A 56,285-nucleotide genomic window follows, 5' to 3' on the forward strand; every position below is an offset into this window, starting at 1 on the left:
GCTCCCGTCATTGGTGATGTTACAGCACCCAATGTGGCACATTGCGATGCCGGAAGCGGGAGCCATCCATCCCATCAATGGCCAGGTCGAGCGCATGAACCGTACCATCAAGGAAGCGACGGTGAAACGCTATCACTATGACAGCCACGGGCAGCTTCGAAGGCACCTCGCGGACTTCTTAGACGCCTACAACTTTGCACGTCGCTTGAAGACACTCAGCGGGCTAACGCCTTACGAATACATATGCAAAATCTGGACATCAGAGCCAGATCGATTCATCCTGAATCCGATCCACCAGATGCCGGGACTGAACACCTAGGGAGCTTGGGGTTACGGGTATTATGCCCCAAACCTCTGCATCGCCAACGAAATAAGTCCCAGCCTTGGCAACCTCAAGGTTGCACACCCGCTGCGCGCCACGGTCGACCTCGACGTCCAGCACCAGAACCGAGGCCAGAGATGCCGTCCGCAGGGCATCCCCCGCGACAACCCCCTCGGCCCGGGTCCTGCCCGCATCGACGACGAACATCGGATGCTCTGATGTCACCCCGATCGGCTCGCCGCACTCCACCGTCAGCCAAATCACCTCTGGCGCCGGCCGTTACATCAGAGCGGTGATCGGGAACACGCCCGACACGCCGCTTTCCTCGTCCCGCGCGGCGAATGTCGTTTGATGTCCCATCGCTACCCAAACTCGCAGACTGGGCGAGCCAATGAGAATGCCCCTTATCCGCTCTTCAGGCGCGTCTCATGCGGGCTTTCGCCGTATTGGCGTTTGTATTCGACCGAAAAGCGCCCGAAATGACCCAAGCCGACGTGTTCGCAGATATCGCCGATCGTCCGGTTGCCGGATCCGCTTTTCAGCAGGGCATGTGCCTCGCGCAGACGTGCTGAACGCAGGTATTGCATGGGTGTCACGCCAAGCTCTGCCTTGAAGCTCAATTGCAAGGAACGGGGCGAAATCTGCAGCGCGTCCGCAATGTCGCCCACGGTCATCGCCTCGCCAAGATTGCGATGGATATATGTCATGGCCCGCCGGACATGCAGGTTTTCGGCCTGTTCAACGTCTTCCATCAGCAGGCCGCTGACATCGCTTGGCTGACAGAGCAGGAACCCTTCGATCAGTTGTTCCTCGACAAGCGCCTGGGTGTGCACATTGCCCTTGGCAAAGATGGCGTCTTTCTCGGCCAGCGAAAAACAGGTGCGCAGCGTATGAACCCATTTGTCGACCTCGGCCATGCTCTGATCGACCGCGGTTCGAAAGGTCACCGGACCCGACAGCGCCCGGCCAACCAGGCGTTCAGCGACCCGATTCAACTGCTGGGCATCGATCTGCAACAGAAGCTGCGAGCAGCCCTCGCGCCAGCGCATCGACGCATGACGGTGCGGGTTCAGGACACTGCCCAAGCCGGGGCCGGTTTCCACGTCGCCGGCGGAATTGTCGATCCGGGCCTGTCCCTTCAGCGGGATTTGCACCAGATAGAACGACCCAAGCTCGCCGGGTTCGATTTCGACATCGGCGCCGTACTGAATGTAGTTGAGCGAGGTGGCTTGCCCTTCGGCGCGGTTGTGCACCGCATCGAAGCGCCCGGACCGCGAGACGCGATCCAGCCGGTGGTCGCAGAATTTTCCGGCAACAACGGCCCGCGCTTCGTCCAGGTCACCGGACTGGAACAGGCGGTTTCGCTCCAAAGGCAAAGCTGTGTTCGCGGGTCTTGTCATTGTGGTTTCGCATCTCTCCGGCTGTCACTCTAGCACAGTTTGGCCCTGTGCGGACGAGACATGCAAAATGGATTCGTTTTCTGGATAACCGCTTTGGCCGGGCCTCGGGTAGCCTTGGTGTCACAAGCGAACTGGGAGTCATAACAATGTACACTGGAGAAGGGGTGACCGGATCGGCCGAAGGGTTGGACGGAACCGCATGGAATGTCGTCGGGCACATCTATACGCCCAAGCTTTTGTCGGACAACGCGTTCATCTGGCACGCGCAGATCCCGGCCGAGACCTTCGTTCCGCCGCATATCCATCCGACACAGGATGAATGGATCTACATGCTTGAAGGCGAGCTTGAGGTTGAGTTCGGCTTTGAAACCGGCGATGTCACCGCCCACAAGGCCGGGCCCGGCGACACGATCCGCATGCCCATGGGCAAGGCGCATGGCATTTTCAACCGCTCGGGCAAAGAGGCGACCTGCGTTTTTGGCGTCGCGCCCGCGCGCAAGCTGTTCGAGCTGTTCGGCGAGCTGGACGGTGTCACCGACCCGGCAGAATTGGTGCGCCTGTCCGCCCTGCGCGAGGTGGATTTCCTGCCGCCGCCGCCCGACGCCGGATAAGGAGGCACACCATGGTCAAACGCAAAACTGTCGCCGTCATCGGCGGCGGGGTCTCGGGGCTTGCCGCGGCAAAGGCCTTTGATGAGCGCGGTCACCGGGTGATCGGGTTCGAACGCAGTCACGACTTTGGCGGTGTGTGGGAGCTGTCCCGCTCCTACCCCGGCGTTCAAACCCAAAGCCCCAAGGACCTTTATCGCTACACCGATCTGGCCATGCCGGAGGACTATGCCCAGTGGCCCAAGGGGCCGCAGGTGCATGCCTATCTGCACTCCTACGCCGACAAGCACAAGCTGGGGCGGCTCTTTCAGCTCAACACGGATGTGGTGGGAATGGAACGCCGCGCTGATGGGCAGCCGGGCTGGACCCTGACACTGGAAAGCGCCGGGCGGACGCGCAAACAGGATTTCGATTTTGTTGCGATCTGCACCGGTCAGTTTTCCTACAAGAATGTCATCAGCCATCCCGGCCAAGACGGTTTTGTCGCGCAGGGCGGGCAGGTGATGCATTCGTCGGAATATACCGACCCGGACATCGCCCGGGGCAAGCATTTGGTGGTTCTGGGCGGCTCGAAATCCGCCACCGACATCGCGGTCAACGCGGTGCAGAACGGCGCGGAACAGGTGACGATGGTCTATCGCCAGAATGTCTGGCGCATCCCCTATTTCATTGGCGGCATCAACTTCAAACGGCTGCTCTACATGCGCGCGCAGGAAATGCAGTTCAACAGCTGGAATCGCGGACCGGCGAAGAGGGCCATTGCGGCGCTCACCAAACCGCTTGTCTGGGCCAACTTCCGCGGGTTGGAAACCCTGCTGAAGCTGCAACTGGGTCTGAAGAAGTGGAACATGGTCCCCGACATCCCGATCGAAAAGGAAGCGTCCTGTTCGCTGCCTCTGGTCACGCCGGGATTGTTCGAGGCCCTCAAGAGCGGCAAGCTGAAGCTGGTTCTGGGCAGCTTTGACCAATATGTCGGTGACAGCATCCTGCTGACGACTGGCGAAAAGGTCCGCTGCGATGTCTCGGTTCTGGCGGTGGGCTGGAAGCTGAGTGTTCCGGTCCTGCCCGAGGAATACCGCGCTAAGCTGGTCGAGCCGGATGGGCAATACAAGACCTATCGCCTGTCGGTGAATCCAGACCTGCCGGATATGGGCTTTGTCGGGTTTAACTCCAGCTTCTGCACCGTCCTTTCGGCGGAAATGATCGCCAACTGGCTGGTGCGCTATGCCGATGGTCAGCTTGCCAATCAACCGACCGAGACGCAGATGCGCGAAAACATCGACATGATGCTGAACTGGCGGCGCAAGGAACGCCCGGCGGCCAAGGTCTATGGCGGATTGTGCTCGGCGCCTTTCCACTTCAAGCATTTCGACGAGCTGCTGGCCGATATGGGGGCGAAGAAAAGCAAGCGGTCCAACCCGCTGGCCGAACAATTCTCTTATCCCGATGCGGATGCCTACGGAGATTTCCTGGCCTCGACCCCGCAATACCGGGCCGGATGAAACAGGAGCCTTCGATGCGGGATTGGGACGATGCGTTCAACAACATGGGTCATGTCGAAGGTTCGGAAGCTTTGCCCGGATTCTGGGCAAAGCGTGCCGAGGCCTATCGCCTGGGCACAAGGATCGAGACAGACATCCCCTATGGGCGGGCGCCGCGCGAGGTTTTCGACCTTGTTCGGCCTGATGGCGCGCCCAGGGGCCTTGTCGTCTTTGTGCACGGCGGGTTCTGGATGCGGCTCGACAAGTCCTACTGGACCGACCTCGCGGAAGGGGCGCGGGCAAGCGGTTGGGCGGTTGCCATTCCCAGCTATACCCTGACGCCCGAGGCCCGGATTTCCGCGATCACCCGCCAGATCAGCGCGGCGATAGACGAGGCGGCCAGACTCGTCAGCGGCCCGATCCGCCTGGTCGGACATTCCGCTGGCGGGCACCTTGTCACCCGGATGATCTGCGAAAACAGCCCTTTGTCAGACCAGACCCGCAACCGGGTAGAGCATGTCCTGTCGATCAGCGGCCTGCACGACCTGCGTCCGCTGCGGCATACGGCGATGAACGACACTCTGCGCCTGAGCGCCGAAGAGGCGACCGAGGAAAGCCCCGCCTTGCTGACCCCGCATCCGGGCGCGCGCGTCTCGATCTGGGTTGGCGGTGGTGAACGTCCCGAGTTCATTCGGCAGGCGCGTCTGCTGGACATGATCTGGCAGGGTCTGGATGCGGACACTGACCTGACCATAGACGGGGACCACAATCACTTCACGGTGCTCGAAGGGCTGAAATCGCCGGATTCGCCGATTTGCGCAGCTCTCTTGGGGGCTTAGTCCGAACTGCCGCGATCTATGTAGGCGGTGGCCTCGATCTCGAGCAGCGCATCGTCCTCGACGAGGTCGTTGACGATCAGCATGGACATGGCCGGGAAGTGCTTGCCGAACACGCGCTGATAGGCTTTGCCGACCTCGCGCTGATGCGCCAGGTACTCGGCCTTGTCCTTGACGTACCAGGTCAGGCGTCCGACATCCGTGACGTCGCCCCCGGCGGCAAGGACGATCTCGGCGATGTTGCTCAGCGCCTGTTCCATCTGCGCAATAAAGCCGCCCTGGGCAAAGACTTTGTCCTTGTCCCACCCGATCTGGCCGCCGATGTGCAGGGTGCCATCGGGCATCAACATGCCGTTGGCATAGCCAAGGGCGGGTGCCCAACCTTCGGGGTGAATGGTCTGCGGTTTCATGTCTCTGCCTCCATCAAGTCTTTGATCCGGGCGCGCACAGGCGCGGGCCAGGGCGCGGGCCGGCCTTCACCGTCGACGCAGACAAGGGTCTGGTCAGCCTCGAAGCAGGCCACCTCCTGCCGCACCGCCCGGGTGGTCAAAGACAGGCTGCTGCGGCCGAGCCGTGTCAGGGTCAGGCGCAACTCCAACTGGTCGCCATGGCGACAAGGCGTCTTGAAACGGACGTCAAAAGCCGCAGTCGGCACGCCTGCGTTCGGAAGCATCTCTTCGAACGGCCAGCCGAGAACATCGCTGAACAGGCTTTCGACCGCGTCATTGATCATCTCGAAGAAGCGCGGGTAAAAGACGATGCCCGCCGGGTCGCAATGCTTGAACAGCACCTTTTGCGGAAAAGTAAAATGCATCAGGTCACTTTCGATTTCGTCTGGTACTTGGGATCGCGCCAAAGCTCGCCCTTGATCACGTCTTCTACAATCTTCGCCGCTGCAACCACATCTGCCGTGTCGATGTAAAGAGGCGTGAAGCCGAAACGCATGATATCCGGCGCGCGGAAGTCGCCGATCACGCCCCGGTCGATCAGGGCCTGCATCGCCTCGTAGCCGTGATCGAAGGCGAACGAGACCTGGCTGCCCCGTTCGGCGGCATTGCGCGGCGAGGCGAGGGTCAGCGCGGGGCAGCGGGCCTCTACCTCGGCGATGAAGGTTTCGCACAGCGCGACAGAGGCCGCGCGCAGGTCGTCCATGTCGACCCCCTCCCAAACGTCAAGCGCGGTATCCAGAATGGAAAGTTGAACGATCGGCGGGGTGCCGACGCGCAGCCGCTCGGTCGACAAGGCGGGGCGGTAGCCGGGCTCCATCGCGAAAGGCGCGTCATGGCCCATCCACCCGGCAAGGGCCGGTTCAATTGTCTCGACGATGTCAGGCCGGGCATAGATGAAGGCCGGGGCGCCGGGGCCGCCGTTGAAATACTTGTAGGTGCAGCCCACCGCAAATTCGGCCTTGGACCCGGCCAGATCCAGTGGCAGGGCGCCCGCGCTATGGGCGAGGTCCCAGATCATCACCGCGCCGACGCTATGGGCCTTTTCGGTGATCGCCTTCATGTCGTGCAGGCGTCCAGAGCGGTAATCGACATGGGTCAGCATCACCACTGCGACCTCTTCGGTGATGGCGTCGGCCACGTCCTGGGGCGCGGGGGTGCGCAGCGCGTAGCCCTGGTCGATGGTGCCGATCAGGCCCTGCGCCATGTAGAGGTCGGTTGGGAAATTGCCGCTGTCCGACAGGATGACACGGCGGTCGGGCCGTATCTTCAGCGCCGCCGCAAGCGCCTGGTAGACCTTGATCGACAGCGTGTCCCCGGTGGCCACAGACCCTGTGGGCGCGCCGATCAGCCCTGCGATCCGGTCGCCCACGCGGGCCGGCAAGGAGATCCAGTCCGATGTGTTCCAGGCGCGGATCAACTGCTGACCCCATTCGTTGGAAATCACCTCGGCAGCGCGCGCCCCGGCGCCCTTGGGCAGGGGGCCCAGCGAGTTGCCGTCGAGATAGATCACGCCTTCGGGAAGATCGAAGAGATGCTTGCGGGGCAGGGTCATAGCTCACCTCTCAGGTGCCAGAGTTCCGGGAACAGTTCGACATCCAGCATCTTGCGCAGGTAGGACACCCCCGCTGTGCCGCCAGTGCCGCGCTTGAAGCCGATCACGCGCTCGACGGTTGTCACATGGTTGAAGCGCCAGCGGCGGAAGTAGTCTTCGAGGTCCACCAGCTTTTCGGCCAGCTCATAGAGCGACCAATGCGCGTTGATGTTCTCGTAGACGGTCTTCCAGCGGGCCTGAATCTCGGGCTTTGCCGCGTGTGGCGTATCAAGCTGCGGGGCGGGCATGGCCGCCTCATTGCCGTCGAGGGTGTGGAAGAGGTGCCGCACGACCTCGTCATAGAAACTGGGCCGCGCCAGTTCGGCGGTTAGCATGGCGTGGACATCCGGCATATGCGCGTGGGGCTTCATCATGTTGGGGTTCCGATTGCCCAGAACATACTCGATCATGCGGTACTGGTAGGATTGAAAGCCCGACGACGGGCCCAGGGCCTCGCGGAATGTCGTGTAATCCGCCGGGGTCATGGTGCGCAGCACGTCCCATTGGTTGTTGAGCTGCTCGAAGATGCGGCTGACGCGAGCCAGCATCTTGAACATGGTCGTGGTATCGTTCGCGCGTAGCGCATCCCGCGCCGCGCCCAGTTCGTGCAGGATCAGCTTCATCCAGAGCTCGGAGGTCTGGTGCTGAATGATGAACAGCAACTCGTCATGCGCCGCGCTTAGCGGGGCCTGCGCGTTCAGGATCGGGTCGAGGTTCAGGTAATCGCCATAAGACATGGCGTCCTTGAAATCCATCCGGGCCCCGCCGGTGCCGGGATCGTAGGCGCCACTGCTCATGTCGACGTGCCTTTCAGTTTGAAACGCTGGATCTTGCCGCTCTCGGTCTTTGGCAGCGCTTTGGTGAAAACGACCGAGCGCGGGTATTTGAAGGGCGCGATGGTGGCCTTGACGTGATCCTGCAACAGCTTGACCAGCGCATTTGACGGTTCCTCTCCGTCGCTCAGAACCACATGGGCCTCGACGAGCGCGCCGCGATCATCGTCCGGCACGCCGATCACCGCGCATTCCGCCACGGCCTCATGAGCCAGCAGGGCGGCTTCGACCTCGGGGCCCGCGATGTTGTAGCCGGAGGACACGATGATGTCGTCGCTGCGGGCGGCGAAATGGAAATAGCCGTCCGGGTCCTGAGTGAAGCTGTCGCCCGAGATGTTCCAGCCGTTCTGGACGTATTCGTCCTGCCGTTCGCCGAACATGTAGCGGCAGCCGGTCGGCCCGCGCATCGCCAGCCGCCCGATTTCGCCGCGCGGAAGCTCGGTGCCGTCCGGTCCGACCACCTTGGCCTCGTAGCCGCCGACCGGCTTACCGGTGCAGGCGGGCCGGTGATCTTCGAACCTGTTGGTGATGAAGATGTGCAGCATCTCTGTCGCGCCGATCCCGTCCAGCATCGGCTTGCCGGTCTTGGCCTTCCACTCGTCATAGACCGGGGCGGGCAGGGTTTCGCCGGCCGAGACAGCAGCGCGCAAAGACGACAGGTCCGCCCCGTCCTCCATGGCCCGCAGCATGGCGCGATAGGCGGTTGGCGCGGTGAAGCAGACGGTGGCTTTGTAGGTCTCGATGATCTCGACCATGTTCGGCGGCGAGGCATTTTCCAGCAAGGTGGCCGTCGCGCCGAAGCGCAAGGGAAAGATCGCAAGGCCGCCCAGCCCAAAGGTGAAGGCCAAGGGGGGAGAGCCGACAAAGACATCGTCGGGCTGGACGTTCAGCACTTCTTTGGCGTAGCCGTCCGCAATGATCAGCAGGTCGCGGTGAAAATGCATCGTCGCCTTGGGGTTGCCGGTCGAGCCGGAGGTGAAGCCGATCAGCGCCACATCGTCCTGCGCCGTCTGGACCGAGTCGAATTGCACCGGTTTGGTCAGGGCCAGACGGTCAAGCTCGGCATCGTGGTTCGCGGTGCCGTCAAAGCCCGCAACGGTCTTCAGATATATGCTGCCCTTGGCGCAGGCCGTCATCTCGTCCATCAGCCGCGTGTCGCAGAGCGCGTGGGTGATCTGGGCCTTCTCGACATATTTGGCCAGTTCCCCGGCGCGCAGCATCGGCATGGTGTTGACGACCACGGCTCCGGCCTTGGTCGCCGCCAGCCAGCAGGCCACCATGGCAGGGTTATTGGCCGAGCGGATGAGGATGCGGTTGCCCGGCTTGACGCCCAGATCGTCCACCAGCGTATGGGCCAGCCGGTTGGTCCAGTCCGACAGTTCCTTGTAGGTGCGCTGGCGTCCGTTGCCGATCAATGCGATGTAATCCCCGAACCCCTTGGCGACCATGGCGTCGGTCAGCTCCCACCCCGCATTCAGCCTGTCGGGATAGTCGAAGCCGTCCAGCTTCAGCTCGGGCCACTGGTCTTCCGGGGGAAGATTGTCACGGGTGAAGGTGTCGGAGTGTGCGGTAGGCCTCAGCATCGTCATCTCCCCTGAAAGGCGTTGAGGGCCTGGCGCGCGATGATCACGCGCTGCACGTCCGAGGCACCCTCATAGATGCGCAAGGCCCTGATTTCACGATAGAGTTTCTCGACGGTCTCGTGCGATTTGACGCCATCGCCGCCGTGCAGTTGCACCGCCTTGTCGATGATGTGCTGCGCCTGATCTGTGGCGAAGAGCTTGGCCATGGCGGCCTCGCGCGTCACCCGGGGGGCGCCACTGTCCTTGGTCCAGGCGGCGCGGTAGACCAGCAGCGCGGCCGCATCCACATCCAGCGCCATGTCGGCGATATGTCCCTGCACCATCTGCAGATCGAAGAGCGGCGCGCCCTGGATTTGCCGCGTCGTCACGCGCGCCAGGGTTTCATCCAGGGCCCGACGCGAGAAGCCAAGGGCCGCCGCCGCAACGGTTGAGCGGAAGACATCCAGCACCGACATGGCGATCCTGAAACCCTGTCCTGGTTCCCCGACCATCGCAGTCGCGGGCACGCGCATCTCGTTGAAGGTCAGCGTCGCCAGCGGATGCGGCGCAATGGTTTCGAGCCGTTCGGTGATCTCAAGGCCCTTGGTGTCCGCAGGCACGATAAAGGCCGACATGCCCTTTGCGCCGGGCGCCTCTCCTGTGCGGGCAAAGACGGTGTAGACATCGGCGATCCCGCCGTTGGATATCCAGGTCTTCTGCCCGTTCAGGACAAAGTGATTGCCGTCGCGCGCCGCGCTCATAGTGTTGGCCGCCACGTCCGATCCGCTGCCGGGTTCGGTCAGGGCGAAAGCCGAGATGGCTTTGCCCGCGCGGGTGAGCGGCAGCCAGTCTGCCTTTTGTTCTGGCGAGCCGAAGAGGGAAATCGCGCCTGTCCCCAGCCCCTGCATGGCAAAGGCAAAATCCGCGAGTCCGTCATGGCGGGCCAATGTCTCGCGGATCAGGCAGAGCGTGCGCACGTCCAGCTTGCCGTCTTCGGCCCCCGAATGCTGGGCGAACCCGGCCTTGCCCAGCATCGTCACAAGCTGGCGGCAGGCGGCGTCCGTGTCGGAATGATCGACCGCAGACAGGTGATCCGTGGCCCAAGCGTCCAGAGACGCGGCCAGGTCGCGATGCCGATCCTCGAAGAACGGCCAGTCTAGAAAGCTCTTGTCCGCCATCAGTCGCCCTCGAACACGGGTTTTTCCTTGGCCACGAAGGCCTGATAGGCGCGGTGAAAGTCCTGCCCCTGCATGCAGATCGCCTGCGCTTGCGCCTCGGCTTCGATGGCCTGCTCGATGGACATGGACCATTCCTGCGCCAGCATGGTCTTGGTCATCATGTTGGCCCAGGTCGGCCCGTCAGCGATGCGCCGCGCCAGCCCCTGCGCCATCTCCAGCAGCTCCTCCGCTGGCACCACCTTGTTGAAATAGCCCCAGGCGGCGCCTTCCTCGGCCGTCATCGACCGGCCCAGGTACAGCAGTTCCGCCGCCCGGCCCTGCCCGATGATGCGGGGCAGGATCGCGCAGGCCCCCATGTCGCAGCCCGCCAGCCCGACGCGGTTGAACAGAAAGGCCGTCTTAGCCTGGGGCGTGGCGATCCGCAGATCGGAAGCCATAGAGATGATCGCCCCGGCGCCTGCGCAGACGCCATCCACCGCCGCGATGATCGGCTTGCCGCAGTGCACCATCGCTTTGACCAAGTCGCCGGTCATGCGGGTGAAGGCCAGAAGGTCTTTCATGGTCATCTTCGTCAGCGGTCCGATGATGTCATGCACATCGCCGCCAGAGCTGAAGTTGCCGCCATTCGGGGCGAAGACCACGGCCTTGACCTCGTCGCTGTAGTGCAGATCCCGGAACCAGTCGCGCAGCTCTGCGTAGCTTTCGAAGGTCAGCGGGTTCTTCCGCTCTGGCCGGTCGAGCGAGACGGTCGCGATGCCCTCCTCGATCCTGCACAAGAAGTGCTCTGTATCAGTCCGCATCCGTTTCCTCCGCCAGTGTTTCGTTGAGTCGGTCGAGCCGGGCGATCATGCCGCTGACATCGTCCGCATCCAGACCGCCAAGAATTTCGTCGATCCAGGCTTCGTGTTCGGCAGAGTGCAGGGCGAACATCTTTTGCCCCTTGTCCGTCAGCCGCACCAGATTGGCGCGCCGGTCGCCGGGGATCGCGACGCGCAGGGCCAGCCCTTCCTCGGTCAGTTTGTCGACGATGCCGGTGATATTGCCCCCCGAGACCTTCAGCATGCGAGAGATCTCGCCCATTTTCAGCCCGTTCGGCGCCCGCGACAGGGCCGACATCACGTCGAAGCGGGGCAGGGTCCAGTCGTGCTCGCGGCGCAGCCTGCGCCGCACCTCGTCCTCGATGGACCGGCTGGTCTTGAGCAGTTTCAGCCAGAGGCGTAGCCGCTCTTTCGACAGGGGTGCGGCGGGGGTCTGGGGACGCTGTGTCATATTTCCCCTCCTGACAGGGTCAGCGCCTGTCCGTTGACCGAGCGCGCTGCTTCGGAGCACAACCAGAGTACGGCCCCGGCGACCTCGTCGGTCTGGATGAAGCGTTTTTGCGGATTGTTCGCATACAGGGCCGCGCGGGCCTCGTCCTCGGTCTTGCCGGTTTTCTCGACGATGTTGGCGATGGATCGCTCCAGCATCGGTGTCTCGATGAAGCCGGGGCAGACCGCGTTGACCGTAATGCCCGTGCGCGCCAGTTCGAGCGACAGTGCGCGGGTCAGGCCGACGACGCCGTGCTTGGCCGCGCAATAGGCGGCGACGTAAGGGTAACCTTTCAGGCCAGCCGTCGAGGCGATGGCGATCATCCGCCCCCATCCGGCGGTTTTCATGTCGGGCAGGGCGGCGTGCCAGGCGTTCGAGACGCCGATCAGGTTCACGGACAGCATGGTTTGCAGGTGGTCTGGTGTCATCTTGGCGAACGGCACGCTGTCGGCGGCGCCTGCATTGGCGACGACCCCTGTGATCGGTCCTTGCGCCTCGCGCGCCGAGTCAAAGGCCTGGCTGACGGCCTGCGCATTGGTCACGTCGCACAGCTGGTAGGGCAGCCCTTGGTCTTTCAGCGGCGGCTCTGATCGGCCCATGATTGTCACCCGGGCACCGGCCTCGGCCAGGGTCCGGGCGGTTTCGGCCCCGACACCCGTGCCGCCACCTGTGACGACGATATGCTTGCCCCTGATGGTCATACCCGGATCGCTTCTGCTTCGCGGTCGGCCAGACGCCAGCTCTGGTCGCGGCCCGCCTCGTAGGGCTTTGGCCACGGGGCGAGGCGGTCGCCGATCTTCGCGCCTTCGTGGAGGGTCCAATAGGGGTCGGCCAGATGTGGACGGCCTACGGCCACCAGATCGGCGCGCCCTGCCATCAGGATCGAATTGGCGTGATCGGCCTCGTAGATATTGCCAACCGCCATGGTCCTGAGGCCCGCGTCGTTGCGGATACGGTCCGAGAAGGGCGTCTGGAACATCCGCCCGTAGACCGGTTTGGCCTCGGGAGTGGTCTGGCCGGCCGAGACGTCGATCAGGTCGGCCCCGGACTCGCTGAACATGCGGGCGATCTGAACCGCCTCGTCGGGGGTGATGCCTGCCTCTCCAACCCAGTCATTGGCCGAGATCCGAACCGACATCGGCTTGGCCGCAGGCCAGACCGCGCGCATCGCCTCGAACACCTCCAGAGGATAACGCATGCGGTTTTCGAGGCTGCCGCCGTACGCATCCGTCCGGGCATTCGACACTGGCGAGATGAACGACGAGATCAGGTAGCCGTGCGCCGCGTGCAGTTCGATCATGTCGAACCGGGCGCGTTCGGCCATCTGCGCCGCGCTGACGAACTGATCGCGGATTTCGTCCATTTCAGAGCGCGTGATCTCACGCGGGCTGGCGTTGCCTTCGGCCCATGGGATGGGCGAGGCGCTGACGAGATCCCAGTTACCCTCGGCCAGTGGCCTGTCCATGCCTTCCCAGCCGATATTGGTCGAACCTTTTCGTCCCGAATGGCCGATCTGGCAGCAGATCTTGGCGTCGGTGAAGCTGTGCATGAAACCCGTCAGGCGCGACCAGGCGGCCTCATGCTCGGGTGCATAAAGCCCCGGGCATCCCGGCGTGATCCGGCCCGTCGCGCTGACGCAGGTCATTTCCGTGTAGACCAGTCCGGCCCCGCCTTTGGCCCGTTCGCCATAGTGGCTCAGGTGCCAATCGTTCGGGCACCCATCCTCGGCCATGTATTGCGCCATTGGCGAAACAACGATGCGGTTCTTCAGGGTCATGTCGCGCAGCTTGATAGGCACGAACATCGGCGCCCGCACCGGTGCATCCGCCGCCAGCCCTGCCTGCGTCATGAACCACCGCTCGGCGCTTTCCATCCATTTCGGGTCGCGCATCCGCAGGTTTTCATGGCTGATGCGCTGCGACCGGGTCAGCATCGAGTAGTTCAACTGAACCGGGTCAAGGCCGAGATACCGCTCCACCTCTTCGAACCACTCCAGCGAGTTGCGCGCGGCGGATTGAAGGCGCAGCACCTCCAACCGGCGCTCTTCCTGGTAGCGGGTAAAGGCGGCCTCCAGACCGTCTTCGGTATGGATGTACTCGGCCAAAGCGATTGCGCTTTCCATGGCCAGCTTGGTGCCGGACCCGATGGAAAAATGCGCCGTAGCCGAGGCATCGCCCAGAAGCACGACGTTGTCGTAGTGCCATGTTTCGCACAGAACGCGGGGGAAGCGCAGCCAGGCCGAGCCGCGGATGTGGCTGGCGTTGGTCATCAGCGCATGACCGTCCAGATGTCTGGCAAATATCTTTTCGCAGACCGCGATCGTCTCTTGCTGGCTCATGTCGCCAAAGCCGAACCGGTCGAACGTCTCCTGCGCGCATTCCACGATGAACGTCGCGGTGTCATTGTCGAACTGGTAGGCGTGGACCCAGATCCAGCCGTTCTCGGTCTCTTCGAAAATGAAGGTGAAGGCGTCGTCGAACTTCTGATGGGTGCCCAGCCAGACGAACTGGCATAGCCGCTGGTCGATTTCGGGTTTGAAACTGTCAGCATAAAGCGTGCGGGTTTTCGAATTCAGCCCGTCGCTGGCGACCACCACGTCGAAGTCCTTGCGGTAGTCCTCGGCGCTTTGCACCTCGGTTTCGAAGCGCAGATCGACACCCAATTCGCGCGCCCGGTCCTGCAGCAGAAGCAGCAGCTTTTTGCGCCCGATCCCGCAAAAGCCATGCCCGGACGAAACATGGGTCTCACCCCGGTAATGCAGCGCGATGTCGTCCCAGTAGGCAAAATTCTCGCCAATCGCCCTGGCGCTGACCGGGTCGTTCTTGGCGAGGTTTTCGAGTGTCTCATCCGACAGGACCACACCCCAGCCAAAGGTGTCGTCAGAGCGGTTGCGCTCGATGACGACCACCTCGGCCGATGGGTCGCGCAGCTTTGTCGAAATGGCGAAATACAGGCCCGCAGGCCCCCCACCCAAACATGCAATCCGCATCGCGATCTCCCTTTTGGTCGCCGCAACCCTAGTGCCGCGCTTTCCAACGACGGTACGCGAGTCGTCCATTTATTTCAAGTTTGAAATGTTTTTGCTTGAAGCTTACCAATTCGCAACAGCATCCAGAATCGGAGGCGGACGATGAGGAACAGCGACCACGGCCAAACCCCCCCGGTCAGCCCGGACACCGCGCGCGCAAAACCAGCCCGGCTGGTGTGAGACGATCCCTTTCTGCTCGATGCGATGCTGAGCGAAGAAGAGCGCATGATCCGCGACACGGCCCATGCCTATTGCCAGGAAAAGCTGAAGCCCCGCGCGTTGCAGGCCAACCGGAACGAGGTCTTCGACCGGGAGATCATGTCCGAAATGGGCGAGCTTGGGCTGCTTGGCCCGACCCTGCCCGAAGACTAAGGTTGCGTGGGGGCGACCTACGTGGCCTACGGGCTTGTCGCCCGAGAAGTGGAACGTGTTGATTCCGGCTATCGCTCGGCCATGTCCGTTCAAAGCTCGTTGGTGATGCACCCGATCTTTGCCTATGGCACCGAAGAGCAGCGCCGAAAATACCTGTCGAAACTTGCCAGCGGCGACTTCGTGGGATGTTTCGGCCTGACGGAACCGGATCACGGGTCCGATCCGGAGTCGATGATCACCCGGGCGGTCAAGGTCGACGGCGGATACAGGCTGAGCGGCGCCAAGACTTGGATTTCGAACAGCCCGATTGCCGATGTCTTTGACGTCTGGGCTAAATCGGATGCGCATGGCGGCAAGATCAAGATCAAGGGCAAGTTCTCGTTGCGCGCCTCGATCACCGGCATGATCCTGATGGACGAGATCTTTGTGCCCGATGAAGACCTGCTGCCGAATGCGGAAGGGCTGGCGGGCCCGTTCGGCGGGACTGTTGCATTAGTTGACTGAGGCCGTTCGGAGAGTTTGATGGGCTCGGCGGGTCATGCAGATGCAAAGAGCTGGCTGACAAACTGGATCTCGCCGAGAACGCCTGGATGTTTGTGATGGATGTGGCCGCGTTTGATGGTTCGAATTGTCTCGATCCCGCTGAGGGTCGCTTTGGCTGATCGCAAGGATCGAAAGCTTGGCCGATACCCGAGCAACCGTTTCATGGCGGCGTGATCGCTTTCAATCCGATTGTTACGCCACTTTTTGTCGACATGCCGAATGCTGTCAAAATACGGGTCATACCGATGATTAATCTCGCGAATGGCACGTCGATAGGTCGGGGCTTTGTCGGTACATATCGTGACCGGGCGATGCAACCGTCCGCGTTCAATCGCTTTGTTGTGAAAGGCTTTGGCAGCCTTTGCGTCGCGCCGCGCAGTAAGACGAAAATCAATCATCTGCCCGTTCGCATCGACAGCGCGCCAAAGGTATCGCCATTTGCCGCCGATGCGAATGTAGGTCTCGTCCACATGCCAATCGACGCTGGCTCTGCGCAAGTGCGCCTCGGTGCGCTTCGACAGTTCAGGGCCGAACTTTTGCACCCAGCGATAGACAGTCGATCGATCAACCGTGATGCCACGCTCTGCCAGCAGATCGACAACGTCCTGATACGACAGCGGGAAGCGCAGATACCAACGTACCGTGCACAGGATGACCTCGCGTGGGAAACGGTGATGCTGGAACGGTGACTTACGCGGCATGCCCGACCTCAAAAAACCAAGCGTGGCCAAAACCCGCGATTAATGCACCAGTCCCAATCTGCAAATTCTGGAGTTCAAAGCCAGATCGACTCATCCTAGGTCCGATCCAAAAAATACCGGGACTGAACACCTAACATCCATTCTGGACGACCAGTGGGGCCCTGCCACTGCCGTTTCACCCGATAGCCTATTCCGTGAAGAGCGGTGCGTAGGTGAAACGGTCTTTTTGCGAAAACAGCGCCCTGCCGATAGGCATTCCGTATAAATGGCTCAAGTTCTCCTCGCTCAGAACATCCCTGGTCTTGCCCGACCGATGGGACGATCTGTCGTTCATTAGCAGGACATCGGTGGCGATTTCCACTGCGTGTTGCGGCGCGTGTGTCGAGAACAGGATGGTAATACCGTGATCCTCGCTTAGCCTGCGCATCACGTTGATGACAACATCCTGGTTCTTGTAATCGAGTGCGGCACAGGGTTCGTCCATCACCATGATCTGGCAACCCGATGACAGAGCCTGCGCGATCAGGACCAGTTGACGCTGGCCGCCGCTAAGCTGGTTGTAAACCCGTTCCTCGAGGTGAGAGATTTTGAGCAAGTCGAGGAACCGCCGGGCTATGTCATAGTCTCTTTTCCCCGGCGCGCCGAACAGCCCCAGGTGCCGGGCACGGCCCATCAGAACGATGTCCATGACGGAATAAGAGAACGCCACACCAAAGAGTTGCGGCACGAAGCCAACCTCGCCAGAGATCGAAAGCCTTCCGCTTGCGGGTTTGATCACGCCGATCAACGTTTCCAGCAACGTAGTCTTACCGATGCCATTGGCTCCAAGCACCGCGAGAATACTACCGCGCGGCGCGGTAAAACTGTAGCCCTCAATTATGGTGGTTCCGCCGCGCCGAACGGTCAGGTCCGAGACCTCAATCATCGTTCCAGCCGCCTTTCAGGTGAATGCGTCGCAGGATAATGGCAAAGACCGGAACCCCGATCAGGGCGGTTATGATCCCAAGTGGGATTTCCGAGGTGGTGATGGTGCGGGCCAGATTGTCGACCAACAGCAGATAGATCGCGCCCAGAATGCCTGCCACCGGCAGCAGCCGGACGTGGTTGGCGCCGACCAGCGTGCGCGCGATATGCGGGATAACCAGGCCGACCCAGCCGATGATGCCCGACGTGGCCACCACCCCCGCCGAAATCATCGCGGTGGCAATAAGCAGGGTCCATTGCACCAGCACCACAGGCGTTCCCAAAGCGCGGGCGCGTTCCTCGCCCAGTGACAGGATGTTAATTTGATACCGAAGCAGATAGATCACGATCGACGCCGGACCCACCGCGACAGCAATCAACAGTACATCGGTGTAATTGCTCGAGGCGATGCTTCCCATCAGCCAGTAGGTGATGGCCGGCAGTTTCTGGAACGGGTCAGCCAGCAGCTTGGCAACCGATATCGCGGCCGAAAAAAAGGCCGAGATTACCACACCGGCCAATACCAGAGTCAGCACCGATGTCCGCCCTTTAACGCTGGCCAGGAACTTGACCAGAACGATGCTGCTGATCCCGAAGACGAATGAGATCGAAAGCAACCCGTACCCATGAATGCCCAGCAGGATGGCCAGCGTCCCGCCAAATCCCGCCCCTGACGTGACGCCAATTATCCCGGGATCGACGAGCGGGTTGCGAAACATACCCTGCAGCGACGCACCCGAGATCGACAGTCCGAATCCCACCACAACGGCCGCAAGTATGCGCGGCAGTCGCACCAGTTCGACGACGGTTTCCTCGACAGGGGCCCAACCCGGCGTAGCCACCGGGACGATGTTATCCCACAGGATCAACGCCACATCGCCAACGCTCAGATCGTAGCGGCCGAGCGTCACCGAATAAAGGATGCTGCAGACCAATAGGGCCAGCAGGCCGGGTATCATAGGTACCGATGCCAGAACGGCAACGATGCCCGGCCTGTTTCGCCCGTCGGTCAGCGAGGTCTCAGTTGAAGGTTTCAACGTAGCCAACAGACCCGGAATTCTCTTCCATTTCGAGAATGCTACCGATCTGAGCCTCGGTCAGCGAGGCACCATAGATCGATTGATATCCGCGGACCACCTCGTTGCGGAAATCCGGCGCGATCTGCTTGCCATGCGCAACCAGCGCCACCCAAGGCGTGGTGAGATAAATCTCCGGCGCGTCGGGGGTGCGTCCGAAGGCTGGCATCTTATAGACCCGCTTGTTCTTGATGGCTTGCAGCGATGCCAGGATCGGATTGGAATAGAACGCGTCGGGTGTCAGGTCTTTCGCGTAGGGCGGTATAAGGATAGTCTGCGGATCCCAGGCGAACAGTTGTTCAAGATCGACGGTCTTCCACCATTCGCCGGTATCGTCGGCGGCCAGATTGACCACGCCACTGAGGGTGAAATTCTGCGAGCCGTTGGCGATCACTCTGATCTGGTCGTTCAACTGGTCTACCTGAAGCACGCTGACAAAACTGTCTTCGCTCATGCCGGTCATGGTGGTGGTCAATGCCTCGGCGGAATCGTCCTGCAGGGCCAGCAGCATATCAGCCCGCTCTGGCTTGCCGGTGATGTAGCCGCTCAGTTTCAGGTAGTCACGGCGCTCCTGCTCGGTGCAGCAGGCCCATCCGACGACCCGCAAGCCGACGCGTTCCAGCGGTTCGATGATCTTGGGATCGTGGGTCCACTGGATGATCAGGTCCGGGTTCAGTTCCAGGATCGCCTCGACGTTGGGGGCGAACCCCTCGCGCGCGGCGGTGGCTTTCAGATTTGACATCTCGGGAATGATTTCGGTGTAGATGCCGGAGGTGAAATAGCGATCAAGCGAATCCTTGTTCATCCCGACGATATGTTCGGCCGTCTCGTCAACGGCACGATAGATGATCGGCGCGGACCGAACGATGGTCACCACGCGATCTGGCGGTGCATCCAGTTCGATGGTCTGGTCGCGGTGGTCTTGAAAACTGGTCTGCGCTGCGGCCGGAACATTGAATACCGATGCTGCCAGGATGGAAGCGGCGAACCTGGCTTGGTTTCCAAATCTCATGTTGAATTCCCCCGTGTGTTTGAGCACTCCGAACGCAATTCCTGATTGTGAGGGCAATACAGTCGAAAGCGCAACCTTTCCGTGTTGGGTGGAGTGATCTTTCTGCAGCCATGACAGAAACTTTCGCGGCTGACAGATAGCCGTCGCGAAAGCGGGTATGGCCATTTGTGGACTGCCCCGATTTTGCAGGGGATTTCTTGGCCTAAGAGACCGTTTAGCTAGGCTCAGGACCCATTGATTTCCGCCGCGCGGCGTGGTTCACGGCTCGAAAACGAGCGGTGAACATGTCTGATCTCTTCTGGCTGAGCGATGCGCAGATGGCGCGTTTGGAGCCCTACTTTCCGAAGTCCCATGGTACGCCCCGCGTCGATGATAGGCGCTTCCTGAGCGGGATTATCTTCATCAATCGTAACGGGTTGCGATGGCGGGATGCGCCGAAGGAGTATGGCCCCCACAAAACGCTCTATAACCGCTGGAAGCGTTGGAGCGACAAAGGCATCTTCGCGAAGATGATGGCCGGTCTGGCTGCCGAGCACGGCGAAGAGAAGACCGTCATGATCGACGCAACGTACCTGAAGGCCCACCGAACAGCGACCAGCATGGGCGTGAAAAAGGGGGGCGTGGACGCCTGATCGATCGGACCAAAGGCGGCATGAACACCAAACTGCACGCCATCTGCGACAGCCAAGGTCGACCGATTGATCTGTTCGTCACCGCCGGGCAGGTGAGCGATTATATCGGCGCACGGGCACTGCTCAGCGGCCTGCGGATGTCGATTGGCTTCTCGGTGATCGCGGCTATGACGCCGACTGGTTCAGAGAAACATTGAAAGACAAAGGGATACGCGCGTGTATCCCCGGTCGAAAACAGCGCACGAAAGCTGTGAAGTATGACAAGCGCCGATACAGACGGCGCAACCGGATTGAAATCATGTTCGGTAGGCTCAAGGACTGGCGGCACGTCGCGACCCGATACGACAGTTGTCCCAAGGTCTTCCTGTCCGCCATCGCGCTCGCCGCAACCGTCTTGTTTTGGCTATGAAACGAGAACGAGTCCTGACCCTAGCCCCCAGCTTTCGATGCCAGAAACACAGATAACTTGATGATGTCTTTCCAACAACTTCGACGCGCTTCCGAATTATGGTCGTCGATACCGAAACGGCCTCGCTGTTTCTTCGTACCGGGCATAAGGCTGCGTTGATGATATTGGCTACGCCCGCATGGGAAAACGCCGCCGGATGAAATGGTCACCGCAGGGCGCATATCGCGTTGCCATTACGCGGGCTGCTATCCTTGACGAAAGGCTCACCGTTTCAAAGCTGGCCGCATAACCACCAGGTATTGCCCACTCCCCCGTTTCATAAAGCGGATCACGCGCCCTATGCTTGGCGTCAAAGCCTAGCACTCTGCCGACGCAACCCTGGCTGGGATCGAGACCGCACACATGATCCTAAAGGGCCAAATCGACGGCAACGAGCTCACCATAATGCAGAAGTTTGCGGCGTTCGCAGCATAAATGTGTCCAGAGAAAGGACGTATTCAATCGGCAAACAAAGTTTGCGACAGAACCCGCAGGTCATACCAGTGACAGCTTCTCGCGGCAGCGCTGAAAAAGAAAGTCGATGAAGAGCTTGATCTTGTTGTCCTGCAATCGTCGGTGCGGGTAGAGACATCCGAACATTGCGGGTTCGGGCGGAGTTTCGGGAAGGATCTCGACAAGGGCCCCACACTCAAGATGCTCTGCGACTTCGAAGCGAGGCTTGTTGACGATACCACGTCCGGCACAGGCCCATCCGGTCAGAACGTCGCCATCATCAGAATCGTAGCTGCCCGAAACATCCATCCGCTTGGGTCCTTCTGACGTCGAGAGCGTCCAATACCACTCGGGTGATCTTGGATATCGCAGGAGCAGGCAATTGTGGCGCAACAGATCTTCGGGAGACTGCGGCATGCCGCGTTCCTCAAGATAGGATGGCGCAGCGCAAAGGAGTCGCGGTGTGTCCATGATCTTGCGCAGTTTCAGGTTTGAATCCGGTGGCTGGCCGATGAACATCGCAACATCGAGGCCGTCCTCCAAAAGATTTACCTTACGGTCTGACAGGCGCAGCCGCACGGACACCTGCGGATACATGTCTACGAACTCGGGGATGAGGGGGGCAACCAGTCGCTTGCCCACCCCAAGAGGAGCAGTAACCTGAATGGTGCCGTGCGGTGTCTGGGAATAGCCCGATATCGCGGCCTCGGCATCTTCAAGGCATTGCACAACCTGACGGGCGTGATCGTAGAAAGTCTGACCCACGTCGGTTGGGGACAGCTTGCGGGTTGTGCGATTGAACAGCCGCACATCCAACCTGCGCTCAAGCTCCTTGATGCGTTTGCTGGCGACCGCTGGCGTCAGGCGCAAGTCACGCCCTCCGGCTGTGATGCTGCCAAGTTCGACGACACGAACAAAGACCTTCAGACTTTCGATATAGGGCAAGCGGACCTCCTATTTTCAACGATTCGTTGAAATAGCATACTCGAATGCCCCGTATTTCATTGACTCAAATCCGATCATAATGGGTGTGGCTGCAGATTCTCAGGTGCGGCGAGGGAGGACACATGAAGACGAGATCCGAAGTACGTTTTATATTGAACGACCGCGACGTCGTCCTGGACAGGGTAGGTGCCAGCGACACATTGCTTGATTTCTTGCGGATCGACCGCCGCCTGACGGGCACCAAGGAAGGCTGTGCCGAAGGCGATTGCGGCGCATGCACGGTACTAGTGGGACGGTTGTACGACGGTGACCTGCATTATGACCCGGTCAATGCCTGCATTCGGCTGACGGCCTCGCTGGATGGGTGCCATGTGGTGACCGTCGAACATTTGTCGGGGCCCGACGGCAAACTGCACCCCGTCCAGCAAGCGATGGTTGAACACCACGGCAGCCAATGCGGCTTTTGCACACCGGGCTTCGTGATGTCGCTTTACGCGCTATGGATGGGCAACGCCGATCCGACCGAAACAGAGATCGAAACCGCACTTCAGGGTAACCTGTGCCGCTGCACCGGTTACGAGCCGATCATCAAGGCGGCCAAGGCGGCCACCCAACTGGGATCTCCCGCCGATGATGCGTTGACGCGTGAACGCAGCGCGATCACCGCGAAGTTGACAGACCTGAAGGATGGGTTGCGGGTTGATGTGCGACGCGACAACAGCCGCTGCATTCTGCCGGCGTCCGTTGATGATCTGGCAGACATTCTCGAACAGATGCCCAATGCCACGATTGTTGCGGGGGCGACGGATGTGGGTCTTTGGGTGACAAAGTTCCTGCGCGACATCTCTCCTGTCGTGTTTCTGAACCATCTGGAAGAGTTGCGCGAGATTGCCATATCTGACACAGCCATCACACTGGGCGCATCCGTAAGCTATACCGACAGTCGCGCCGCAATGGCCGCCGACTACCCCCATCTGGGCGCGTTTTGGGATCGCATCGCAGGCTGGCAGATCCGCAACATGGGAACGATCGGCGGCAATGTTGCCAACGGGTCGCCCATCGGGGACACACCACCGGTTCTGATTGCCCTTGGCGCATTGATCACACTGCGCAAAGGTGGTGTTCGTCGCGACTTGCCGATTGAGGATTTCTTCATCGACTACGGCAAGCAAGACAGGGCCGAAGGGGAATTGCTCGAATCCATCACTGTCCCGCGCCCTGCCGAAAACGCGATTCACGCAGCCTACAAGGTCTCAAAGCGCCGCGACGAGGACATCTCGTCTGTGTGCGCTGCATTCAATATCACGGTTGAAGACGGCAAAATCACCGCTGCACGCATCGCATTTGGCGGCATGGCCGCGACGCCCAAACGCGCATCCCACGCCGAGGCAGCGCTTGTCGGTGCGGCCTGGAGCGAAGCAAGCCTGCTGGCGTCTGCCGAACGTCTTGGCGACGATTTCAACCCGCTGACCGACTGGCGCGCCTCCGCAGAATACCGCCTGAAAGTGTCCAAGAACCTGTTCCGCAAATTCTGGTTGGACCAGCAGGCCGACACATCAAACGCCCGTCTGAGCGCGTAAGGGAGAGCTGCCATGAACATGCAAAAAACATCCCATGCCACGATCAAAGGCGGCGCCTGCACCGATCTGCGCCACGATAGTGCGATCAAACACGTGACAGGCCGCGCCCAGTATTGCGACGATATCGCGGAACCTGCGGGCACGCTGCACGCCTATCTCGGCCTGTCGACCAAAGCCCATGCGCGGTTGCGCAAGGTTGATCTGGAGGCGGTGCGCGCGGCCCCCGGCGTGATTGGCGTCTTGACCGCCGATGATATTCCCGGTGTCAACGATGTCTCGCCGACCGGGCGCAATGACGAACCAATCTTTGCCACTGACAAGGTTGAGTTCTGGGGCCAGCCAATGTTCGCCGTGGTTGCCGAGACCCGCGACGCGGCGCGACGTGCGGCCAAGCTTGCCCAGATCGACTACGAAGACTTGCCTTACGCTTTGGACCCTGAAACCGCACAAGAGGCGGGCATGGGCTATGTGACCCCGCCGCTGACCCTCAAGCGTGGTGACGCGGCTGAAGCGATGGCGGCCGCCGCTCACCGTATCAAAGGCAAGATGCGTGTCGGTGGGCAGGACCACATGTATCTGGAGGGCCATATCGCATTCGCCATTCCCGGTGAGGATGACGACGTGATCGTCCATTCCTCGACCCAGCACCCGTCCGAGGCGCAGCATATGGTGGCGCATGTGTTGGGCGTGCCGTCCAGTGCGGTTGTGATCAACGTGCGCCGGATGGGTGGCGGGTTCGGCGGCAAGGAAACCCAGATGAACCTGTTCTGTTCGGTGGCCGCGGTGGCTGCAAAGAAATGGAACCGCGCCGTCAAAATCCGCCCTGATCGCGATGATGATATGTCAGCGACGGGCAAGCGGCATGATTTCGTGATTGATTACGAGGTGGGCTTTGATGATGAGGGCGTGATCACCGCCGTGACCGGTGAATTCGCTGCACGTTGCGGGTTTTCGTCCGATCTGTCTGGCCCGGTCACGGACCGCGCTCTGTTTCACGCAGATAACGCCTATTACTATCCCAATGTTCTGCTGAATTCGCATCCGATGAAGACCAATACCGTGTCAAACACGGCGTTTCGCGGATTTGGCGGGCCGCAGGGTGTCATCGCCGCCGAACGCATCATGGAAGAGATCGCCTATCACCGCGGGCTGGACAGCCTTGAAGTGCGTAAGCGCAATTTCTACAGCGAGGGCGGGCGCGATGTGACGCCTTATCACCAGACGGTCGAAGACAATATCGCCCCGCGCATCTGTGAGGAACTCGCCGACAGCGCCGACTATGCCGTGCGCCGTCAGGCCGTTCTGGAGTGGAATGCCAAGGGCGGCTCGATCCGCAAAGGGATCGCGCTGACACCTGTGAAATTCGGCATTTCGTTCACGGCCACGTGGTACAATCAGGCGGGTGCCCTTTTGCACATCTACTCGGATGGCTCTGTCCACCTGAACCACGGTGGCACCGAAATGGGTCAAGGCCTCAATACGAAGATCGCACAAGTCGTCGCGGATGAGCTGCAGGTCGATTTCGACACCATCAAGATCACCAAGACGACCACCGAGAAGGTGCCCAATACCTCGGCGACGGCGGCCTCTTCCGGATCTGACCTGAACGGTATGGCCGCGCGGGACGCGGCACGGCAAATCAAAGATCGGCTGGTGGCGTTTGCGGCCGCGCAATGGAACACCGACGCCGACGCAGTGCGTTTCCTCCCCAATGCGGTGCAGGTTGGGGATGAGGTCTTGTCCTTCCCTGATTTTATCAAGCAGGCCTATATGGCCCGCGTCCACCTGTCCGCAGCCGGGTTCTACAAAACCCCGAAGATCCACTGGGATCGCGAAACAGGCCAAGGCCGCCCATTCTATTACTACGCATATGGTGCCGCCTGTTCTGAGGTTTCGGTTGACACGTTGACGGGCGAATACCGTGTCGAGCGGACGGATATCCTGCACGATGTCGGCAAGTCGCTGAACCCGATCATTGATGTTGGGCAGATCGAAGGCGCGTTCATTCAGGGCATGGGGTGGTTGACCACGGAAGAATTGTGGTGGGACGCTCAGGGCCAGCTGCGCACGCACGCGCCCTCGACCTACAAGATCCCGCTCGCTTCGGATCGCCCGCGCATCTTCAACACGAACCTCGCAACGTGGTCCGAGAACAAGGAGCATACGATCAAACGCTCCAAGGCCGTGGGTGAGCCGCCGTTCATGTTGGGCATTTCCGTGTTCGAGGCCTTGTCCCACGCCGTCGCCAGCGTCGCAGACTACCGCGAATGCCCGCGCCTGGATGCGCCGGCGACGCCTGAGCGGGTGTTGATCGCCATCGAACGGTTGAGGGGCTGATCTCATGACGCTTGCCCGGTTTCTGACAACGTCCAAGGATGTGATCCACGTGCACCTGACGAATGTGCGCGGATCGTCCCCCCGCGACGCAGGGGCGCAGATGTTCGTGACAGCTGACGGTTTGCACGGCACCATCGGTGGCGGACAGCTGGAATACATGGCCATAGACGAGGCTCGCGCCATGCTGCGGGCAGGGTGTTTGGCAGGGCAGATGGATGTCCCGCTGGGGCCGGAAATTGGCCAGTGTTGTGGTGGCCGCGTTGCCATCTCGCTGACGCAGATGACCGCTGCGGATCGTCAGGCCGCCTGTTCGGCGCACGCGGAGTCAATCGCGCAGCTACCTCATGTCTACATTCTTGGGGCAGGCCACGTCGGCCGCGCCTTGGCGCAGTTTTTTCAGTTCCTGCCCGTGCGCTGCATTCTGGTCGATTCCCGGTCCGAGGAACTGTCGCTTTGTGACGCAACCGTTGAAACGCGTTTGTCGGCCATGGCTGAGGCTGACATACGATGCGCGCCCGCGGACAGTGCCTTTGTTGTGCTGACCCATGACCACGCCCTTGATTTCCTACTGACGTCCGAGGCGCTGGACCGCGGTGATGCGGCTTATGTCGGGCTGATCGGCTCGGCAACCAAACGGGTCAAGTTTTCGCGTTTTCATGCGGCCCACGCCACCACCACCGACATCGACAGTCTGACCTGCCCCATCGGCCACAATGCCAGCACCGATAAACGCCCCGAGGTTATCGCAGCCTTCGTGGTTGCTGAGATCATGGAGCGTCTGACCGGTGCAGCGGCGCGCGCAGACACACTTAGCGACCAACACCCCGCCCAGAGCGCCGAGGAGGGCGACACGGGGCAATATCATAGGGAGGGATTCCAAAAATGACCGATACAACCTACAGCTACAGGCTCTTTAACAGAAACGATTTCAATGCGTTCTGGGCCCTGTTCACCGACAACCTAGTCAATCTTCTGATCCTGTCCGGTGTCTGTCAGTTCGTCTTTCAGATGCCCGCCGAAATTGTCTTTGGCCGGATCGTGCCGGGGGCTGCGGTTGCAATTCTTGCAGGTGTTGCCGTCTATTCGCTGATGGCCAATTGGGTAGCGAACAAGCAGGGCAAAGACGTCACCGCCTTGCCCTACGGTATCTCGACGCCTGTCATGTTTGTCTATTTGTTCGGCGTCATCGGTCCGATTTTCTGGGCGACGGGGGATTCCCTTCTGGCGTGGCAGGTCGGCATTGGTGCGGGCTTTATGGGTGGTATCGTTGCGGCATTTGGCGCAATCGTCGGCCCGTTTCTGAAGCGGATCACGCCGCGTGCGGGTATGTTGGGGACGCTGTGCGGGATCGCTTTGGTGTTCATCGGGTCCGTGCCGCTGGCCACTGTGTTCGAACACCCGCTGATCGGGTTCTCATCGCTGTTGTTCATCCTCTGGGGGTTGATCGGCCGCTTCCGTCTCCCGGGCAATGTGCCTGCTGGTCTGGTGGCGATTGCCATCGGCACGGTCATCGCGATTTTTCTTGGCCAATCGTCCTTTGACACCGATGGCATCGGCTTTTACGCGCCCGTTCCGTATTTCGGTGACATGCTGATTGGTATTCAATACCTCTTCGCCAACCCCGAGTTGTTCTTGGTTCTGATCCCGGTGCAGATCTACAATTTCATCGAGACGATGAATAACGTTGAATCCGCCGAAGCTGCGGGCGACAGCTACCCGGTGGGGCTGTGCCAGATCACCGACGGTGCAGGCACGATGATTGGAGCGCTGTTCGGATCGCCTTTCCCGACGACGGTCTACATCGGTCATCCTGCCTACAAGCGCATGGATGCGCGTGCGGGCTATATCATCGCGGTGGCGCTTGTTGTTGCGGCGGCGGCCTTTCTGGGCTTCCTTTCGTTCCTTGCAGGTTTGATCCCGATTGCGGCGGCGGCCCCTGTTCTGGTGTTCGTGGCCGTAAGTCTGATCACCAATACCGGATACGCGGTAAAGCCCGCGCATATGGCGGCGGTCGCATTCGCAATCCTGCCTCACATCTCGAACTTCCTCATGACCAAATGGGGATCCTTGATGAACGCCTTGCGCAACACCGGTGTCGAAGGCTTGCCCGGTCTGGGCGATAGCGATCTGACGGCGGCGTTGCTCATGGAAGGCGCGCATTACGAAGGTCACCTCGCCTTGTCGCAGGGTGCGATCATCACCGGACTTGTCTGGGGCGCCATTGCAGCTGATGTTATCGACGGTCGGTTCAAGCAGGCCGGAGGCTTTGCCATAGCCGCGGCAGTGATGTCCTCGATCGGCGTCATTCACAGCTTCACGCTGCAAATGCCACAGTTCGATGGCATCACCGTCGGCTATCTGATCATTGGCGCATTCATGCTGATCTATCCGATGGTTGCCCCCAAAGAAGACCTCAAGCATCGCATCATCGTTCCGGATGAGCCTGACTTAGTTGAGGATGACAGCCCCGCGCTCGACATCGCTTGACTTCAAACCCTGAACGAGGCGGCCACAACATGCGCCGTCTCGTTTGCCGCCATCCCACGAAAGAGTCACTCCCATGCCCGATACACTTCTGCGCGGTCGCCTTTTGACGTTCCATGACGAGCCCTCAAGCCCCGACGACACAGACGCCTATAGTTACGTTGAGGATGGCGCAGTTTTGATGCGCGATGGGACAATCGCGGCGTCGGGTACATTTGGCGACGTTGCCGCCGAAGCCAAAGATGCAGTCGTCAAGGATCACCGCCCTCACCTGCTGATGGCGGGATTTATCGACACGCATATCCATTTTCCGCAAGTCCAGATCGTCGCCAGTTGGGGCAATCAACTGTTGGATTGGCTGAACGGCTACACCTTTCCGGCAGAGGCCGATTATGCCAATGCCCAGCACGCCCGCGCCATGGCGGGGCACTTTTGTGATCTTTTGACTGAGCACGGCACGACCACCGCCGTGGCCTTCTGTTCGGTCCATGCATCCTCCGCCGAAGCGCTGTTCTCGGAGGCTCGGGATCGCAACATGCGGATGGTTGCCGGCAAAACGATGATGGACCGCAACGCCCCCAACGCGATCCTCGACACTGCCCAATCAGGTTATGATGACAGCAAGGCGCTTATCGAACGCTGGCACAACAAGGGGCGTGCATCTTATGCGATCACGCCGCGTTTCGCGATCACCTCAACGCCGGAGCAACTCGAAATCTCTGGCGCGTTGGCGGGTGAACACCCCGATTGCTACGTTCAGACACACCTCTCCGAGAACCACGACGAGATCGCATTCACCGCCACGCTTTTTCCGCAGGCGCGCGATTATCTGGACGTCTATGAGGGGTACGGCCTGCTCGGTCCGCGCATGATGCTCGGCCATGCCATCCACCTGAAAGACCGCGAAATCGGAGCGATTGCCGAAACAGGTGCCCATCCGGTCTTTTGCCCCACGTCCAATCTGTTCCTTGGTAGCGGATTGTTCGATGATGCAGGCTTGCGGGCGCGCGGTATCCAAAACGGAATCGCCACGGATATCGGGGCCGGAACCAGCTATTCAATGCTCCAGACGTTGAATGAGGGCTACAAGATCCTTCAGCTTCAAGACCAGAAATTGCACGCCTTGCGCGCGTTCCATTGGATCACCCGTGGCAACGCCGAAGTCTTGGGGCTGACCGACAAAATCGGCACCCTTGATGCGGGAACAGAAGCTGACGTCGTCGTCATAAACGCCCGCGCGACAGCGGCGATGGACCTGCGCATGGATCGCGCCGAAAGCCTTTCGGACGAACTGTTCGTCATTCAAATGATGGGCGATGACCGAGCCATCGCGCAAACCTACGTTTCTGGCGTACCACAAAAGAAAGACCTGACATGATTTCAGTTACTCGACTAGACCTTCAGGATGCAGGAATCCTGATCGAAGGCGCGGCCGCCAAGGCGGGCGAAATTGGCGTTCCGATGTGTATCGCAATTGCGGATGAGGGCGGGAACCTGATCGCGTTCAGTCGGATGGATGGCGGCAAAGTGACTTCCTCAACGATTGCAATCGACAAGGCGTTTACTGCGGCAGCTGCCAGGAAAGCGACGCATGACTACGGGGCTGCCAGCCAACCGGGCGCCCCCGCCTACGGGATCGCTTCCGCCATTGGCGGGCGGTTGATGGTTGTCGGCGGCGGTCTTCCGGTCGTTGCACATGGCGAAGTTGTCGGCGGCATCGGCGTCAGTTCGGGAACACCGGATCAGGACAGGGCCGTCGCGCAGGCAGGAATTGACGCTTTTCTTAAACAGATCTGAGTTATCTCACTGTGCGCGAGACCAACAAAAATTCCAAAATGCGCCGACGGAAGCAAGACCCGCACGTCAGCACACGATCAGTGCCGTTTCGTTGGCTCCGGTGCGGAAGGGGCCAACGAAATCGCTGGTCGGATTTGCCCGCCGAATACGGCCCAGCCAAGACGCTCTACAATCGTTATCGACAGAACCTACTTGCATCCATTGTGGGTCCCGCCTCATTCGGAAACCCTTACCCTAGCACGACGACCACCATGTTTTGCCTACTTTCTTTCACGATTGGCAGCTTGGCAAAAGTAGACCGCCGTGCAACTATGAGGGTATTTCCAGACATGGAGGCATCCAATGATTGTGCGTCTCACCTGTTCGATTTTTCTCATACTCGGTCTGTCCGGCACGGCTGATGCTCAAACGGTCTTTGTTGATCAAGGCAGCGACTGGACCCCGGATCTAAGGCAACGTTTCTACACTCAGGATCAGGGCGCGCGCATTATGCCGCTGGCTTGGATGCGGGCGCTTCAGACTTCGGATGGTCAGCCCTTCCTGCACGATAGCCTGGACCGCTACGGGTATCTGCCGATGCCTGGCCGCAGCCAGTCGGATCTGCCGATCGGCTTCACCACCAACGATTATAACGGCACGACCGCGATCGGAATGACCTGCTCGGCCTGTCATACCCGGCAAATCGACGTGAACGGAACCGGCTACCGGATTGACGGCGGGCCGGCGATCTCGGACTTCCAGAGTTTTCTGAAAGATCTCGACGATGCCGTCCTTGCGGTGCTGGACAGTGACGAAGCTTTCGAGGCCTTCGCCGAGGTAGCGCTGGAGGCAGAAGAGTCCGACTCGGACGTTGCCGCACTGAAGGCCGAGGTCGAGGTTTGGAGCAATAGGTTTCACACGTTGATCACCCGCTCGCTGCCCGATCCAGCCTGGGGGCCAGCCCGACTGGATGCGGTGTCGATGATCTTTAACCGCCTCGCGGGGTTGGATATCGGGCCCGAAGCGGACGATTATCTGATCCCGGACAATATCGCCGTGGCCGATGCGCCGACACGTTATCCCTTCCTGTGGAATGCCGCGCGGCAAGATTACACGCAATGGCCGGGATTTGCGAAAAACGGCAACGACCTGCTGGGCTTGTCGCGGAACCTGGGAGAGGTCTATGGCGTGTTTGCCGAGTTCCGCCCAGAGCACAAGCCGGGCATCCTGTTTGACTATGATTACATCTCGCAAAATTCGGCCAATTTTGACGGATTGAAAGCGCTTGAGGATTGGATTTGGGACCTCGGGGCGCCGAAATGGCCCTGGACGCTGGATCAGACTCTGGCCGAGCAGGGCGAAGAGATTTTCAACCTGTCCACCGAACTGGGCGGCTGCGTCGAATGCCACGGAAAAAAGCGCGGCGAATTCCGGTCTGTCACGCATGCGACCTATGCCACCCCGATTAAGGACGTGGGCACCGATACCCGCGAATGCGGAGTGCTTACCCGCACGGTCCAAACCGGCGTTCTGGAAGGCGCGTCGATCCCCGTCATCGGAAAGCCGCTGGGATCTCGGGCGCCGGCGATCGACGTTTTGGCACTCTCGGTGATCGGTGGCATCATTCAGGACTATACCTCATTTCGGTCGGTCCAGGCCGATGCTGATGCCCAGATCGGTTTGTTGATGGATCAGAGCGCCTTGCCGCCTGACTATCTGGACGAATTCAAGGATCTGCGTGGGGCATTCCCGGTACAGGAAGACAGCCTGCCCGTCGACATCAGCGCGGTTCAACCTTGCAAATACGAAGCACGTGTTCTTGACGGCATATGGTCGTCGGCACCTTACATGCACAACGGTTCGGTCCCAACGCTGGTCGAGGTGCTTAAATCCCCGGAAGACCGTGTCGCCTCTTTTGTGCCAGGGCCGAATTATGACATCGAAAATGTCGGATTGGCCGTGGACCAAACCAAGTTCAATCAGGTGATCGAGACCACGGGCTGCAACGATCTGAATTCCGGCAACAGCCGCTGCGGGCACGATTACGGCACGTCCTTGACTGAGGATCAGAAGCGCGCACTGTTGGAGTATCTCAAATCAATTTGATCCCCGTGCTGCGATCTTTTCTGGCCGTAAGTCAATAGGTCTGGAGGCGTTGTCAGGTTAATGGGCCTGAAGTTGCAGGTTCATTGATCTGGACATTAGAGCCAGATCGATTCATCATAAATCCAATCTACCAGATGCCGGGACTGAACACCGAAGGCCTATGCGACACCAGAAGGTTAATGCAACAGTCCGATCCCGACGCATCAGACCATCCCCGACAATGACCTCAAAAGCAAATTGCCGGCTCGAAAAAACAAGCAACGCAATATTCCCATTCAAAATACTTTGAGAAACGCCGGAAGTCTCGCATTGTGGGATGTGACGAATTTGGCAACTCGTGACTGACATTCTGTGAGGATCTGTTGCCATTCCATGGGAATGAGACTCCAAGGAGACCAAGGTGAAGGCAATCGATCTGGCATGCGGTATCGTTTTGGCCCTAGCGATCATTCCGGCCATAGGGAGCGCGGATCCGACACGCCGAGCCGAGCGGCTGGAGACTCTGGTCATCGATGCGGAGACCGGATTTTCGGTCACGCAGTATGAATTGCAGGCCGGAATCTATTATCGCTGGCGAATAGCGACCGACGGGCGCGACGACTATACGGTGACAGCGACGGGGCTGTTTAGCGAAAGCTGGATCGACAAGATCACGATTGATGACACGACCCTGCGCGTATCAGGTCTGAATTCGCTGACATTCGAAGAGGAAAGCCAGAGCGAAATCTGGTTCGTGCCGTTGCGCGCCGGGACCTACCGCTTTGCCGTCGAGGGGCTGGCGGCGCTGGGGTTTGCCGGTGAGGTCATCGTGAAATGAGGGGCTTGCCAATAGTGCTGATCGCTTTGGCCTTGAGCGCGCAGGATGCGAAGGCGCGCGATGGGTCGCAGGCCTGCAACAGCGCGCAGCAGGAATTGAAAGAACAAGAGCGTGCGCTGGAAGGGCGGCGCCTGCATGAAGCCCTGTTTCGTGTTGCCGCGCTCAATTGTCCGTCTGCCGCGCGGGACTTGCTGGCACGCGGTGCGTCGGTGCAGGCGCGCAATGGTCAGGGGGCCAGCCCTCTTGCCGTTGCTGCGGGTCACGGGTCGGTCGAGGTGGCTGATTTGTTGCGAGCGGCGGGCGCCGATCTGTCTTTGCGCGATCTGACCGGGGCGACTCCTTTGCTGCGGGCCGCGCGGAATGGGCGCAGAAAGATGGTGGATTGGCTTTTGTTGCAGGGGGTCGATGTTGATGCGGCCGACAAACAGGGCATTACGCCCCTGATCGCAGCTGCGTTCAACGGAGACCTTCGGATGCTCAAGACGCTGCTGGCCACCGACCCGCAGATCAATGCGCGCGAAAGCTTGGGCAAAACGGCGCTGATCTATGCTGCGGGTCGGGCCTATCCCGAAGTCGTGTCGCTGCTTTTGTCCGCCGGAGCGGATGTTGCGGCGACGGACAGCCATTTGCTGACGGCGCTGTCCTGGGTTGCGGGCCATGCCAATGACGCGCCCGCCAATGACGGGATCAAGACTGCGATGCTGCTGCTAAAGGCAGGGGCTAACGTAAAGCACCGCGACGACAGGGGCCGCGATGCCCTGATGATCGCGGCGCAACGTGGCCATGCAGAGATGGTTGCATTTTTGCTGGCGGAGGGCGCGGATGCCACGCGGCGGGACAAGACCGGAAAAAGTGCTGCGGATCTTGCCATGACGCCCGAAATTGCGGCGCTGCTGCGTTAGCGATCCTACATCGCACCAAGATAACGCGCCAGCGCGGCGATGGTTGCGTCGTCCAGCTGCTTCATTGTGCTGATCTTGTCGGGCGCGTTCATGCGGACCTCGTTCTTGAAATCCAGCATCGCCTTGTCCAGATAGCCAACCTGTTGACCGGCGAGGCGCGGGATCCGGCTGTCGCCCTCCCACTTGCCGTGGCAAGCGCTGCACTGGCCGCCGGTGATCCCGCGTTCGGCAAGGGCCTGGTCGCCGTCTTGCGTATGTGCGGGCACATCGGGCCAGGCCTGGTCAGCGAAATATTGCGCAATTTCTTTCATCTGGTCGCGCGAGTACTCTGCGGCGATCCCAGTCATTATCTCGTTCTGGCGCCGCCCGGCGGAATAGTCCTTGAGCTGTGTGTAGATATAAAAGAACTGCTGGCCAAAGATGATCGGATAGGTCTCATCGACAGGCACACCGGTTTCGCCGTGGCAACTTGTGCAAAGCTGCACGGTCTCTTCAAGGTTGAAGGCGTCCTGAGCCATTGCGGAAGTCGCAAGGGCCAGAAGGCTGGCTGCGAGCGCCGACCGAAATATTCTCATTTCTAGCGACTCCTGTTGCGACGGGGCAAATGATGCCCCGTCTGTTTGCCGGAATATTGCCGATCAGTCGGCCAGCGCAAACGCGATTATATTGTTGCCGCGCTTGTAATTCAGCTGCGCGTTTCCGCCTGCCGCGACAACAATGTATTGCTGGCCGCCCACGGTATAGCTGGACGGCGGGGCGTTGACGCCCGCGCCCGCCTGAAAGCGCCACAATTCACTGCCAGATGCGGAATCATAAGCCTTGAACAGACCATTGCCTTCGCCGGTAAAGACCAGTCCGCCAGCCGTGGCCAACACTCCGCCGATCATCGGCTGTTCGGTGCGAACTTTCCAGGCAATCTTGCCGGTGTTGTAGTCAACCGCAGTGACATTGCCCCACTGCTCTTCTTCCGGGATGACGTCAAAGGAGCCACCCAGCCAGAGCTTGCCTTCGGGATAGGGGCTGGACGAAACGGTGTAGGTCATCGGCTGGTGCAGATTGATCGCATAGCTCATGTGCAGGTTCGGATCGACTGCCATCGGCGACCATTCCACGCCCCCGTTGGCCCCGGGCAGCATCCGCGCGCCGTCGGCGGTGGGCAAAGTCCACATGTTCTCTTGCGGGACCATCGCCTCGGAGTAGCGGATCATGGAGCAGTCGTCGGCCTTGTTTACATAGACATGGCCGGTCTTGCCGCCGTGCAGGATGCCTTTGACGTCATTGCCCTCCGCGTCTTTGACCATGGTGATGATCGGCGGCGACACCGCGTCAAGATCCCAGACATCGTGGGCGATATACTGGAAGTGGCAGATATATTCGCCGGTATTCAGATCGACCGAGACAAGGCTGTCAGTGTACAGGTTGTCACCGGGGCGCAGCGCGCCATCGAGGTCGGGCGACGGGTTGCCGACCACAAAGTAGATGCGGTTGGTTTCCAGATCGACCGCTGGGTTTTGCCATACACCGCCACCCAAAGTGGCAAAGGGATCGCCGTTCGCGGCATAGGCCGCTTTTTCCGCCTCAATATCCCGGTGCATGTCGCGACCCGTTGCATCGGTGGTCGCCCAGACGCCCTGTGAATCGTCGGCCGTGGTGTTGAAAGTCCACTTCAGCTCGCCGGTCATCATGTCAAAGGCTTTGACGAAGCCCCGGATGCCGTATTCGCCACCGTTGGTGCCGATCAGGACCATGCCATTGACGACCGTGGGGGCCATAGTCTCGGAATAGCCCAGTTCCGCGTCAGCAATCTGAGTCGCCCAGACCTGTTTGCCAGTCTTGGCGTCGAGCGCCACAAGCTGTGCGTCAAGCGTTCCCATGAACACAAGGTCACCCGCGACGGCCACGCCCCGGTTGTTTGGGCCACAGCAATAGGTCGTAATCGGGCCCATGTCGTGTTTGTGATGCCAGATCTGTGCGCCGGTTTCGGCGTTCAGCGCGTAGACGTGGTTGAAGGCGGTCGTGACATACATCACGCCATTCACCACAATCGGCGTGGTTTCCATGGTGTCGACGATCTCGGTCTGGAAGATCCAGGCTGGCCGCAGATTGCGCACATTGTCGGTATTGATCTGGCGCGACGGATAATACCGCGTCTGCGCGTAATTGCCATTTGTGTGCAGGAAGTTGTTGCCATCACCGGCGGCCCGCGACAGCATATCCTGTGTCACATTCGCCAAGTCGCCATACAGGGTACTGTTTGTAACTTCGTCTTGCGCAGCGACGCCGGTAGAAATTAGTGTCGCCGCGACCGAAAGCGGTATCAATAATTTTTGAACAGACATGAAAGTTTCCTCCCCAGGATGCTGGCAATCATATCGCTTTGCCAGAATACAATCCTATGCAAAAAAAATGGATTGGGCTACCATTATGATTACGTAAGGGAAGGCGGGCGATGTGATGCGTGACGAAATCTTGGTTCGCGTGGCGGTTGCGTTTGTGTTTGCACTTTGGGTCAGCCCTGCGGTCGCCGATCCGTCCGGACGCATCATCGTGTCGAACGAGCGTGACGATACGCTGTCGATCCTCAATCAAAAGCTCGAGGTGATCGACGTCATAGAAACCTGCGCGCGCCCGCGCGGGATGCATTTCAGCGCGGACAGGTCAGAATTTTACGTCGCCTGCGCCGATGACGACCAGATCGCGATCTACGATACAGCAGAGATTACGCTGCTGCGGCGCATACGCGGCGTTGCCGCACCTGAGACCTTCGACCTGCACCCCGACGGCCGCAGGCTGATCGTCTCGAACGAAGAGGACGCCACCGCCTCTGTCTATGACGTCGAAACCGGTGCATTTCTGACTGAGTATGAAACTGGCGAGGAACCTGAAGGCGTGCAGATCATGGCCGACGGTCGGCTGGTCTTTGTGGCGTCAGAGGCGGCCAATCTGGTGCATGTCATCGACCTGGAGGCCGATGAGCTGATCGCTGACATCTTGGTTGACACACGGCCGCGCCGGTTTGCGCTGACACCGGATCAGTCCGAACTTTGGGTCTCGGCCGAGGTCGCGGGGATCGTGAACATCATAGATGTCGCGTCGCTGAAACTGACGGGCGACATTTTGTTTTCACCGACGGGACTGCGCCGCGAACAGGTGACTCCGGTCGATATCAGGATGACAGCCGATGGCACCCGGGCCTTTGTGGCACTGGGCCGGGCCAATCGTGTGGCGGTTGTAGACGTCGCAACCCGGGCTGTCATCGACTATTTACTTGTCGGCAAGCGCGCCTGGGGCCTGCAGCTTTCGGCAGACGAGACGCGGCTGTTCGTGGCCAACGGGCTCTCGGATGACGTGACCGTAATCGACACGCAGACCCTGCAAGCCGTGACCTCAGTTCCGGTAGGACTGGTGCCTTATGGAATTCTCATCGATGATCGGTAGGCTGCTGGCGCTTGTCGCTTTCGTCTGGGCGGCCCCCGCCCCAGCACAGCAGGATGTGCACATCGCCTATCTGGCTGTGGCCGACGATCCCTATTATGAGGCGCAACCGGTCTATACCGGCCTGTCCTTGAAGGACCACAACCGCCCGATCGACGGAGCACGTCTGGCGATTAAAAACGCGCGCGCGATTGGGCGTGCCTTGGGCTTCCGGATTCTTCTGGACGAATACCTGCTGCCTCCCGATGAAGATGCCGCGGCTGTCGCGGCACAGCTGGCGGAACAGGGGGCTATTGCCATTCTGCTGGATCTGCCCGCCCCGGTGATGGACCATGTTCTGGCACAGGCAGAGACAGTGCCGACGTTGTTCAATATCCGGCATGTCGCCGACCGTTATCGCGGCGGCGAGTGTAATGCCGCCTTGCTACATACCATTCCGTCACGCGCCATGCTGACCGACGCGCTTGCGCAATATCTGCGGTATCAGAGATGGACAAGTGTGCTGGTGCTGCGCGGGTCAGAGTCCGATGACGACCAAGAGGTATCGGCGGTGCGCACCTCTGCCAGCAAGTTCGGGCTAAGTGTGGTTGGTGAACATGTCTTTGCTTTGTCCAATGATCCGCGTCAACGCGATTTGACCAACATCCTGCTGATGACCCAGCAGGAACGCTATGACGTTATCTGGCTGGTCGATGCCGCAGGCGAATTCGGTCGCTATGTCCCTTATGCCACCGCAGAACCGCGCCCCGTCGTTGGTTCAGAGGGGCTGGTGGCGCGCGCATGGCACTGGACGTGGGAACGCAACGGCGCGCCACAACTGAACCAGCGTTTTTCCAAGTTGGCTGGCCGCGACATGACGGCTGAAGACTGGGCCGCCTGGGTTGCCGTCCAAACGGTGATCGAAGCGCTTGCCCGCGCCAAAGCCGCCACGCCCCAGGCGGTTGGCCACATGCTTCGCTCGGCTGATTTGTCCGTCGACCAGTATAAAGGTGTACGCGGTAATTTCCGCGCCTGGGACGGACAGTTGCGGCAACCGATCCTGCTCACGACGCACAACGCGACAATTGCCTCCGCCCCGCTGGACGGCTTTGACCATCAGGCGGATCGTCTGGATACGCTCGGCGCGGACCGGCCGGAAAGTGCGTGTTTGCAGCTAAAGTGACACACGTAACCGACAAAATGCCTGCCGAACCGGTTGACTCAGTGAGTGATGGCCTCTCGGCTTACGATCACGCCACTTTCCGCCGACAAATCTTCGACACCAGCCAAGCCAAGAGCAAACCGATGGTACGCCAAAACGGTCTAGGCGATGGTTGCACGGCAAAAGCGGTAGCCTTTCAGGCGGGGCTTCGACGTCGGAATGTTCACGCCTAGAAACTCGCCTGCCGCAAAGAACACGTCAACTTGGCAGTGCGCCTGCTCCTGCAACACGTAGCAGGTCAGGCAAGCATCTGGCCGTCCCCGCAGACCGATATCGCCTGCCCCGAAATCGTCCGCCCGCGTACGCTGGTGAGGAACAAGATCTGGTCGGCGATCTGGTCGGGCTGCACGTATTCCTTGATCGAGGTGTAGGAAAATGCCTCCGCCTCAACCTGCGCAAAGCTGAGGCCCCGGCGCTGCGCCTTGGCCTCCAGCACCCGGCGCTGACGGTCGCCCGCCACGATGCCGGGCAGGATTGCGTTGCAGCGAATGCCGTCGCCGCCCAGTTCAATGGAGAGCGATTTGGTCAGCCCGATCACACCCCATTTTGCTGCGGCGTAGGGGGTGCGCATGGCAAAACCCAGTCGCCCGGCAAGTGAGGACAGGTTGATGATCGAGGCATTCTTGCTTTGCCGGAGTGCCGGTACCGCGTGTCGAACGCAGTGGAATTGCGAGGTCAGGCAGATGGCCAGAGTGGCGTCCCAATCCGCCGGGTCCAGCTCTTCAACGGGGCTGGTCGGCCCGGCAATGCCCGCGTTGTTCACGAGGATATCGAGCCCGCCCAGATGCGCCTGCGCCGCCGCCATGAAGCCCGCGATCTGGCTGGCGTCGGCCATGTCGGCGCGCTGGCGGAACACCTCAGCCGGGAGTGTGTCGAGTGCGGTCTCGTCAATGTCGCAGGTCGCCACCCGGGCGCCTTCGGACAGGTAAGCTTCGACGATGGCGCGGCCGATGCCCTGCGCCCCGGCGGTCACGATCACGCGGGCGCCCTCAAGTTCCAGTTTCACGGAATGATCCTCCTTGGGTTATCGTCAGTATCCAGCGCGCCATGGGCGCGAATAAGTTCCGATGCCACGCGGATGTCTTCGGCGATGGCGCGCGCTGCGGTGTCGCCGTCGCGGGCGCGCAGCGCCTCGCACAGCTGGCGGTGGTGGGCACGCGAATGGTGGCTGCGCGCGTGCGTGATGTCTTCGGAACGGGGGGCGCCAGTATCGACGCCGATATCGAAATTGATGATTGGCCCGGCCTTGAGCCAGAGCATGGTGATCACCTCCATCAGCGCGGGCGATCCGGCGGCGCGATAGACCGCGAAATGCAGGTCCTTGTTGGCCGCCACCGCCGCAGCGCTGCCATAGGCCTTGTCCAGCACCTCTTCAAAGCGTTCGGCCAGCGCGACGACGCCGGCGATCTCGGTCTTCGAGGCCCGTTCCGCAGCCAGCCGCGCTGCCTGCCCTTCGTTCAGCATGCGCACCATCGTCAAGTCCGCAAATTCCACCGCCGTCATTAGCGGCACCATCACGGCACGTTTTGGCGATACCTCGAGCGCGCCACTGGCCGCGAGGCGACTCACCGCTTCACGCACCGGCATCATCGAAACCTCCAGTCGTTCGGCCAAATCGCGCAGGGACAGACGGTCGCGCGGGCGCAGGGCACCGGACAAAAGCATCTCGCTCAGCGTGTCAAACACCTGTTCCGAAAGGGTTTGACGCCGGGCGGGCCGAAGCTGGTCAAGTGGTTCGGTCATGATCTCGGTAACTCCTGTTGACACCTCGGGGGCCGATCTGCAACTGTGATCTCAGATCACAGTGTATTGGGCCTAACTTCAAGCCTTGATCGCCCGGCGGAGGAGAAAAGTCAGCCGGAAAGATCGAGATCCCATTCGGGTGTGATCCTCGGGCACTGATTTCAGGGAGGAACAGCATGACCAAAACCATCACAAACCGGCGGAGTTTTCTGCGGGCAGGCGCGGCCGGGCTCGCACTTGGCGTTGCGGCACCCGCCTATCTGCGTGCGCAGGGCGCACCGCTAAAAATTGGCCACCTGACGCCGACCACCGGCTTTCTCGGGCCGCTTGGCGAATATGCCCAGATGGGCATCAAACTGGCCGTCGAGCATATCAACGCCAACGGCGGTGCTGGCGGGCGTCAGATCGAACTGGTCATGGAAGACAGCGTCAACCCGCAGACCGCTTCGACCAAAGCCGAACGTATGTTCGAGCGCGATCAGGTCGATATGATTATCGGCGAGATTTCCTCGGCTTCCTGCCTGACGATTTCGCAGGTGGCGGCGCGTTATGGCAAATGTTTCGTGAACACAGGCGGCAATTCGGATTCGCTGCGCGGGCAGGATTGCAACCGCTACATGTTCCACGTTGAGACGCAGAATTCGATGTACGTGAACGCCGAAGGCCAGTTCTTCAAGAGCCAGAACCTTGTCGATGGCAAGAACTGGTACACGATGACGGCGGACTACGCCTTTGGTCACGACCTGCTGGCAGCGGCAAAGGCCTTTCTCGACAGCAACGGGGGTATCATCGCGGGCGAAGACCTTGTGCCCACCGATGCGACAGATTTTTCGTCCTACCTGTTGAAGATCCGTCAAGCTGAGCCGGATGTGGTGGCGCTGAACCTCGCGGGGACGCAGATCACCAACTTCTTCAAGCAATACGGCGAATTCGGGCTCGATTTCACCCTTGGCGGCTTTGGTTTCGACACCGTGTCGGCCTGGGCTGCCGGTGCGCAGAATTTCCGCGGCACATGGCCCAACGTCTGGAACCACCTCGTGCCGAACGATGCGAGCCAGGCCTTCGTCAAGGCATTCACCGACGCCTACGGTAAGCCACCCGAGAACCAGGCATGGGGCGATTACAATGCGGGTCTCATCATGGCCAAGGCCGTGGCCGAGGCGGGCGACGCCAGCGGTGACTCGCTTGTCGCCTATCTGGAAAGCCCCGAGGCGCAGTTTGATCTGATGAAGAACCGCAAAGGCTATTTCCGTCCCACCGATCACCAGATGATCCAGGAAATCTATGCGATCACCGCCCTGCCCGCGGATGAGGTGAAGAACGAATACGACATCTTCACCACGTCTGATCCGCTGCCCGGCGCGGATGAACCGCTTGAAACGCTCGCCAAGAGCGTCACCGGCGGCACCTGCACTCTGTAAGATCTTCGACAAGGCGCGGGGGGCTTCATACGCCCCCGCCCAGTCATCTGACACTCAAAACAATGGGGGGACGCACCGCCATGATGGGGCTATTCATCGCGCAGGTTCTGAACGGATTGCTGGACGGCACCTATTACCTGCTTATCGCGCTGGGGCTGTCGCTGATCTTTTCGTTGGGCGGCATCATCAACCTCGCGCACGGGGCTTTTTTCGCCATCGGTGCCTATCTGGCGATCCTGATCACACCCTATGTCGGCTATTTCGGGGCGTTGGTGCTGGTGCCGCTGATCGTGGCGGGGCTGGGCATGGTGATCGAACGGACGCTCTTTACCCGGTTTTACCGCATCGATCCCCTGTATTCGCTGCTGCTGACCTTTGGTCTGGCAATGGTGATCGAACAGGGGTTGCGCTGGATTTTTGGAGCCTCCCCGCAGAATTACAACATGCCGGACATCCTGCGCGGTCAGGTGTTCATGGGGGATTTCATCTATTCACGCTATCGGCTGTTTCTGATCGCCGTGGCGGTGGTCGCAGTTGGCGCGCTCTGGGTGCTGCTGAATCGCACCTCCTTTGGCCGCATCGTGCGGGCCGGGGTGCAGAACCCCGAGATCGTCGGATCGCTGGGCATTTCGCTGCGGCCCTATCTGTCGGTCATCGCGGGCATTGCCATCGGGCTTGCCGGGCTTGCCGGGGTGCTGCTGTCACCGATCTATACAGTACATCCCGCAATGGGGGCCGAGATTATCACCTTGGCCTTCGTCGTGGTGGTGATCGGCGGCCTTGGCTCCTTCTGGGGCGTCATCATCGCCGCCATTCTCGTCGGTCTGACCAAGGGCGTTCTTGTGGCCATCGGCCTGTCGACCTGGTCCACCGCCGCCATTTTCATGCTTATGTTCGTCGTCCTGCTGCTGCGTCCGCGCGGCCTGCTGGGCGAACGCATCCTTCGATTCGAGTGACCCGATGATCCGCATACACCCTCTCCTGATCGCGGCCGCCGCGCTGATCGTTCTGCCCTTCATCATCGTTGCCGCGGGCCTCACCTATACCTCCGCGACCGAGGTCGTGGTCTATGGTCTGGCCTGCATGGGCCTCAATATTCTTGCCGGGCGCACGGGGCTTGTCAGCTTTGGTCATGGCGCATGGTTTGGTTTGGGGGCCTATCTGGCGGGCCTCACGTCGCTGGCCATGGGGGGGGCGTTCCTGATCCCGCTTCTGTTGGCTGTCGTGGCTACGGCGATTATCTCCACGGGCTTCGGCGCGCTGATCCTGCGCCGTCGCGGCGTCTATTTCTCGCTCATGACGCTGGCGCTTTCGGCGCTCGGCTTTTCGATCGCCTTCCGCTGGACCGAGGTCACCGGCGGCGAGAACGGCCTTGGCGGCATTGAAAGGCCAGCCTTCTTAGGGCTCGATTTCGAGATGTCCGAACCCTATTATTGGCTGGTTGCGGTTATCGCCTTCGCCGTGCTGGTACTGCTGTGGCGGTTCAACAATTCTCCCCTCGGTACCGTGCTGCTGGCGATCCGCGAGAACGAACAGCGTGCACGCTTCCTCGGATACAAAGTCGACCGCTACAAGCTGGCCGCTTTCGTGTTGTCTGCCACGATCACCTCGCTTGCGGGTGTGCTGTTGCTCTACAAGAACCGCATGACCTCGGCCGAGCCGATGTCGGTGATCTTTTCCGGTGAACTTCTGGCGATGGTGGTCATCGGGGGGATGCGCAGCTATCTGGGTCCCGCCATCGGGGCGCTGTTCTATATCCTCTTCCGCGAATACCTGTCGATCTACACCGACAACTGGCTGCTGTGGTTCGGCCTCGTCTTCATGATGTTCGTCCTCTACGCCCGCGAAGGTCTTATCGGCATTCCCGGCCAGATCCGCCGCTACCTGAACCCGCCTGCGGAAACCGGGGCCGCGATGGCAGGCCGCAAGGCTGGGGTGCACCCTTTGCCTGCCTTCCTGAAGCCCAAGGATCACACCGATGGGGCGTTGCTGGTGGCCAAAGGTATCTCCAAGCACTTCGGCGGGCTCAAAGCCGTGGACGATGTCGACATCTCGGTCCGCGACCGCACGCTGCACGCGCTCATCGGGCCGAACGGCGCAGGCAAGACCACCGCCTTCAACCTGCTTTCGGGTCTGTACAAGCCCGATGGCGGCAGTGTGACCCTTGCCGGAGTACCGCTTTCGGGCCGCACGCCTGAGGAGATTTCAGCTGCAGGCATTGGGCGCAGTTTCCAGATCACCAACCTGTTCCCCTCGCTTACCGTGCGAGAAAACATCCGCCTTGCCGTGCAGGCCGGAGATGCGCAGCGCATGAATCCTGTGATCCGCGCCCGCAACCTCGCGCAGGTTAACAACCGCACCGCGCAGATCATGGATTACGCCGGGCTGTCGGGTATGGACGGCGCCGAGGCGGGATCGTTGTCCTATGGCGGGCAGCGGTTGCTGGACCTTGGCCTTGCACTGGGGAACCATCCGCGTATCCTGCTGGCGGACGAGCCGCTGGCTGGGCTCTCGGTGGCCGAACGCGAACGCATTGGCCACCTGCTCAAGGCGCTGTCGGCGGACATCCCGGTGTTGCTGGTGGAACACGACATCGACCGCGTGTTCGAACTGGCCGACCATGTCACGGTGATGAACGAAGGCCAGGTTCTGCTTGACGGGACCGTGGACGACGCGCGCGACGACAAGCGTGTCCAAGAGGTTTATATCGGCTCTGGCACATCTACCGTAGCGGGCAGGGCCCGTACCAGCGCCGTGCAGGACAAGATTCTGCTGTCGCTCGACAAGGTCAACGTAAGTTACGGCAAAAGCCACATCATCAACGATGTGAGCTTTGATCTGCGGCAGGGAGAGATCCTTGCACTTCTGGGTCGCAACGGTGCGGGCAAGTCAACGCTGCTGAAATCCCTCATTGGCATTGCGCCGGTCGGCAGCGGTAAAATCTGTCTTGATGGCACCCCGATTCAGGGCATGGCCTCGGCCGCGATGGCCCGAGCGGGGATCTCATACGTACCGCAGGGGCGCGGCCTGTTCGCGGGAATGTCGGTCAAGGACAACCTCGAACTTGGTCGCATTCAGCGTCAGACCGGCGCCGGATCGCATTGGGATGAAGAGCGCATCTTTGCCTATTTCCCGCGGCTCAAGGAGCGCATCGACACGCCCGCCGACTACCTGTCGGGCGGCGAACAGCAGATGGCCGCCGTGGCGCGCGCCCTGTCCGGCGATACCCGTGTCCTACTACTCGATGAACCGTTCGAGGGACTCTCCCCCGCTATCGTCGAACAATTGTTCGAAACCTTCGACCGCTTGCGCGAGGAGGTGTCCATCATCATCGTGGATCACAACCTTGATCTCGCGCTGACCCTGTCGGACCGGACCGTGGCACTTGAACGCGGCAGCATCATCCACGAAGGGCCCTCCGCCGCTTTGGCCCATGACATCGACCTGCGCCGTCAGGTACTCTGGCTGTGAGGAAAGGACCCGATATGACTGAAACAGTTGCTATCATAGGCGCGGGCCTGATCGGGCGTGCTTGGAGCGCGCTGTTTGCCCGCGCCGGTTACGAGGTGCAGGTCTGGGATGCCGATCCCAACGTCCTTGACCGGTTCAAGGGCGATATGGCCACGCTGTGCGACACCATGCAGGCCGAAGGGTTGTTGGAGGACGGCGACGCCGCGCTTTCCCGCATCCGCACCTGCCCGACGCTGGAAGAGGCCGTCAGCGGCGTGATCTTCGTTCAGGAGAACGGACCGGAAAAGATAGAGGTCAAGATCGACCTCTTCGCCCGGATCGACGCAGCGACCGCTCCAGAGGCGATCCTCGCCTCGTCGACCTCGGCCATCGTCGCCTCGCGCTTTACCGAGACGCTGGAGAATAGAGGCCGCTGCTTGGTCGGCCATCCGGTGAATCCACCGCACCTCGTGCCGGTTGTCGAGCTTTGTCCCGCGCCATGGACCACATCCGAAACCATGGACCGGGCCGAGGCGATCTATTCCGCCATCGGACAGGTGCCTGTCCGCATGACCCGCGAACGCGACGGTTTTGTGCTGAACCGACTTCAGGGCGCGCTGCTGGCCGAGGCGCTGCGTCTTCTGGGCGAAGGTGTCGTCAGCGTCGAAGGGCTGGACGCCACCATCAAGGACGGCCTTGGCCTGCGTTGGGCTCTGATGGGGCCAATCGAGACCATCGACCTCAATGCCCCGGGCGGTATCACCGATTATGTCGCGCGTTATGGCGGTTTTTATGCGCGACTGGCCGAAGCGCCAGCAGGACCAGAGGTGTTTTCGGTCGAAAATGCCGAAAAGATTGCAGCGACCTGGCCGCAGGATCGCAGCCCCGAAAACATCCGCGCGCGGCAGGATCGCCGCGACGCGCGGCTCGCCGCGCTGCGCCGACATCTCGCATCCGAACAATCCTGAAGGAGCAACGACCATGGCCAAACCCCGCAAGGTCATCATCACCTGTGCCGTCACCGGCGCCATTCACACGCCGTCGATGTCGCAATACCTGCCTGTCAGCGCCTCCGAGATCGCCGATGCGGCCATCGGGGCGGCCAAGGCCGGGGCAGCGGTTGTCCATCTGCACGCCCGCGACCCGCAAGACGGCCGCCCCGACCAATCCCCCGAGGCTTTTGCGCCTTTCCTTGGCGTCATCAAGCAAGCCTCGAACTGCGTGGTCAACATCACCACCGGTGGTGCGCCCACCATGACCGTAGAGGAGCGCGTCCGCCCCGCCGAAACCCACCGCCCCGAGGTCGCCTCGCTGAACATGGGGTCGATGAACTTTGGCCTGTTCCCGATGCTGAAACGCTTTCCCGATCTGAAACACCAGTGGGAGCGCGACTACGTCGGCAACAAGAACATCATCTTCAACAACAGCTTTGGTCAGATCGAATACATTCTGACCACGCTTGGCCCGCTTGGCACCCGGTTTGAATTCGAATGCTACGACACGGCGCATCTGTACAACCTCAAGCACTTCCTCGACGAAGGTCTGGTCAAGGCGCCGCTGTTCATCCAGACGGTCTTTGGCCTGATGGGCGGGATCGGCGCGCATCCCGAGGATGTCCTGCACATGAAGCGCACGGCGGACCGGCTGTTTGGTGACCAATATCGCTGGTCGGTGCTGGGGGCGGGCAAGAACCAGCTTCCGATTGCCGCGATGGCCGCCGCGATGGGCGGCAATGTACGCGTCGGCCTCGAGGATTCACTCTGGCTTGGCCCCGGGCAGCTCGCCAAAAGCAACGCCGAACAGGTCACCAAGGTCCGCCAGATCATCGAGGGGCTGGGGTTGGAGGTGGCCACCCCGGACGAGGCGCGCGAAATACTTGTGCTGAAAGGCGCCGACAAGGTGGGGTTCTGATCCACGATCATGCACAACCAGTTTAGGCGCGACTGTTGAATCTATCTTCTGGTCCAGCGATTTGTCTCTGACAACGGGGTCGTGTGATGCCGTCGGTCCCGGTTTTCGAACACCACAGAATTCCAGCTGTCGTCATTCTGTGCGCAGTGCGCAGGCTGAAAGCTCGGCAATCTGGGGATTGAGCCACGCCGTCTTTGGTGGTCTCGATCAGCGCGATGGGCGTATCGTGACTACGAATTTCGGTTCCTGCGCGGTATTGCGGATGGCCGACACTCCTCCACAGATCGAGGTGCATCTCGAAAATTTGGAGGACCAGTGGTGGGGTGGTTTGGCAGAACCAACCGGCCCGCCGACTCTGTCGGCCGTGGCCCCACGGGGCACCGGGCCTTGTTGAGACCTTTGTGGGCACGATGGTCGGCGTCCGGTGTCAGTTTTTATCGGCTATCGCTGCGCTATTTGCCGGTGATGGCAACCGGGGGTCGCCAGATTTGGCAACCGGCCCTTTGAAGATCAAGGCAAAGGAGCTGACGCCAGCCGGAATCGTGTGGCAGAATTCGGCCAAGTGACGGACCTGAACAGATTTGATCGTCTCTTTCCTAGCGGTAAATCAGGGTTGGCAACCACATCGTGATGGCCGGAACGAACGTCACCAGCAACAGCACAATCACCAGTGGGATCAGGAAGGGGGCTGTGCCGGCAACGCATTGTTCGAACGGAATTTTCGCGACCCTAGAAAGCACATAGAGCACCATGCCCACGGGCGGCGTCAAAAGCCCCAACATCAGGTTAAGCACCATGATCACACCAAAATGCACCGGATCGATCCCCAGGGTCACAGCAATAGGCAACAGCACGGGCACCATGATGGTAATCGCTGCCACCGTTTCCATGAAACAGCCAACCGCGAGCAGAATTAAGTTGATCAGCAAAAGAAGCACCCAAGGACGGTCGGAGATCGCCAACAACCCGATGGCGAATTGCTCTGGCACGCGGTTGGATGTGAGGATCCAAGCGAAAATCGCCGCCGAGCCAACAACCAAAAGAACAACCGCCGTTGTTTCTATCGTGTCGAAGCTGACGCGCAGGAACCGGGGCAGGGTTAGGGTCCTGTAAACCACCAGCCCCAGAAACAGCGCCCAGGCACAAGCGGCCACCGCCGCCTCGGTCGGGGTGAATGCGCCCGACAGAATGCCCCCCACGATGATTACGGGGGTCAGCAGCGACAGAAATGCGCGCTGAAATGTTGACCACAATGCAGACCAGTAAAAGGTCTGATCGCGCCCGAACCCTTTGCGACGCGCCATGATGGCGATCATTATCATCAGCGATGCCGCCATCATCAGACCGGGAATAAATCCGGCGACAAACAATTGCCCAATGCTGGCCCCTGCTACGACGCCATAGATCACCATGGGCAGAGAGGGTGGAATGATAGGCCCGATCGTAGAGGATGCAGCAGTGATGCCGACGGCAAATTTTGCATCGTATTTGGCATCTCGCATCGCCTTGATCTCAATCGCGCCCAGGCCCCCGGCGTCGGCGACTGCCGCGCCAGACATGCCAGCAAAGATCACGGAAGCCCCCACATTCACATGTCCCAGGCCTCCTCGCATCCAGCCGACGAGCGCCAGGGCAAAGTTGAATATGCGTTCTGTGATCCCGGCAGTATTCATCAAATTTCCCGCCAAGATGAAAAACGGAACAGCCAGCAAAGGAAAGCTGTCGACCCCGTTGATCATACGGTGGGCCACGACCATGGGTGGGGGCGAGCCATTGGAAATGATGAAAATCGCCGAAGATCCGGCCAAGGCGATGGCCACGGGCATGCCAAAAACCAACATGACCGCCAGCATTACGAAAAGCCAAATAATATCCACTTGGGGATGCTCCTAGTCGATTGCGCGGATCTGGTCCGCGTGCAATTCCGGGTCGATCAGTTTGCTGGTGCCGCTGCGAAAATGGCGCCACGTATTCCATGCCGAGTAAAGCGCCATGCACACAAAGGCGGCCGTGACGATCCAATAGATCGTCGATTTCGGAATATCGAGAGACACCATCATCTGCCGAGTACGCCCGGCGATCTGCGCGCTGAATACGGACAGCATCACGAAAAACCCGGTGGTCAGTACATCAATCAAGGTTTGCGCCAGCCGTCGCCCGGTGCGTGGGATCCATCGATAAATGAATTCAACCGCGATATGGCTTTGTTTTCGGGTGGCCATGATGGACCCGACAAAGGTGACACCAATCAGCAAAAAGCGCGCAATTTCTTCAGTCCAGGCGATGGAGTCGTTCAAAATGTATCGCGTAAAGAACTGAAGAAAAACGATAAAGGCGAGAACCCAGAACAGGATCAGAACCACAGAGTCATCCCAGCGCAGATCGGAAAGGTCGATCTTTTCTTCTTCCAAGGTTATCGGTGCTGTCACTTGTTCGTCAGACGAGTCATGTCTGCTCATGGCGTTTCCTTCTGGGCAAGGGGAGGGCAGGCGGGCACAGGTGCCCGCCTGCAACGAGGACCGGTCTATTCGATCGCTTGTAGCCGATCGTATGTAGCCTGATCCCAAGTGGCCATGTCGCCGTTGTGCATAACTTTTACAGCCTCAATAAACGGGCCGCGGTCTACTTCGTTGACCTGCACACCTTGTTCGCGGAACCAATCTGACAATTCGCCTTCGGCCTTGATGATGGCATCGGTTGCGCAGACGGCAGTGTCTTTGGTTACTTGGGTCAGCGCAGCCTGATCGGCGGCGTCCATGCTGTCCCAGGCGGGGCCGCCGACGATGGTGAGCAGGGCATCGGTGATATGCCCGGTCAGGTTGATGTTGCTTTGCACTTCATAGAACTTTTTGGCCTGAATCGTAGGCAGCGGGTTCTCCTGCGCATCCACGGTGCCCTGTTGCAGGGCCAAATACACCTCGGCAAAGGCGATGGGTGCCGGGTTGGCGCCGGTTGCCAAGGGGAACATCATGTAGAGTGGGGCATTGGGCACACGAATTTTCAAACCTTCCATATCGGCAGGCGTCAGGATCGGCTTGTTCGATGTGACATGGCGCGCGCCATAATATGTCATGGCGGTGATATGATTGCCTGTAGCATCGGTGTAGCCTTGGGACAGTTCGTTAAACAGGTCTGAATTGCGGAATTTGTCCCAGTGATCCCAATCGCGGAACATGAACGGCGCGCCGCCAATGGCGATGGGGCCGTATGACCGCCCTGCAAACAACTGCCCGGTGTAAATGATATCGACCGTACCGAAACCCAGACCTTCGTTGATGTCGACCTCTTTGCCGAGGGAGGAGGCGGGAAACACCTCGATTCCATATCGGCCCTCGGTGGCATCCATCAGCAGGTCGTTCGCGGCCACAGCGCATGTGTGGTAGGGCTCGCTCGATTCATAGACGTGTGCCCATTTCAGCTTGGTTTCGGCCGATGCCATGGCAGGCAAAAGCCCCAGCGTAGCAACGGCAGCGGCGGTGGCGAAAAGCGTCATCTTGGTTTTCATGTCATTCCTCCCTTGGGTGACGTGGCTTTGCCAGCGGGGCTGCCACGTTCAATTGTTTACCCTATGGCTTACGCCGCGTGAGGCAAGCCGCCAGAGGTGCAATTGCCATTTTTTTTAAAGGTTTGCCGAGGCAATCATATTTCGAAAGCCGCCGTGGCCCGTCGCAAAGGAGCGATGTGTGCATCCAGGCTTTCCCACACGATCACAAAGCTGAACTCGCGTGGCGAGTCCGCGCGAGGTGCACCGAGAGGCACTCGCGTGATACCCTTCGTTCCCTTCATCAACGCGATCGCAGTTTCATGGAAGAAGCGGCCGAACTCTTCTTCCTTCCCGGCTCGCGTCACGACCTGAAATATGCGCATGATCATTTGTCCGTCCTCTTTATGGCGCGGCTCTGGGATGGATGAATGCTTCTTTCCTCAAGATCATAACACGTTCCGGCAAGCTGTTTTGCCTTCGGCTATGGGCCAAGTGCTTATGGCGCGATCGCGGCACGCCATGGTCGTGAAGCCCAGCGGGATTATGTCGCGATCATTGCCGTGGCGCTATAACAGTCAGCCTGACTTGTCGATGAGGCCCGTCCGGTCCGGTTTTTCCGCCCAGACGTTTAGAGGGTTCCGCGAAACCGACCGAAAGCCCGGCCGGCCAGGCGCTGGGGTCGGATCAAATGCTGCCGCAAAAATCGAAACGTTCCAGCGCAACTGGCCACTTGACAAATCTCACATGTAACATGTTACACGTTACGGAAGGATGATCGGACAACGCATCAATGCGCCACCGATCAGGGAGGATGAGACGTGACCAACAAGAATGCATTGCGCGACCGGCTTGGCCGTGGGCTCTTTACCGTCGCGCCGGGAGCCCCGGATCCGTTGACCGCCCGCATCGTGCAGGCGCAGGGCTTTGATGCGGTCTACATGACCGGACTCGGCGCCACGGCCTCTCGGCTGGGCCAGCCCGACCTTGGTTTGCTGACACAGACGGAAATGGCGGATCACGCCCGTGCTATGGTGCGGGCGGTGGATATTCCGGTGATCGCCGATGCCGACACCGGATATGGCGGCGCATTGAACGTGGCGCGGGCCGTGCGGGAATACATGCAGGGCGGCGTTGCGGCGCTGCACCTCGAAGATCAGATTTTGCCCAAGCGCTGCGGTCAGTTGGCCGGCCTGCGGCTGGTCTCACCCGAGGAGGGCGCGGCGCGGCTCAGCGCGGCGCTGGAGGCGCGCGGGCAGGGCGATCTGGTCATCATCGGACGTACCGACGCCCTTCCGGCCATGGGCATGGATGAGGCGGTGTCGCGGGCGGCGCGCTATCGGGATACGGGCGTCGATCTTGTGTTCGTCGACGGGGTAAAGACCCGCGCCGAGGTCGAGGCCATCGCGCAGCGTGTCGAAGGACCCAAGGTTCTCAGCCTTGTCGATGGCACCGATGCGGCGCTTCTGGCGGTGTCCGACGTGCGAGAGATGGGCTTTTCCGTCGTGATGTACGCGGTGACTGCTCTCTTCGCTGCGGCACGCGCGACGCAAGATGCGCTGGCCACGCTGAAGGCCGAGGGCCGCCCGGCCTCGGAATCCGCCCTCACCTATGCCGAGTTCTGCGAGGTTGTGGACCTTGCCGGTCATCAGGCCTTTGCGCACAGGCACGGCGAATGACGGCGGTTGTACTTATCACCGGCGCAGGCTCGGGCATCGGGCTTGCCACCGCGCGGGCCGTCGTGGCGCGGGGTGCGCGGGTTATCCTGTGGGACATCTCGCGCCCGGCACTGGAAGCGGCGCGCGAGGAGATGGGCGAGGCGGTCAGCACTGCCATCATCGACGTCTCGGACGCCGAAGCGGTGGCTGCCGCGCATCTGGGCGGTGCGACACATCTGGTGAACAACGCCGGTATCCTCGGGCAGCGGATGGACTGGACCGGACTCGATGCGGAACACCTCCAAGGCATCTTTGATGTCAATGTCGTCGGGCTGATGCTGGTCACACAAGCCTTTGCAAAAGCGCGTGTGGCACATCCGACGGCCAGCATTGTCAACATGTCGTCCATCGCCGGAGAGAATGGTGGCGGGCCCGGCTTCGCCGCCTACGGGGCGTCGAAGGGTGCGATCATAACGCTGACGCAGGCCATGGCGCGGGATTTTGCGCCGGACATGCGGGTCAACGCGCTGGCTCCGGGGATTATCGACACACCCATTCAGGACAGCATCCTGACCGCGCCGGGAGCGCGAGACAAAGCCATTGAAGGCATTCCGATGGGGCGCATGGGCAGCGGCGACGAGGTGGCGCAGGCGGCGGCATGGCTGCTGTTCGACGCTGCTTACACCACGGGCGAAATCATCCGGATCTCGGGAGGGCGACGGTGAAACTGATCGACTATTTCTTCAAGGCGCTGGAGGTGGTTCTGGTCTTCCTGCTGGCAGGCATGACCATCATGGTTTTTGCCAATGTGGTGCTGCGCTACGGCTTCGGCTCGGGCATCGACATCAGCGAGGAACTGTCGCGGTTCTTCTTTGTCTGGCTGATCTTCCTCGGGGCGATCGTCGCCATGCGGCACAACATGCATATGGGCTTTGATCTCGTGGTGACGACGGTGAGCGAGCCGGTGCGGCGCGTGCTTCTGACGCTGGCCAACGGGCTGGTACTGGCGGTCTGCATCATGGTCTTATGGGGCACTTTGGCGCAATTCCACGTCAACGCGACGAACATTGCGCCGGTCACGCGTATGTCGATGATCTGGGTCTTCGGCGTACTGATCCCGATGTCTTCGTTGATCGGGCTGATGGCGGGACTGCGGATGCTCGGGTATGCGACGGGCCGCCTGAAGGGCATGCCTACCTCGGGACGGAGCGTTGCGGAATGACCCTTGTCCTGTTCATCGTCACCCTCGCCGTGACTCTTGCCATCGGCGTTCCGGTCGCCTTTGCCTTGCTGATCTGTGCCGCCGTCATGGGCCTTCAGATGGACCTGTTCGACGCGCAAGTGATCTCTCAGCGCATGGTGGTGGGCGCCAACAACTTTTCCTTGCTGGCGATCCCCTTCTTCCTTCTGGCCGGAGAGTTGATGAACGCCGGCGGCATGTCCAAACGGATCATCGGCTTTGCCATGGCTTTTGTCGGGCATGTGCGCGGAGGGCTGGGCGTCGTGGCGATCTTTGCCGCGATCATCCTTGCCTCGCTGTCCGGATCGGCCGCGGCGGACTCGGCGGCGCTGATCGCGATCATGCTGCCGATGATGAAGGAATCCGGCCATGACGAGGCGCGCTCGGTGGGCCTGATGGCGTCGGGCGGCGTCATCGCCCCGATCATCCCGCCTTCGATTGCCTATATCATCTTTGCGGTGGCGACGAACCTGTCGATCACCCAACTCTTCCTCGCAGGTATCGTGCCCGGCGTCATGATGGGCCTCGGCGCCATCATCGCATGGCTGATCGTGGCACGGCGCGACAATGTCGAGCCCCAGCCGCGTCAGGGCTGGGACGTGCGCCTGCGTGAGACGCGCAAAGCGCTCTGGTCTCTGGGCATGCCGGTCATCATCCTTGGCGGCATCCGTTTCGGCGTGGTGACACCGACCGAGGCGGCCGTGATCGCCGCCGTCTATGCCATCTTCGTCGGCATGTTGGTGCATCGCGAACTGAAGGTGAGCCAGCTGTTCCACGTCTTCCGCGACGCGGCGCTGACCTCGGCGGTGGTGATGATGCTGGCGGCGACCGCTCTGGCCACGGCTTGGTTCATCACGCTGGCGGACCTATCAGGCATCGTGTTGGATCTCGTCGGCCCGCTTGTCGACAGCCCGACCCTGCTTCTGATTGTCATCATGGCGCTGGTGCTGATGATCGGCACAATGCTGGACATGGGCCCGACGATCCTGATCCTCGCGCCGGTGCTGCTGCCGGTGGTCGAGGAGGCGGGGATCGACCCGATCTACTTCGGCGTGCTGTTTGTCATCAATTGCGCCATCGGCCTTGTCACGCCCCCCGTGGGCATCGTGCTCAGCGTCTCGGCCGGGGTGTCGGGCGTGCCGCTGCACAAAGTTGCCAAGGGAGCGGCCCCGTTTCTCATCGCGCAGATCATCGTGCTCGCCCTGCTGGTGATCTTCCCGCAACTCGTTCTCACGCCGCTGAACTGGCTGCGCTGAGTGGACTATCGACTGAAAAACCAAGGAGGAGACTGACCATGAAACTGAAGACCCTCGTGGCTATGGCACTTGCCACTGCATTGACCACCCCGGCGTTCGCAGCCGAGTACGGCAAACACACGTTCAAGATTTCGAGCGGCGCGGCCAAGGATCACCCGATTGCCACCGGCATCGAAGCCATGTCGACCTGTATGGAAGATGGCTCGGACGGCAAGATGAAGCTGCGCGGCTTCTACTCGGGCCAGCTGGGCGATGACGCCGATGCAACGCAGGCCACCCGCTCGGGCTCTATCGAGATGGTTGTGACCGGGTCCGCCGCCATCGCGGGCATTGAACCGGCGCTTGGCGTGTTCACCCTGCCGTTCATGTTCGAGAACGACGCCGAAGTCGACGCGATCATGACCGGCGCGTTCTTCGACTATGTCGCCGAGAAGATGCCGCAGCATGACCTGGTGATGCTGTCGATGTGGGAAAACGGTTTCCGCAACGCCACCAACTCCAAGCACCCGATCATGGCCGTGTCCGACTTCAAAGGGCTGAACTTCCGCGTTATGCAGAATCCAATCTTCCTCGACACCTTCCGTCGGCTCGGCGCGAACCCGGTGCCAATGGCCTTTGGCGAGGTGTTCACCGCGCTGGAAACCGGTGCCGTGGACGGGCAGGAAAATCCTCTGCCGCTGATCGAGGCGACAAAGTTCTACGAGGTGCAGAAATACCTGACGCTGACCCGTCACGCCTATTCGCCGAACCCGGTTCTGGTGAACAAGGCTGTTTGGGAAAGCCTCAACACCGACGAACAGGCACTGATCCGCTCCTGCGCCGAAAGCGCCCGGGATGCGCAGATCGAGCGGTCGCGTGCCGCGGTGGGCGAGTCCGCCACGAAGCTGACCGCCGAAGGCATGGAGATTTCCGAGATGCCTGCCGATGAGATGGCAAAGCTGCGCGACCTGGTGGCACCGGTCTACGAAACCTCGATGGAGTCCGTCGGCAAGGAGAACTTTGACCGACTCACGGAAGAGCTGGCCAAGCTTCGCAACTAAGCCCGCAAGGGCTTGAACGGACTGGTGCGTGCCGCTCCCGCGCGCGCCGGTCCACCCAGTTTCAAGGATCACCCCCCTATGCCCCTCGACACCGCCTCATTCCTTGCCCGCCTCGCGTCTGCCTTCCCGGGGTCGGCATTTATGGCAGGCGACGACATCCCAGCGCGCAACTTGCATGACACCTCGTTCCTTGCCGATGTGACGCCGTTGGCCGTGCTGCGCCCGGATACGCCCGAGGCCGTGGCAGAGGCGGTGCGGATCTGTGCCGAGGCGGGCGTTCCGATGGTGCCGCAGGGTGGTCTGACAGGTCTTGCGGGCGGTGCGCATCCGATCGAAGGCGCAGTGATGATCTCGCTGGAGCGGTTTTCAGGGATCGAAGAAATCGACCCGGCCTGCACCACCATGACGGTGCGCGCGGGAACGCCGCTGGAGGTGATCCAGAAAGCCGCTGACGAGGCCGGGTTCTTTATCCCGCTTGACCTTGGCGCGCGCGGCTCTTGCCTGATTGGTGGCAATATCGGCACCAACGCGGGTGGCAACCGGGTCATTCGCTACGGTATGACGCGCGAGATGATCCTTGGCCTGGAATACGTGCTACCCGATGGCACGCTGGTTAGTGGCCTGAACAAAATGCTGAAGAACAACGCGGGCTACGATCTGAAACAGCTGTTCATCGGCTCCGAAGGCACGCTGGGCATCGTCACCC

At 60.6% G+C, this 56,285-nt stretch carries 50 protein-coding genes and 5 pseudogenes (1 of these 55 running past the window's edge); 30 read left to right on the forward strand and 25 right to left on the reverse strand.

Translation table 11 applies throughout. The features are described 5' to 3' along the window. Nucleotides 1-67 precede the first annotated feature (67 nt). Nucleotides 68-319, forward strand: a pseudogene (locus tag ACOYQJ_RS09090) (integrase core domain-containing protein); the annotation flags it as partial. Here ACOYQJ_RS09090 and ACOYQJ_RS09095 read toward each other — a convergent pair. After that, nucleotides 260-586 carry a hypothetical protein gene (locus ACOYQJ_RS09095; RefSeq protein WP_422905711.1) on the reverse strand — a complete coding sequence of 109 codons (327 nt, stop codon included), beginning with the start codon at nt 584-586 and terminating at the stop codon, nt 260-262. The pseudogene ACOYQJ_RS09090 and the gene ACOYQJ_RS09095 overlap by 60 nt on opposite strands. Before the next feature lie 140 nt (nt 587-726). After that, on the reverse strand, nt 727-1,722 hold the full coding sequence (locus ACOYQJ_RS09100; RefSeq protein WP_422905712.1) for an AraC family transcriptional regulator: 996 nt from the start codon (nt 1,720-1,722) through the stop codon (nt 727-729). Between the two features lie 146 nt (nt 1,723-1,868). Between ACOYQJ_RS09100 and ACOYQJ_RS09105 the strand changes: the two genes are divergently transcribed. Genes ACOYQJ_RS09105 through ACOYQJ_RS09115 form a run of 3 tightly spaced genes read left to right on the forward strand, consistent with a single transcriptional unit; the run spans nt 1,869 to nt 4,650 of the window. Continuing rightward, entirely contained in the window at nt 1,869-2,333 is a 465-nt protein-coding gene (locus ACOYQJ_RS09105; protein ID WP_422905713.1) for a cupin domain-containing protein, read from the forward strand. 11 nt (nt 2,334-2,344) lie between these two features. Then, nucleotides 2,345-3,832: a flavin-containing monooxygenase gene (locus tag ACOYQJ_RS09110; RefSeq protein WP_422905714.1), complete on the forward strand. Its 1,488-nt coding sequence runs from the start codon at nt 2,345-2,347 to the stop codon at nt 3,830-3,832. A gap of 14 nt (nt 3,833-3,846) precedes the next feature. Further along, nucleotides 3,847-4,650, forward strand: a complete 804-nt coding sequence (locus ACOYQJ_RS09115; protein ID WP_422905715.1) for a hormone-sensitive lipase — start codon at nt 3,847-3,849, stop codon at nt 4,648-4,650. Here ACOYQJ_RS09115 and ACOYQJ_RS09120 read toward each other — a convergent pair. Genes ACOYQJ_RS09120 through ACOYQJ_RS09165 form a run of 10 tightly spaced genes read right to left on the reverse strand, consistent with a single transcriptional unit; the run spans nt 4,647 to nt 14,557 of the window. Further along, nucleotides 4,647-5,057: a RidA family protein gene (locus tag ACOYQJ_RS09120; protein ID WP_422905716.1), complete on the reverse strand. Its 411-nt coding sequence runs from the start codon at nt 5,055-5,057 to the stop codon at nt 4,647-4,649. The two genes, ACOYQJ_RS09115 and ACOYQJ_RS09120, sit on opposite strands and share 4 nt — an antisense overlap. Beyond that, nucleotides 5,054-5,461 carry an acyl-CoA thioesterase gene (locus tag ACOYQJ_RS09125; RefSeq protein WP_422905717.1) on the reverse strand — a complete coding sequence of 136 codons (408 nt, stop codon included), beginning with the start codon at nt 5,459-5,461 and terminating at the stop codon, nt 5,054-5,056. Before ACOYQJ_RS09125 ends, ACOYQJ_RS09120 begins: the two co-directional genes overlap by 4 nt. Next, on the reverse strand, nt 5,461-6,648 hold the full coding sequence (gene kynU / locus ACOYQJ_RS09130) for a kynureninase (RefSeq protein WP_422905718.1): 1,188 nt from the start codon (nt 6,646-6,648) through the stop codon (nt 5,461-5,463). Before kynU ends, ACOYQJ_RS09125 begins: the two co-directional genes overlap by 1 nt. Then, entirely contained in the window at nt 6,645-7,484 is an 840-nt protein-coding gene (locus ACOYQJ_RS09135) for a tryptophan 2,3-dioxygenase (RefSeq protein ID WP_422905719.1), read from the reverse strand. Before ACOYQJ_RS09135 ends, kynU begins: the two co-directional genes overlap by 4 nt. Beyond that, entirely contained in the window at nt 7,481-9,103 is a 1,623-nt protein-coding gene (locus ACOYQJ_RS09140) for an AMP-binding protein (protein WP_422905720.1), read from the reverse strand. Before ACOYQJ_RS09140 ends, ACOYQJ_RS09135 begins: the two co-directional genes overlap by 4 nt. Nucleotides 9,104-9,105: 2 nt before the next feature. Then, on the reverse strand, nt 9,106-10,260 hold the full coding sequence (locus ACOYQJ_RS09145) for an acyl-CoA dehydrogenase family protein (RefSeq protein WP_422905721.1): 1,155 nt from the start codon (nt 10,258-10,260) through the stop codon (nt 9,106-9,108). Then, on the reverse strand, nt 10,260-11,060 hold the full coding sequence (locus tag ACOYQJ_RS09150) for an enoyl-CoA hydratase family protein (protein ID WP_422905722.1): 801 nt from the start codon (nt 11,058-11,060) through the stop codon (nt 10,260-10,262). The genes ACOYQJ_RS09145 and ACOYQJ_RS09150 overlap by 1 nt, the downstream gene beginning before the upstream one ends. After that, the gene (locus ACOYQJ_RS09155) at nt 11,050-11,529 is read right to left on the reverse strand and encodes a MarR family winged helix-turn-helix transcriptional regulator (RefSeq protein ID WP_422905723.1); all 480 of its coding nucleotides are present in this window, start codon (nt 11,527-11,529) and stop codon (nt 11,050-11,052) included. Before ACOYQJ_RS09155 ends, ACOYQJ_RS09150 begins: the two co-directional genes overlap by 11 nt. Next, nucleotides 11,526-12,269: an SDR family NAD(P)-dependent oxidoreductase gene (locus ACOYQJ_RS09160; RefSeq protein WP_422905724.1), complete on the reverse strand. Its 744-nt coding sequence runs from the start codon at nt 12,267-12,269 to the stop codon at nt 11,526-11,528. The genes ACOYQJ_RS09155 and ACOYQJ_RS09160 overlap by 4 nt, the downstream gene beginning before the upstream one ends. Beyond that, the gene (locus ACOYQJ_RS09165) at nt 12,266-14,557 is read right to left on the reverse strand and encodes a bifunctional salicylyl-CoA 5-hydroxylase/oxidoreductase (protein WP_422905725.1); all 2,292 of its coding nucleotides are present in this window, start codon (nt 14,555-14,557) and stop codon (nt 12,266-12,268) included. Before ACOYQJ_RS09165 ends, ACOYQJ_RS09160 begins: the two co-directional genes overlap by 4 nt. A gap of 231 nt (nt 14,558-14,788) precedes the next feature. Between ACOYQJ_RS09165 and ACOYQJ_RS09170 the strand changes: the two are divergent. After that, nucleotides 14,789-15,448, forward strand: a pseudogene (locus ACOYQJ_RS09170) (acyl-CoA dehydrogenase family protein); the annotation flags it as partial. A 56-nt stretch (nt 15,449-15,504) separates the two neighbouring features. On the opposite strand, the gene ACOYQJ_RS09175 reads toward ACOYQJ_RS09170, so the two are convergent. The 4 genes from ACOYQJ_RS09175 to ACOYQJ_RS09190 form a co-directional block, all read right to left on the reverse strand. Beyond that, nucleotides 15,505-16,212, reverse strand: coding sequence for an IS6 family transposase (locus ACOYQJ_RS09175; protein WP_422905726.1), 708 nt, complete (start codon nt 16,210-16,212; stop codon nt 15,505-15,507). A 187-nt stretch (nt 16,213-16,399) separates the two neighbouring features. Continuing rightward, a complete protein-coding gene (locus ACOYQJ_RS09180; protein WP_422905727.1) occupies nt 16,400-17,137 on the reverse strand; it encodes an ABC transporter ATP-binding protein in 738 nt (245 codons plus the stop codon). Next, a complete protein-coding gene (locus tag ACOYQJ_RS09185) occupies nt 17,130-18,212 on the reverse strand; it encodes a FecCD family ABC transporter permease (RefSeq protein ID WP_422905728.1) in 1,083 nt (360 codons plus the stop codon). Before ACOYQJ_RS09185 ends, ACOYQJ_RS09180 begins: the two co-directional genes overlap by 8 nt. Then, entirely contained in the window at nt 18,196-19,263 is a 1,068-nt protein-coding gene (locus tag ACOYQJ_RS09190) for an ABC transporter substrate-binding protein (protein ID WP_422905729.1), read from the reverse strand. Before ACOYQJ_RS09190 ends, ACOYQJ_RS09185 begins: the two co-directional genes overlap by 17 nt. A gap of 284 nt (nt 19,264-19,547) precedes the next feature. Here ACOYQJ_RS09190 and ACOYQJ_RS09195 point away from each other — a divergent pair. The 3 pseudogenes from ACOYQJ_RS09195 to ACOYQJ_RS09205 form a co-directional block, all read left to right on the forward strand. Continuing rightward, nucleotides 19,548-20,304: pseudogene (locus ACOYQJ_RS09195) on the forward strand (IS5 family transposase). A gap of 67 nt (nt 20,305-20,371) precedes the next feature. Further along, nucleotides 20,372-20,593 (forward strand): annotated as a pseudogene (locus ACOYQJ_RS09200) (ISKra4 family transposase); the annotation flags it as partial. A 23-nt stretch (nt 20,594-20,616) separates the two neighbouring features. Next, nucleotides 20,617-20,778: pseudogene (locus ACOYQJ_RS09205) on the forward strand (IS6 family transposase); the annotation flags it as partial. A 60-nt stretch (nt 20,779-20,838) separates the two neighbouring features. Here ACOYQJ_RS09205 and ACOYQJ_RS09210 read toward each other — a convergent pair. After that, a complete protein-coding gene (locus ACOYQJ_RS09210; protein WP_422905730.1) occupies nt 20,839-21,741 on the reverse strand; it encodes a LysR family transcriptional regulator in 903 nt (300 codons plus the stop codon). A 122-nt stretch (nt 21,742-21,863) separates the two neighbouring features. Between ACOYQJ_RS09210 and xdhA the strand changes: the two genes are divergently transcribed. The 9 genes from xdhA to ACOYQJ_RS09255 all read left to right on the forward strand — a co-directional run bounded on the left by xdhA (nt 21,864) and on the right by ACOYQJ_RS09255 (nt 33,743). After that, nucleotides 21,864-23,321, forward strand: a complete 1,458-nt coding sequence (gene xdhA, locus ACOYQJ_RS09215) for a xanthine dehydrogenase small subunit (protein WP_422905731.1) — start codon at nt 21,864-21,866, stop codon at nt 23,319-23,321. A gap of 12 nt (nt 23,322-23,333) precedes the next feature. Continuing rightward, nucleotides 23,334-25,658 (forward strand): xanthine dehydrogenase molybdopterin binding subunit, encoded by a 2,325-nt coding sequence (gene xdhB, locus ACOYQJ_RS09220; protein WP_422905732.1) that lies wholly within the window; start codon nt 23,334-23,336, stop codon nt 25,656-25,658. A gap of 4 nt (nt 25,659-25,662) precedes the next feature. Beyond that, a complete protein-coding gene (gene xdhC, locus ACOYQJ_RS09225; protein WP_422905733.1) occupies nt 25,663-26,544 on the forward strand; it encodes a xanthine dehydrogenase accessory protein XdhC in 882 nt (293 codons plus the stop codon). Further along, nucleotides 26,541-28,145: a xanthine/uracil/vitamin C permease gene (locus ACOYQJ_RS09230; protein ID WP_422905734.1), complete on the forward strand. Its 1,605-nt coding sequence runs from the start codon at nt 26,541-26,543 to the stop codon at nt 28,143-28,145. Before xdhC ends, ACOYQJ_RS09230 begins: the two co-directional genes overlap by 4 nt. Nucleotides 28,146-28,218: 73 nt before the next feature. Further along, on the forward strand, nt 28,219-29,520 hold the full coding sequence (guaD, locus tag ACOYQJ_RS09235) for a guanine deaminase (protein WP_422905735.1): 1,302 nt from the start codon (nt 28,219-28,221) through the stop codon (nt 29,518-29,520). Beyond that, on the forward strand, nt 29,517-29,939 hold the full coding sequence (locus ACOYQJ_RS09240; RefSeq protein ID WP_422905736.1) for a GlcG/HbpS family heme-binding protein: 423 nt from the start codon (nt 29,517-29,519) through the stop codon (nt 29,937-29,939). The genes guaD and ACOYQJ_RS09240 overlap by 4 nt, the downstream gene beginning before the upstream one ends. 342 nt (nt 29,940-30,281) lie before the next feature. Then, nucleotides 30,282-32,024, forward strand: a complete 1,743-nt coding sequence (locus tag ACOYQJ_RS09245) for a di-heme-cytochrome C peroxidase (protein ID WP_422905737.1) — start codon at nt 30,282-30,284, stop codon at nt 32,022-32,024. A 400-nt stretch (nt 32,025-32,424) separates the two neighbouring features. Further along, a complete protein-coding gene (locus ACOYQJ_RS09250; RefSeq protein WP_422905738.1) occupies nt 32,425-32,841 on the forward strand; it encodes a cupredoxin domain-containing protein in 417 nt (138 codons plus the stop codon). Beyond that, complete coding sequence (locus tag ACOYQJ_RS09255; protein ID WP_422905739.1) at nt 32,838-33,743, forward strand: ankyrin repeat domain-containing protein; 906 nt, start codon at nt 32,838-32,840, stop codon at nt 33,741-33,743. The genes ACOYQJ_RS09250 and ACOYQJ_RS09255 overlap by 4 nt, the downstream gene beginning before the upstream one ends. A 5-nt stretch (nt 33,744-33,748) precedes the next feature. On the opposite strand, the gene ACOYQJ_RS09260 is transcribed toward ACOYQJ_RS09255, so the two are convergent. Both ACOYQJ_RS09260 and ACOYQJ_RS09265 read right to left on the reverse strand, forming a co-directional pair. Continuing rightward, nucleotides 33,749-34,318 (reverse strand): c-type cytochrome, encoded by a 570-nt coding sequence (locus tag ACOYQJ_RS09260; RefSeq protein ID WP_422905740.1) that lies wholly within the window; start codon nt 34,316-34,318, stop codon nt 33,749-33,751. A 63-nt stretch (nt 34,319-34,381) separates the two neighbouring features. Further along, the gene (locus tag ACOYQJ_RS09265; RefSeq protein ID WP_422905741.1) at nt 34,382-36,082 is read right to left on the reverse strand and encodes a pyrroloquinoline quinone-dependent dehydrogenase; all 1,701 of its coding nucleotides are present in this window, start codon (nt 36,080-36,082) and stop codon (nt 34,382-34,384) included. A gap of 115 nt (nt 36,083-36,197) precedes the next feature. Here ACOYQJ_RS09265 and ACOYQJ_RS09270 point away from each other — a divergent pair, with 115 nt between their 5' ends. Together ACOYQJ_RS09270 and ACOYQJ_RS09275 are read left to right on the forward strand one after the other, a co-directional pair. Next, nucleotides 36,198-37,181, forward strand: a complete 984-nt coding sequence (locus tag ACOYQJ_RS09270) for a PQQ-dependent catabolism-associated beta-propeller protein (RefSeq protein ID WP_422905742.1) — start codon at nt 36,198-36,200, stop codon at nt 37,179-37,181. Then, complete coding sequence (locus ACOYQJ_RS09275) at nt 37,171-38,340, forward strand: type 1 periplasmic-binding domain-containing protein (protein ID WP_422905743.1); 1,170 nt, start codon at nt 37,171-37,173, stop codon at nt 38,338-38,340. The genes ACOYQJ_RS09270 and ACOYQJ_RS09275 overlap by 11 nt, the downstream gene beginning before the upstream one ends. A gap of 277 nt (nt 38,341-38,617) precedes the next feature. On the opposite strand, the gene ACOYQJ_RS09280 is transcribed toward ACOYQJ_RS09275, so the two are convergent. Next, on the reverse strand, nt 38,618-39,385 hold the full coding sequence (locus ACOYQJ_RS09280; RefSeq protein ID WP_422905744.1) for an SDR family oxidoreductase: 768 nt from the start codon (nt 39,383-39,385) through the stop codon (nt 38,618-38,620). Beyond that, nucleotides 39,382-40,122, reverse strand: a complete 741-nt coding sequence (locus tag ACOYQJ_RS09285) for a GntR family transcriptional regulator (protein ID WP_422905745.1) — start codon at nt 40,120-40,122, stop codon at nt 39,382-39,384. Before ACOYQJ_RS09285 ends, ACOYQJ_RS09280 begins: the two co-directional genes overlap by 4 nt. Before the next feature lie 176 nt (nt 40,123-40,298). Between ACOYQJ_RS09285 and ACOYQJ_RS09290 the strand changes: the two genes are divergently transcribed. From ACOYQJ_RS09290 to kce, 5 genes are all read left to right on the forward strand, one after another. Further along, nucleotides 40,299-41,543 carry an ABC transporter substrate-binding protein gene (locus ACOYQJ_RS09290; protein WP_422905746.1) on the forward strand — a complete coding sequence of 415 codons (1,245 nt, stop codon included), beginning with the start codon at nt 40,299-40,301 and terminating at the stop codon, nt 41,541-41,543. Nucleotides 41,544-41,623: 80 nt separating this feature from the next. Then, nucleotides 41,624-42,499, forward strand: a complete 876-nt coding sequence (locus ACOYQJ_RS09295; RefSeq protein WP_422905747.1) for a branched-chain amino acid ABC transporter permease — start codon at nt 41,624-41,626, stop codon at nt 42,497-42,499. A gap of 4 nt (nt 42,500-42,503) precedes the next feature. Beyond that, on the forward strand, nt 42,504-45,014 hold the full coding sequence (locus ACOYQJ_RS09300) for a branched-chain amino acid ABC transporter ATP-binding protein/permease (RefSeq protein ID WP_422905748.1): 2,511 nt from the start codon (nt 42,504-42,506) through the stop codon (nt 45,012-45,014). A gap of 14 nt (nt 45,015-45,028) precedes the next feature. After that, nucleotides 45,029-45,961, forward strand: coding sequence for a 3-hydroxyacyl-CoA dehydrogenase (locus ACOYQJ_RS09305; protein WP_422905749.1), 933 nt, complete (start codon nt 45,029-45,031; stop codon nt 45,959-45,961). Between the two features lie 13 nt (nt 45,962-45,974). Further along, nucleotides 45,975-46,904 (forward strand): 3,5-dioxohexanoate:acetyl-CoA acetone transferase, encoded by a 930-nt coding sequence (gene kce, locus ACOYQJ_RS09310; protein ID WP_422905750.1) that lies wholly within the window; start codon nt 45,975-45,977, stop codon nt 46,902-46,904. A gap of 596 nt (nt 46,905-47,500) precedes the next feature. Here kce and ACOYQJ_RS09315 read toward each other — a convergent pair. The 4 genes from ACOYQJ_RS09315 to ACOYQJ_RS09330 all read right to left on the reverse strand — a co-directional run bounded on the left by ACOYQJ_RS09315 (nt 47,501) and on the right by ACOYQJ_RS09330 (nt 50,777). Then, nucleotides 47,501-48,757 carry a TRAP transporter large permease gene (locus ACOYQJ_RS09315; RefSeq protein WP_422905981.1) on the reverse strand — a complete coding sequence of 419 codons (1,257 nt, stop codon included), beginning with the start codon at nt 48,755-48,757 and terminating at the stop codon, nt 47,501-47,503. A gap of 36 nt (nt 48,758-48,793) precedes the next feature. After that, the gene (locus ACOYQJ_RS09320; protein WP_422905751.1) at nt 48,794-49,363 is read right to left on the reverse strand and encodes a TRAP transporter small permease; all 570 of its coding nucleotides are present in this window, start codon (nt 49,361-49,363) and stop codon (nt 48,794-48,796) included. 65 nt (nt 49,364-49,428) lie between these two features. Continuing rightward, nucleotides 49,429-50,409 (reverse strand): sialic acid TRAP transporter substrate-binding protein SiaP, encoded by a 981-nt coding sequence (locus tag ACOYQJ_RS09325; RefSeq protein WP_422905752.1) that lies wholly within the window; start codon nt 50,407-50,409, stop codon nt 49,429-49,431. Between the two features lie 134 nt (nt 50,410-50,543). Beyond that, nucleotides 50,544-50,777 carry a hypothetical protein gene (locus ACOYQJ_RS09330; protein WP_422905753.1) on the reverse strand — a complete coding sequence of 78 codons (234 nt, stop codon included), beginning with the start codon at nt 50,775-50,777 and terminating at the stop codon, nt 50,544-50,546. 429 nt (nt 50,778-51,206) lie between these two features. On the opposite strand from ACOYQJ_RS09330, the gene ACOYQJ_RS09335 reads away from it, so the two are divergent. From ACOYQJ_RS09335 to ACOYQJ_RS09360, 6 genes are all read left to right on the forward strand, one after another. Then, nucleotides 51,207-52,064: an isocitrate lyase/PEP mutase family protein gene (locus tag ACOYQJ_RS09335; RefSeq protein ID WP_422905754.1), complete on the forward strand. Its 858-nt coding sequence runs from the start codon at nt 51,207-51,209 to the stop codon at nt 52,062-52,064. Continuing rightward, complete coding sequence (locus ACOYQJ_RS09340; RefSeq protein WP_422905755.1) at nt 52,061-52,768, forward strand: SDR family NAD(P)-dependent oxidoreductase; 708 nt, start codon at nt 52,061-52,063, stop codon at nt 52,766-52,768. The genes ACOYQJ_RS09335 and ACOYQJ_RS09340 overlap by 4 nt, the downstream gene beginning before the upstream one ends. Beyond that, nucleotides 52,765-53,265: a TRAP transporter small permease gene (locus ACOYQJ_RS09345; RefSeq protein ID WP_422905756.1), complete on the forward strand. Its 501-nt coding sequence runs from the start codon at nt 52,765-52,767 to the stop codon at nt 53,263-53,265. The genes ACOYQJ_RS09340 and ACOYQJ_RS09345 overlap by 4 nt, the downstream gene beginning before the upstream one ends. After that, entirely contained in the window at nt 53,262-54,539 is a 1,278-nt protein-coding gene (locus ACOYQJ_RS09350) for a TRAP transporter large permease (RefSeq protein ID WP_422905757.1), read from the forward strand. Before ACOYQJ_RS09345 ends, ACOYQJ_RS09350 begins: the two co-directional genes overlap by 4 nt. A gap of 38 nt (nt 54,540-54,577) precedes the next feature. Continuing rightward, nucleotides 54,578-55,579, forward strand: a complete 1,002-nt coding sequence (locus tag ACOYQJ_RS09355) for a DctP family TRAP transporter solute-binding subunit (RefSeq protein ID WP_422905758.1) — start codon at nt 54,578-54,580, stop codon at nt 55,577-55,579. 78 nt (nt 55,580-55,657) lie between these two features. After that, nucleotides 55,658-56,285 carry the start of an FAD-binding oxidoreductase gene (locus ACOYQJ_RS09360; RefSeq protein ID WP_422905759.1) on the forward strand. It continues 788 nt past the right edge of the window, so the window shows 628 of its 1,416 coding nt (coding positions 1-628); the start codon lies at nt 55,658-55,660; its stop codon lies off the right edge, out of view.

The organism is Pacificoceanicola algae (assembly GCF_049341065.1).
Lineage (GTDB): Bacteria > Pseudomonadota > Alphaproteobacteria > Rhodobacterales > Rhodobacteraceae > Pacificoceanicola.

Excerpts from the sequence above, each read along its gene's own strand:
- ACOYQJ_RS09295 (WP_422905747.1), top strand. The coding sequence starts at position 41,624 with ATGATGGGGCTATTCATCGCGCAGGTTCTGAACGGATTGCTGGACGGC.
- ACOYQJ_RS09315 (WP_422905981.1), bottom strand. The coding sequence starts at position 48,757 with ATGCTGGCGGTCATGTTGGTTTTTGGCATGCCCGTGGCCATCGCCTTG.
- ACOYQJ_RS09285 (WP_422905745.1), bottom strand. The coding sequence starts at position 40,122 with ATGACCGAACCACTTGACCAGCTTCGGCCCGCCCGGCGTCAAACCCTT.
- ACOYQJ_RS09270 (WP_422905742.1), top strand. The coding sequence starts at position 36,198 with ATGCGTGACGAAATCTTGGTTCGCGTGGCGGTTGCGTTTGTGTTTGCA.
- ACOYQJ_RS09290 (WP_422905746.1), top strand. The coding sequence starts at position 40,299 with ATGACCAAAACCATCACAAACCGGCGGAGTTTTCTGCGGGCAGGCGCG.
- ACOYQJ_RS09175 (WP_422905726.1), bottom strand. The coding sequence starts at position 16,212 with ATGCCGCGTAAGTCACCGTTCCAGCATCACCGTTTCCCACGCGAGGTC.
- ACOYQJ_RS09180 (WP_422905727.1), bottom strand. The coding sequence starts at position 17,137 with ATGATTGAGGTCTCGGACCTGACCGTTCGGCGCGGCGGAACCACCATA.
- xdhB (WP_422905732.1), top strand. The coding sequence starts at position 23,334 with ATGAACATGCAAAAAACATCCCATGCCACGATCAAAGGCGGCGCCTGC.
- ACOYQJ_RS09115 (WP_422905715.1), top strand. The coding sequence starts at position 3,847 with ATGCGGGATTGGGACGATGCGTTCAACAACATGGGTCATGTCGAAGGT.
- ACOYQJ_RS09275 (WP_422905743.1), top strand. The coding sequence starts at position 37,171 with ATGATCGGTAGGCTGCTGGCGCTTGTCGCTTTCGTCTGGGCGGCCCCC.
- ACOYQJ_RS09230 (WP_422905734.1), top strand. The coding sequence starts at position 26,541 with ATGACCGATACAACCTACAGCTACAGGCTCTTTAACAGAAACGATTTC.
- ACOYQJ_RS09300 (WP_422905748.1), top strand. The coding sequence starts at position 42,504 with ATGATCCGCATACACCCTCTCCTGATCGCGGCCGCCGCGCTGATCGTT.
- ACOYQJ_RS09190 (WP_422905729.1), bottom strand. The coding sequence starts at position 19,263 with ATGAGATTTGGAAACCAAGCCAGGTTCGCCGCTTCCATCCTGGCAGCA.
- ACOYQJ_RS09105 (WP_422905713.1), top strand. The coding sequence starts at position 1,869 with ATGTACACTGGAGAAGGGGTGACCGGATCGGCCGAAGGGTTGGACGGA.
- kynU (WP_422905718.1), bottom strand. The coding sequence starts at position 6,648 with ATGACCCTGCCCCGCAAGCATCTCTTCGATCTTCCCGAAGGCGTGATC.
- ACOYQJ_RS09160 (WP_422905724.1), bottom strand. The coding sequence starts at position 12,269 with ATGACCATCAGGGGCAAGCATATCGTCGTCACAGGTGGCGGCACGGGT.
- ACOYQJ_RS09110 (WP_422905714.1), top strand. The coding sequence starts at position 2,345 with ATGGTCAAACGCAAAACTGTCGCCGTCATCGGCGGCGGGGTCTCGGGG.
- ACOYQJ_RS09245 (WP_422905737.1), top strand. The coding sequence starts at position 30,282 with ATGATTGTGCGTCTCACCTGTTCGATTTTTCTCATACTCGGTCTGTCC.
- ACOYQJ_RS09320 (WP_422905751.1), bottom strand. The coding sequence starts at position 49,363 with ATGAGCAGACATGACTCGTCTGACGAACAAGTGACAGCACCGATAACC.
- ACOYQJ_RS09305 (WP_422905749.1), top strand. The coding sequence starts at position 45,029 with ATGACTGAAACAGTTGCTATCATAGGCGCGGGCCTGATCGGGCGTGCT.
- ACOYQJ_RS09140 (WP_422905720.1), bottom strand. The coding sequence starts at position 9,103 with ATGCTGAGGCCTACCGCACACTCCGACACCTTCACCCGTGACAATCTT.
- ACOYQJ_RS09145 (WP_422905721.1), bottom strand. The coding sequence starts at position 10,260 with ATGGCGGACAAGAGCTTTCTAGACTGGCCGTTCTTCGAGGATCGGCAT.
- ACOYQJ_RS09260 (WP_422905740.1), bottom strand. The coding sequence starts at position 34,318 with ATGAGAATATTTCGGTCGGCGCTCGCAGCCAGCCTTCTGGCCCTTGCG.
- guaD (WP_422905735.1), top strand. The coding sequence starts at position 28,219 with ATGCCCGATACACTTCTGCGCGGTCGCCTTTTGACGTTCCATGACGAG.
- ACOYQJ_RS09135 (WP_422905719.1), bottom strand. The coding sequence starts at position 7,484 with ATGAGCAGTGGCGCCTACGATCCCGGCACCGGCGGGGCCCGGATGGAT.
- ACOYQJ_RS09350 (WP_422905757.1), top strand. The coding sequence starts at position 53,262 with ATGACCCTTGTCCTGTTCATCGTCACCCTCGCCGTGACTCTTGCCATC.
- ACOYQJ_RS09355 (WP_422905758.1), top strand. The coding sequence starts at position 54,578 with ATGAAACTGAAGACCCTCGTGGCTATGGCACTTGCCACTGCATTGACC.
- ACOYQJ_RS09255 (WP_422905739.1), top strand. The coding sequence starts at position 32,838 with ATGAGGGGCTTGCCAATAGTGCTGATCGCTTTGGCCTTGAGCGCGCAG.
- ACOYQJ_RS09265 (WP_422905741.1), bottom strand. The coding sequence starts at position 36,082 with ATGTCTGTTCAAAAATTATTGATACCGCTTTCGGTCGCGGCGACACTA.
- ACOYQJ_RS09240 (WP_422905736.1), top strand. The coding sequence starts at position 29,517 with ATGATTTCAGTTACTCGACTAGACCTTCAGGATGCAGGAATCCTGATC.
- ACOYQJ_RS09120 (WP_422905716.1), bottom strand. The coding sequence starts at position 5,057 with ATGAAACCGCAGACCATTCACCCCGAAGGTTGGGCACCCGCCCTTGGC.
- ACOYQJ_RS09330 (WP_422905753.1), bottom strand. The coding sequence starts at position 50,777 with ATGATCATGCGCATATTTCAGGTCGTGACGCGAGCCGGGAAGGAAGAA.
- ACOYQJ_RS09165 (WP_422905725.1), bottom strand. The coding sequence starts at position 14,557 with ATGCGGATTGCATGTTTGGGTGGGGGGCCTGCGGGCCTGTATTTCGCC.
- ACOYQJ_RS09155 (WP_422905723.1), bottom strand. The coding sequence starts at position 11,529 with ATGACACAGCGTCCCCAGACCCCCGCCGCACCCCTGTCGAAAGAGCGG.
- xdhC (WP_422905733.1), top strand. The coding sequence starts at position 25,663 with ATGACGCTTGCCCGGTTTCTGACAACGTCCAAGGATGTGATCCACGTG.
- kce (WP_422905750.1), top strand. The coding sequence starts at position 45,975 with ATGGCCAAACCCCGCAAGGTCATCATCACCTGTGCCGTCACCGGCGCC.
- ACOYQJ_RS09150 (WP_422905722.1), bottom strand. The coding sequence starts at position 11,060 with ATGCGGACTGATACAGAGCACTTCTTGTGCAGGATCGAGGAGGGCATC.
- xdhA (WP_422905731.1), top strand. The coding sequence starts at position 21,864 with ATGAAGACGAGATCCGAAGTACGTTTTATATTGAACGACCGCGACGTC.
- ACOYQJ_RS09125 (WP_422905717.1), bottom strand. The coding sequence starts at position 5,461 with ATGCATTTTACTTTTCCGCAAAAGGTGCTGTTCAAGCATTGCGACCCG.
- ACOYQJ_RS09340 (WP_422905755.1), top strand. The coding sequence starts at position 52,061 with ATGACGGCGGTTGTACTTATCACCGGCGCAGGCTCGGGCATCGGGCTT.
- ACOYQJ_RS09100 (WP_422905712.1), bottom strand. The coding sequence starts at position 1,722 with ATGACAAGACCCGCGAACACAGCTTTGCCTTTGGAGCGAAACCGCCTG.
- ACOYQJ_RS09325 (WP_422905752.1), bottom strand. The coding sequence starts at position 50,409 with ATGAAAACCAAGATGACGCTTTTCGCCACCGCCGCTGCCGTTGCTACG.